Origin of the sequence: Streptomyces sp. NPDC050423, from assembly GCF_040655445.1 — a bacterium.
In the GTDB taxonomy this organism is placed as follows: Bacteria; Actinomycetota; Actinomycetes; order Streptomycetales; family Streptomycetaceae; genus Streptomyces.
In genome coordinates this window covers 57672-114107 of sequence record NZ_JBFAJY010000011.1, presented here as the reverse complement: position 1 = coordinate 114107, position 56436 = coordinate 57672, and the positions used below count along the sequence as shown (strand labels likewise).

The window sequence follows — 56436 nt, the reverse complement described above, 5'->3', positions numbered from 1 at the left end:
TACCGAAGAAGTCGAAGCTTCCCTGCGGCACCAGATGGCGGCGGGACGCCGCGTACGGGACGACCGCGCCGGCGGCCGGCACGGCGCGCTGGGCGGGCTGGGCGGGCAGTGCCCGGGGCGGCCGGGGCGGCGCGGGCAGGGCGGCCGCCGGACGGCGGTGCTGCTCGTCGTCCGGCGTGGCCCCGGCGCGCGCGGCCGCCGCGTGCTTCCCCTGCCGCTCCTCCGCCTGCCGGGCCCGCTCCGCGAGATCGCGCGCCCTGGCCTGCTCGGCGGTGCGCCGCGCCTGCTGGAGCGCCCCGTTGCGCGTGAGGTCCTCCAGCGCCTGGGCGGCGCGCAGATATCCGGCCGGTGTCGGGGTGCTGCGCGCGGCGGGCAGTTCGCGGGGCGGCGCGGCCGCCTCCAGGGCGAGCTGCCGGCGGCTCTCCAGCACACTGGCGCGCTCGGTCTCGGCGTTGGCGTACCGCCGCAGCAGCGCGGCGTGCTCGCCGCGGAGCCCGGCCAGTTCGACGCGCTTGCGGCGCAGCTTCGTCTCCAGACGGGCGCGCAGCTCGCGCGACTCGTCCAGATCGGCCTCGACCTCCGCTATGCGTTCCTCGGCCCGCCACTCGTCGCCGGCGCGGGCGCGCGTCAGCTCCGCGACGCGACGGCCCGCCTCCCGGTCCCAGCTGCGCATCAGATACGCGCCGGTGAGGGCGGCGGCCGCCGTGGCGGCGACCAGCTCGCGCAGGACCAGGGGATCGGCGGGCAGCCAGGCTGCCGCGGCACAGAGAACCGAGGCTCCGGCCACGACCGAAGGCGGAAGGATTCTGTGCAGAGGTGGCGAATGGCGATGGCGTCCACGTGGCATGGCCTGAAATTTACCGTGCGCACGGCCGGCTTGGGGGGCCGCCCGGCAATCTGTTCCCCGCCGGTTACCTGACGGCCCCGGAAACACGCACTTCCGCTCCCGCGCGCGGGCCTTCGCTACTTCTTGGTCAACCCTTTCGACTGAAGGTATTCCCTGGCCGCGTCCTCGGGCTTGGCGCGCTCGGCGTCGACCTTGCGGTTCAGTTCCGCCAGGTCCTGGGTGGTGAGTGCGCCGGTGAGCCTGCCGAGTGCGTCGGCGATGTCCTGGGCGCCCGCGTCCTTGGCATTGAGGACCGGCAGAACGTTGTCCGCGTTCTGGAGCTTCTTGTCGTCCTCCAGGAAAACCAGGTCGTAGCTGTCAAGCACCGCGTCCGTGGTGGTGGTGAGGACCAGTTGGTCCTTGCCGTCCTTGACCGCCTGCTTGGACTGCGGGGTGCCGACTCCCTTGGGGTCGATGCCGGTCACGTCGATGCCGTACGTCTTCTTCAGTCCGGGCGCGCAGAACGCCCGCACCTCGCACTCGTCACCCGCCGCGATCTTCACCTTGATCTTGGATGCGCCGAGATCAGAAAGGGTCGTCAGCTTGTTCTTCCCGGCGAATTCCCTGGTGACCGCGAAGGCGTTCTGGTCGATCGCCTTGCCGGCCGGCAGGACCTTCAGTCCGCGCGGAGTGGCGAGCTTCTCCAGGGCCGCGACGGTGGCCGCGGTGTCGCCCGACGCGAGCGGTTTCTCCTCGGCCGCCTTCGCCCCGTTCACCTTGGCGTTGAGGAATTCGGTGATCGTCGCCGCGTATTCGGGTACGACGTCGATCTCGCCCTTCTCCAGGGAGGGTTCGTACAGTTCGCGGTTCTTCACCGTGGTGACCGAGGTGCTGTATCCGGCGTCGGCCAGGATCTGCGCGTACAGCTCCGCGAGCACCTTGGACTCGGTGAAGGCGGCGGCGCCCACGACGAGCGAGCCCTTCTTGGCGGAGCCGTCGCCGCCGGCCGGGGCGCCCTTGTCCTTCTCCAGGCTGTCACCGCCGCAGGCGGCGAGCGAGCCCGCCAGCGCGACGATGCCGATGACCGCGCCGGCTATGCGCGAGGTCTTGCTCATGTAGTTCTCCGTCCACGGCAACAGGGCCATATGCGATATGCAATGTCGGTTACGAAAGCGGGCCGGGCTCACGCCGTCCGGCGGCGGCGAAGCGGTGACAGCACCCGGTCGAGGGCGACCAGCACCGTCTCCACCAGCAGGGCGAGCACGGCGACCAGGAGGGCACCCGCGACCACCTGCGGGGTGTTGTACGTGTTGAAGCCGGCGGTGATGATCCGGCCGAGACCGCCCTGGCCGACCATCGCGGCGATCGTCGCCGTGGCGACCACTTGGACCGCGGCCGAGCGCAGACCGGTCATGATCATCGGGTAGGCCAGCGGCAGTTCGACGCGGACGAAGAGCTGGGGGCCCGACATGCCCATCCCGCGTGCGGCCTCCGTCACCGAACGGTCCACCTCGGTCATCCCGACGTAGGCGTTGGTCAGCAGCGGCGGCACGGCGAACAGCACCAGGGCGATGATCGTCGGCACGTAGCCGCTGTTGCGCAGCGGCGAGACCATGAAGAGCGCCAGCACCGCGAAGACCGGGACCGCCCGCCCCACGTTGGAGATGTTGACGGCCAGCGCGCCCCCCTTCCCGATGTGTCCCAGGAAGAGCGCGACGGGCAGTGCTATGGCGCAGGCCAGGGCGAGCGCCACCCCGCTCACGTACAGGTGCTCACCGAGCCGGTGGGACACCCCGCTCTCCCCGGACCAGTTGGCGCCGGTGGTGAGCCAGGTCCAGGCCTCGCCGAGAACTCCCATGGGGTCAGACCGCCTTCGCCGTGCCGGCCGCGTCCACGGCGTCGTGGGTCCTTGATATGCGGGTCCACGGGGTCAGCAGCCGCTGCACACAGAGCAGCAGCAGGTCCGCGACGACCGCGAGCAGTACGCAGAGCACCGAGGCGGCCAGCACCTGGGCCTTGAAGAAGCTCGGCAGGGCGTCGTCGATGAGGTTGCCCAGGCCGCCCCGGCCGACGATCGAACCGATCGTCGTCAGCGCGACCGTGGAGACCGTGGCAATCCGTATCCCGGCCATCAGCGCGGGCATCGCGAGCGGCAGCTCCACCTCCCACAGCAGCCTGGCGGGCCCGTAACCCATGCCCCGCGCGGCCTCCTTCGCCTCCTCGGGCACCGCTTCCAGACCCGCCAGGATGTTCCGCACGAGAATGGTCAGCGAATACAGCACCAGCCCGGTGACGACCAGCGCCGCGGAGAGCCCGAAGAGCGGCAGCAGCAGCGAGAACATCGCGAGCGACGGCACCGTGTAGAGCACCGTGGTCAGCCCGAGCACCGGTCCGGCGAAGCGGCGGCTGCGACGGGCGAGCAGTGCCAGCGGGAATGCCACGGCGACCCCGATCGCCACCGAGACCGCGGTGATCCAGATGTGCTGGACCGTGGCGTCGGTCAACTCCTGGCTGCGGGAACGCAGATACTCCCCGCAGATCCAGTCGTTCGTCACCAGGCAGTTCTGTGCGGCCATCTCGTCCCCCACCTCCCGATCGCCCACTCGTACTGATGTCCGGCGAGCCTATCCTCGACCACTGACAATCACGGAAGCCGTTGTATTCCAGCAACATGTCCTTCACATAACACGCGCCACAATGGGGAACCATGATCCGTTTCGAGCACGTCACCAAGCGGTATGCGGACGGCACCACCGCCGTCGACGATCTTTCCTTCGAGGTCGCCGAGGGCGAACTCGTCACGCTCGTCGGGCCATCGGGGTGCGGCAAGACGACCACCATGAAGATGGTGAACCGGCTGATCGAACCGACCGAGGGCCGGATATTCCTCGACGGGGACGACATATCGGCCATCGACCCCGTCCAGCTGCGCCGGCGTATCGGCTACGTGATCCAGCAGGTCGGTCTGTTTCCGCACAGAACGGTCCTGGAAAACACCGCGACCGTTCCCCATCTCCTGGGCTGGAAACGCGGAAAGGGCCGCGCACGCGCGGCGGAACTCCTCGACCTGGTCGGACTCGATCCTTCCGTTTATGGCGACCGATATCCGGAACAGCTGTCCGGAGGTCAGCGCCAACGCGTGGGCGTGGCAAGGGCGCTGGCCGCAGACCCGCCCGTGCTGCTGATGGACGAGCCTTTCGGTGCGGTCGACCCGGTCGTCCGGGAACGGCTGCAGAACGAATTCCTCAAGCTTCAGGCCCAGGTCCGCAAAACAGTGCTGTTCGTCACGCACGACATCGAGGAGGCCGTCCGCCTCGGCGACCGCATCGCCGTCTACGGACAGGGCTCGATCGAGCAGTTCGACTCACCTGCCACCGTGCTCGGCGCCCCCGCCACCGGCTATGTCGCGGACTTCGTCGGCGCGGACCGCGGCCTCAAGCGGCTCTCGGTCACCCCGATCGAGGAGAGCGACCTCGATCAGCCGCCGGTCGTCCACCTCGACGACCCGCTGGCCGCGGCGACCGGACGGCTGCGCGCCGAGGGCGCGCGCTGGGCCGTCGTACTGGACGGCGACGACCATCTGCACGGCTGGATCCCGGCCGGTGACGCGCTCACCGCCACCAAGGGAACGGTCCGGGAGCACGCCCGCCGAATGGAGGCCTGGCTGCCCGTCGGCGCCCCGCTCAAGCAGGCGTTCGCCACCATGCTCCAGCACGACGCCGGCTGGATCGCGGTCATCGACAAGGAGAGCGCGGGCCGGTTCCTGGGCGTGCTCACCCCGGCCCGCCTCCATGAGGCGCTGCGCAGGTCGATCGACGCGGACGACCGGGCCGTGCCGCGTGCCGAGGTGGCCGTGGAGAGCGTGGCCAAGACCGCGGGGCTGTGAGCGCGGACTTCGAGCGCGAGGCCTCGGGGGGCCAGGACGCGGCCCGGCCCGGCGCCGCCCGACTCAGTTCTCGCTGAGCCGGCTGCTCATCCACTCCAGGGCGGCGGGAATCTCCCGGCGCCAGGTGTTGAAGTTGTGCCCGCCGCTGGCGAGCACGATCGACGAGGCCTGCGCGGGCGCCTTCACCTTGGCCAGGAACTTCTTCGTGTCCTTGTAGTTCGACTCGCCGTGGCGGGAGGTCGTCACCAGGAAGGACGAGTCGGGCATCGGCCGGTGGTCCAGGTTCCACAGCAGGTCGGCGTGGTCACGCGCCCGCTGGTCGCCGTGGAAGAGGTCACCGGTCGTCGGGTCCTCGGCGGCCTTGTAGTACGCGGAGAGCCCCGCGCTCGCCGCGAACCGGTTCGGGTGGTGCAGCCCGAGCTTCAGGGCGCAGTAGCCACCGGTCGAGTTGCCGATGACGCCCCAGTTGCGGGCCCGCTTGCCGACCCGGTAGCCGGCCGAGATCGCCCGCGGCAGGTCCTGGGCGAAGAACGTCTCGGTCTGCGGACCATCCTTTATGTCCACGCACTCGGTGTCCCTCGGCGGCGCCAGCGTCGGCCGGAGCATCACCAGGATCATCGGCTGCGACCGCCCCGCCTTCACCTGATCGAGTGCCGTACGCGGGTACCGCAGCCCCTTGAGGAGGTTCTCCGAAGTGCCCGGGTAGCCCGTGAGCACCACGACCGCGGGGAATTTCCGCCGGGCGTACGCCTCCTGGAAGTACTCCGGCGGCAGATACACGTACGCGGAGCTCTCGATCCCGGAGTGCCGCCCCGCGATCACGACCTTGTCGATACGGCCGCCCCTGGTGGCCAGCGATCCGCCCGGCACATCCGGCCGCTGCGTCCCCACCCGGACGATGTTCTTCGCGGCCAGGGTCCCGGCGGCATGGTCGGTGACCACGCCCAGATCCTGCTTCTGGCCGAACAGGTCCGCCCAGGAGCCGTAGAAGAGGAACGTATTGTTGGCCATCAGGCCGACCGAGGCGAAGACCGCCACCTGGGTCGCCAGGAGCAGGCCGACCCTGCCGAACACCATGCGGACACTGCGCCGGGCGAACCGCGGCCAGAGCCAGATCGTGACGGCGAACAGCACGACGGCCAGCGCGATCGCCAGGATCAGCACTGCCTTGCCGGTAAGGCCCATGACGGTTGAACTTTCTTGTCAGGAAATTTCCGGGACACGGGTGAACCCGCAGCCCGGAAGGCTCGTCCTAGAGGTCGCACATCGTCCGCAGGGCTCCGGCCGACGGACTCCGAAAATCTCTCGCGGAACCACGGGAAGCGATGTCTGTCACGCTAGATGGGGATAAATCGGGATCGGTTCCGAATGGCGCACGCAAGTTCGTGCGCGGACCGCGACCCGAGTCCGTACCGGTGCTCGTCGGCACCGCCTGCGCCGTAGTCGGCCTGATCGACGTCGCCTCCGGCGTCTTCCCGCGCTTCCGCCACAGCCGGATGCACACCCTCGCCGAGGTCCTTCCAGGCGCCCTCGGCCCCTTCGCCGCCGCGCTCTCGCTGAGCGTCGGCGTCCTGCTGCTGCTCCTGGCGCACGGCCTCAAGCGGCACAAGCGACGGGCCTGGCGGGCGGCCGTCGTGCTGCTCCCGGCCGGTGCGCTGTCCCAGTTCGTCTACCGGCACTCGGTGCTGGGCGTGCTCGTCTCCCTGACGCTGTGTTACCTGCTGGTGCGTCACCGGAGTGAATTCGCCGCGCTCCCCGACCCGCGCAGCCGCTGGAGGGCGCTGGCCAACTTCGTCCTCCTCGGCGCGGCTTCGCTCGGCCTCGGCCTGATCATCGTCAGCGTCCACCCCGGCCGGCTGGTCGGGAACCCCAGCATCGCGGACCGGCTCCAGCACGTGCTGTACGGCCTGTTCGGCTTCGAGGGCCCGGTCGAGTACGCCGGTGTCACCTCCTGGACCGTGGCCTACTCGCTCGGCGCGCTCGGCCTGCTGACCGCCGTCACCACGATCTACCTCGCGTTCCGCCCCGAACATCCTGCCGCTCGCCTCACCGAGGACGACGAGGCCCGGCTGCGCGCGCTCCTGGAGCGGCACGGCCGCCGTGACTCGCTCGGCCACTTCGCGCTCCGCCGCGACAAGGGCGTGGTGTTCTCCCCCAGCGGCAAGGCCGCCGTCTGCTACCGCGTGGTGTCCGGCGTGATGCTGGCCAGCGGCGACCCGATCGGTGACGTGGAGGCCTGGCCCGGCGCCATCGAACGGTTCATGGACGAGGCCAGGGCCCATTCCTGGACGCCCGCCGTGATGGGCTGCAGCGAGACCGGCGGCGAGGTCTGGACCCGCGAGACCGGACTCGACGCCCTGGAACTCGGTGACGAGGCGGTGGTGGATGTCGCGGATTTCTCCCTCGCCGGACGTGCGATGCGCAACGTACGCCAGATGGTGAAGCGCATTGAGCGCGGCGGGTACACGACCCGGGTGCGGCGCGTGGCCGACATCGGCGAGGCCGAACTGGCCCGCATCCGGCGGGCCGCGGCCGACTGGCGCGGCACCGACAACGAGCGCGGCTTCTCCATGGCGCTCGGCCGGATCGGTGACGGCGCCGACGGGGACTGCTTCATCGCCACCGCCCACAAGGCCGACGAGCAGAGCGCCGAGTCCCCGTACGGCGATCTGAAGGCCGTGCTCCACTTCGTCCCCTGGGGCACCGACGGCATGTCCCTGGACCTCATGCGCCGTGACCGCGCCGCCGACCCCGGGATGAACGAACTGCTGATCGTCGCCTCCCTCCAGGCCGCGCCGCGGCTCGGCATCACCCGCGTCTCGCTGAACTTCGCGATGTTCCGCTCCGCGCTGGCCCGCGGCGAGAAGCTGGGCGCGGGACCGGTCCTGCGGGTCTGGCGCGGCCTGCTGATCTTCCTGTCGCGCTGGTTCCAGATCGAGTCGCTGTACAAGTTCAACGCCAAGTTCCGGCCCCGCTGGGAGCCCCGTTTCGTCGTCTACCGCGCCGCCCGCGATCTGCCCCGGATCTCCCTGGCGGCCATGCAGGCCGAGGGGTTCGTCAGCTTCGCGCTCCCCCGCCCGCTGGCCCGCAGGCTGCCGGGCGGCGGACGGCGTCCGTGCGCGCACAAGCCGGCCACCACCGGGGAGCACGGCGCCCACGCGGCGTGAGGGGCCCCCGGGCGGGCCTACGCTGGTCGTATGAGTACGTTGCGTGGACGAGGCACGGTCCAGGGCCTGCCGGAGTGGGACCGCTGCGCGGTCATGGGTGTCGTCAATGTGACCCCCGACTCCTTCTCCGACGGGGGACGCTGGTTCGACACCACGGTGGCCGTCAAGCACGGTCTCGACCTGGTCGGGGAGGGCGCCGACCTGGTCGATGTCGGCGGTGAGTCGACCCGCCCCGGCGCCAGCCGGGTGGACGAGTCCGAGGAGCTGCGCCGGGTGATCCCGGTGGTCCGCGGGCTGGTCTCGGAAGGGGTCACGGTCTCCGTGGACACCATGCGGGCCCGGGTCGCCGAGCAGGCCGTCGACGCGGGAGCGGTCCTCGTCAACGACGTGAGCGGCGGGCTCGCCGACCCGGACATGGTCCCGGTCGTCGCCGCCGCCGCGGTGCCCTTCGTCGTCATGCACTGGCGCGGCTTCAGCGAGAACATGAACGGCCGGGCGGTGTACGGGGACGTCGTCGCCGAGGTGGTCGAGGAGCTGCGGATCCGAATGGACGCCGTGGTCACGGGCGGTGTCGCGGCCGAACGGCTCGTGATCGACCCCGGCCTCGGCTTCGCCAAGGACGCCGGCCACGACCTCTCGCTCATCGCCCGCCTGGACGCGCTGCACGCCCTGGGCCGCCCGCTGCTGGTCGCCGCCTCCCGGAAGCGGTTCCTGGGCCACGTACTGGCCGGAACGGGCGCCGCCCCGCCACCCGCCCGCGAACGCGACGCGGCCACCGCCGCGATCTCCGCGCTCTCCGCCCGTGCCGGTGCCTGGGCCGTCCGGGTCCACGAGGTACGGGCCACCGCGGACGCCGTACGCGTCGCCCGCGCCGTCGAGGGGGCCGCGTGAACGGGTCACAGGACGAGCACGCGGAAGCGGCCGCCGACATCGAGGCGGTCGAGCAGGCCAACACCGCCTTCTACGAGGCGATGGAGCGCGGGGACCTCGACGAGCTCACCGCGCTCTGGCTGCCCGGCGAGGACCTCACCGTCTCCTGCGTCCACCCCGGCTGGCCGGTGCTCACCGGCCGCGGCGAGGTGCTGCGCAGTTACGCCCTGATCATGGCGAACACCGAGTACATCCAGTTCTTCCTGACCGACGTCGGGGTCTCCATGACGGGCGACACCGCCCTGGTCACGTGCACCGAGAACATCCTCAGCGGCGGTCCGGCCGAGGAGGGCAGCTCGCTGGGGCCGCTCGTGGGGCAGCTGGTGGTCGCCACCAATGTGTTCCGGCGCACTCCGGACGGCTGGAAGCTCTGGTCCCACCACGGCTCGCCCGTACTGGCCGAAACCGGCGAGGAAGAGGACGAAGAGTCCCCCTCCTGAATGGGTAAGAGCCCCGTGGAGGCTCGAAATGCGGCTCTCAGGGATTGGAATCGGGCACATCGGGGTATCAGCGGCTACCAGCCCCCGTGCGGTCCGCCGTGGCCCCCACGGGCGGGTGCTGTCGGTGCCCGCAGGTAGATTCCCCTGAGGGCAGGACGCCGCCCGCACGCGGCCCGTGCCCCTACGACCAACAACAGCAGGAGTGATTCGCGTGGATCGTGTCGCGCTGCGCGGCCTCAAGGCCCGTGGGCACCATGGCGTCTTTCCCCGGGAACGGGAAGAGGGACAGACGTTCATCGTGGACCTGGTGCTCGGCCTCGACACCCGTCCCGCGGCAGCCGCCGACGACCTGACGAAGACCGTGCACTACGGCGTGGTCGCGGAGGAGGTCGTCGACGTCGTCAACGGCGAACCGGTCGACCTGATCGAGACGCTCGCGGAGCGCATCGCCCAGCAGTGCCTCAAGCACGAAGGAGTCGAGGAGGTGGAGGTCGTGGTGCACAAGCCGGATGCGCCCATCACAGTCCCCTTCGATGACGTCACCATCACCATCACCCGGAGCCGAGCATGACTGCATTTTCTACCGAGGGGCAGAGCGACCCGACCGTCCAGCCGGTTCCCGCCTTCGTGGTGGAGCAGGTGGACGCCGCGGACATCACCCTCTCCAACCCGAAACGCGCCGTGCTCTCCCTGGGCTCCAATCTCGGCAACCGCCTGGAGACCCTCCAGGGCGCCATCGACGCCCTGGAGGACACCCCCGGCCTCCGGGTCAAGGCGGTCTCCCCGGTGTACGAGACGGAGCCGTGGGGCGTCGAGGCCGGTTCCCAGCCGTCGTACTTCAACGCGGTGGTCGTCGTGAAGACGACGCTGCCCCCGTCCTCCCTGCTGGAGCGCGGCCAGGCCATCGAAGAGGCCTTCGAACGGGTACGCGCGGAGCGCTGGGGTCCGCGCACCATCGACGTCGACATCGTGGCGTACGCCGACCTGGTCTCCGACGACCCGGTGCTCACCCTTCCGCACCCGCGGGCCCGCGAGCGCGCCTTCGTCCTCGCCCCGTGGCACGACGTCGATCCCGCGGCCCAGCTGCCCGGCGTCGGCCCGGTCGCCGATCTGCTGGCCGGTGTCGGCCGCGGCAGCGTACTGCCCAGGGCCGACCTGGAACTCCGGCTGCCCGAGTAGTCGTTAGGCTCACAGGAACAGCAGGACTGATCACAGGCGGCGAAGGGCGGCTCACCCGGTGAAGCAACTACGGCTCGGAGTACTGGCCGGCCTCTTCGCCGCTGCCGGGGTGCTGTCCTGGGGCGGCGCCCGCCTCTGGGATTCCCTCGGCACCCTGCCGAGCGTGCCGCTGGCCGCGCCCATCGTGCTCGCGGTGATCGCCGTCGTCCTGCTGGCGACGGCGCTCTCCATCCGCTCCCGGCTGCGCGCCCAGCGTGAGCGCCGGCCGGGAGCGAAGGGCGTCGAACCGCTGATGGCGGCCCGCGCCGTGGTCTTCGGCCAGGCCAGCGCCCTCGTCGTCGCCCTGGTCTCCGGGCTGTACGGCGGCGCGGGCGTCTTCCTGCTCGGCTCCCTCGACATGCCGGCCCGCCGCGACCAGGCGATCTACGCCGGCTTCGCGGTCCTGGCCGGCATCGCGGTCATCGCGGCGGCCCTGTTCCTGGAGCACGTCTGCAAGCTCCCGGACGACGAGGACGACAACAAGAACGCGGCGGGGGCGTAACCGGCCGCCGGGCCGCTTCCGGACAGCAAACCGGAACGGCCGATTACGGAATCTCGAATTCCGGATCACAGGATCCCTGAGCCACCACTCGCATACTCTCCCTATACCGCCCCCCGGGTCCAGAATGCTTCCGACTCATGGTGGCCCGTGAACAGCGTGGCCCACGCCACGTACAAGTACCCCGCAAAGCCTTTCGGCGGGCGTGAGGCGGGCCCGAGGGCCGGTGGATCCCATCGATCCGCCGGCCCTCAGCCGTACGTGCGGGGAGTCGGGCGGGCCGGTACCGGACCGGTCAGCGCGCCATGATCAGGCTCATGGCCTCGGCACGCGTCGCCGGGTCGCGGAGCTGCCCGCGTACCGCCGAGGTCAGTGTCTTCGCACCGGGCTTGCGGATACCGCGCATCGACATGCACATGTGCTCGCACTCCACCACGACGATGACGCCGCGCGGCTCCAGGATCTTCATCAGCGACTCGGCTACCTGGGTGGTGAGCCGCTCCTGTACCTGCGGCCGCCGGGCGTAGACGTCCACCAGCCGGGCCAGCTTCGACAGGCCGGTGATCTTGCCGCTGGTCGCCGGGATGTACCCGACGTGCGCCACCCCGTGGAACGGCACCAGGTGGTGTTCACAGGTGCTGAACACCTCGATGTCCTTGACCAGCACCATCTCGTCGTGGCCGAGGTCGAACGTGGTCGTCAGGACGTCCTCGGGCGCCTGGTACAGGCCCGCGAATATCTCCTTGTACGCCCGCGCCACCCGCCCCGGGGTCTCCCGCAGCCCTTCCCGGTCCGGGTCCTCGCCCACGGCGATGAGCAGCTCACGTACGGCCGCCGCGGCTCGCTTCTCGTCGAACTCGCCGATCGAATCCTGGCCGTCCAGCGTCACCGGGTCGGTCATCTCTGTGCCTCGTTCCTCTGAGCCGTCAGCTGCGTGGACATATCCGCGCAGATATACGAAAGCCGCGCCCCCACAGGCTAAACCTGGAGGGCGCGGCTTCCATTCCGGGCCGGGCCGAACCCCCTGTGACGGGGGGTCGCACGGGTCCGGTGCTAGCTCTCGGGACGCTCCTCGGGGATCGACTCCGTGCCGGGGACCGTGTCCGCGACCGAGGTGCCGTTCGCCGTGGTGGCGCTGTTGGTGAGGGCGAGCTCCTTCGGGGAGAGCACCGGCGGCCGGGTGGACGGCGTGCGCCGGGCGGAGCCGGTCCACGCCGGACGTGCCGGACGCCTGACGATCGGAGCGAAGATCTCGGCGATCTCCGCCTTGCCGAGGGTCTCCTTCTCAAGGAGCTGGAGAACCAGTGCGTCCAGAACGTCTCGGTTCTCGACCAGGATCTCCCACGCGTCGTTGTGCGCGCTCTCGATGAGCTTCTTGACCTCTTCGTCGACCAGCGCGGCGACCTCTTCCGAGTAGTCGCGCTGATGGCCCATCTCGCGGCCCACGAACGGTTCGGTGTTGTCGCCGCCGAACTTGATCGCGCCGAGCCGCTCCGTCATGCCGTACTGCGTGACCATCGCGCGGGCCGTTGCGGTGGCCTTCTCGATGTCGTTCGCAGCGCCGGTCGTCGGATCGTGGAAGACCAGCTCCTCGGCCGCGCGCCCGCCCAGCATGTAAGCCAGCTGGTCGAGCATCTCGTTGCGCGTCGTGGAGTACTTGTCCTCCTCCGGGAGCACCATCGTGTAGCCGAGGGCGCGGCCGCGGGAGAGGATCGTGATCTTGTGGACCGGGTCCGACTGAGGTGAGGCCGCCGCGACCAGGGCGTGTCCGCCCTCGTGGTACGCGGTGATCTTCTTCTCCTTCTCGGACATGATCCGGGTCCGCTTCTGCGGACCCGCCACGACGCGGTCGATGGCCTCGTCGAGCATGTCGTTGTCGACGAGCTTCAGATTGCTGCGCGCCGTGAGGAGCGCCGCCTCGTTCAGCACGTTCGCCAGGTCGGCACCGGTGAAGCCGGGCGTACGACGGGCAACGGCGCCGAGGTCGACGTCCGGTGCGACCGGCTTGCCCTTCTGGTGGACCTTCAGGATCTCCAGCCGGCCCAGCATGTCCGGCCGGTCGACCGCGATCTGCCGGTCGAAGCGGCCCGGACGCAGCAGCGCCGGGTCGAGGATGTCCGGCCGGTTCGTGGCGGCGATCAGGATGACGCCGCCCTTCACGTCGAAGCCGTCCATCTCGACGAGCAGCTGGTTCAGCGTCTGCTCGCGCTCGTCGTGACCGCCGCCCATGCCCGCACCGCGGTGCCGGCCCACGGCGTCGATCTCGTCGACGAAGACGATCGCCGGAGCGTTCGCCTTGGCCTGCTCGAAGAGGTCACGCACTCGGGAGGCACCGACACCGACGAACATCTCGACGAAGTCGGACCCGGAGATCGAGTAGAACGGGACGCCCGCCTCGCCGGCGACGGCGCGTGCGAGCAGCGTCTTGCCGGTACCGGGGGGCCCGTACAGCAGGACACCCTTGGGGATCTTGGCGCCGACGGCCTGGAACTTCGCCGGCTCCTGGAGGAACTCCTTGATCTCGTAGAGCTCCTCGACCGCCTCGTCCGACCCCGCCACGTCGGCGAAGGTCGTCTTCGGGGTGTCCTTGGTGATCAGCTTGGCCTTGGACTTGCCGAACTGCATGACCTTGGAGCCGCCACCCTGCATCTGGTTCATCAGAAACAGGAAGACAACCACGATGAGAACGAACGGCAGCAGCGAGAAGAGGATCGAGACGAACGGGGACTGCTTCGACGGCGAGACGGTGTAACCCTTCTCGATGTCACCGCTCTCGAACTTCTTCTGCAGCGTGTCGGCCAGCTCGACGCCCTGGTTGCCGATGTAGCTCGCCTGGAACTTGCTGCCGGACTCGCCGGAGAGTTTCTGGCCGTTCTTCAGCTCAATCTTGAGGATTTGATCGTCACCGGTGGTGAGCTTGGCCTGCTCCACCTGGTTCTTACTGATCGCCTGGATCACCTTGCCGGTGTCCACCGTCTTGTAGCCGCCGCCCGAGCCGACGACATTCATCAACACGACCACGGCGAGGACGGCCAGCACGATCCACATGACCGGCCCACGGAAGTATCGCTTCACGTCCATCCATACGGAGCGAAGTCGCCCCGTCCCTCCTGCCCGTAGGTAAATGCTGCGTGTGAGTAAAGACTGTTCCTCGGACGGTACCCCAGCATTGTCACCGAAGACCGCCGGGGACGTCTGTCAAACCCGCCCTCGAAGGCTCAACGGCGGGGTAACGGTGAGGGTTCCCCGGAGTCGGCGCGGCTTGCGCGGGTCTGCTCGCGTCCTGGTCAGCCGCCGTAGACGTGCGGGGCGAGAGTGCCGACGAAGGGGAGGTTGCGGTACTTCTCGGCGTAGTCGAGCCCATAGCCGACGACGAACTCGTTGGGGATGTCGAAGCCGACCCACTTGCAGTCGAGCGCTACCTTCGCCGCGTCCGGCTTGCGCAGCAGGGCGCAGATCTCCAGCGAGGCGGGCTCGCGCGAACCCAGGTTCGACATCAGCCAGGACAGGGTCAGGCCCGAGTCGATGATGTCCTCGACGATCAGGACGTGCTTGCCCTTGATGTCGGTGTCCAGGTCCTTGAGGATCCGGACGACACCGGAGGACTGGGTGCCCGCGCCGTACGAGGAGACGGCCATCCAGTCCATGGTGACGGGGGTGGACAGGGCGCGCGCCAGGTCCGCCATGACCATCACCGCGCCCTTGAGGACACCGACGAGGAGCAGGTCCCTGCCCGCGTACTCCACGTCGATCTTCGCGGCCAGCTCGACGAGCTTCGCGTCGATCTCTTCCTTGGTGAGGAGCACCGACTGAAGGTCGGTGCCCATGTCCTTCTCGTTCACCCGCGTCTCTTTCTTTGCCTGCCGGGTCCGGGTGGTGTCCCGGACCTGCGCGGCCGCTCGCCTGCATGTCAGCCGCTTGTGCGTCAGCTCTGCCGAATCACCAGTCTGCCACCCTGGCGCAGGGCTTCGACGCGGCCGGGCAGGTTGATGGCCTGCTGGCCGCGCCAGCCGGTGATGAGACGGTCGACTTCCTCGATGTGCCGGGCGAACAGGGAACCGGCAGGGGAGCCCGCCTCTATGGCCGCGCGGCGCAGTACCCGGCGGCGTACGGCGGGCGGCAGGACGCAGAGCTTGGCGCACTCCAGCCGGCCCGCTTCGTCGCGTACGTCACGGCCGGCCTCGGCGGCCCAGGTGTCCAGGGCGTCGGCGTCGTCGCGGGAGAGCTGCGCCGTACGGGCCAGGGCCCCGACGACTCCTTTGCCCAGCGCCTTCTCCAGGGCGGGCAGTCCCTCGTGGCGCAGCCGGGAGCGGGTGTAGGCGGGGTCGATGTTGTGCGGGTCGTCCCAGACCGTCAGGGACTGGACCAGACAGGCCTTGCGGGCGGTCTGCCGGTCGAGCTGGAGGAAGGGGCGGCGGTAGCGGCCGGCCGGGCCGGACGCGGCGGCCATGCCGGAGAGGGAGCGGATACCGGAGCCGCGGGCGAGGCCCAGCAGCACCGTCTCCGCCTGGTCGTCGCGGGTGTGGCCGAGCAGGACGGCGGCGGCGCCGTGGCGTTCGGCCGCCGCGTCCAGTGCGGCGTAGCGGGCGTCGCGGGCGGCGGCCTCGGGCCCGCCGCCCTGGCCGACCCGCACCGCGACGGCCTCGACCGGGTCGAGGTCCATGGCGGTGAGGCGGCCGGCGACCTCGGTGGCCCGGGTGTCGGAGCCGTCCTGGAGGCCGTGGTCGACGGTGATGCCGCCGGCCCGGACGGCGAGTTTGCGGGCCTCGAAGGCGAGGGCGGAGGCGAGCGCCATGGAATCGGCGCCACCGGAGCATGCCACCAGCACCAGGGGGGTACCGGGGCGTTCGGGGAGTGCGGCGCGCCGCCGGCCGGCGCCGGCTTCGGCGAGCTCGGGGTGCGGGGCGCGTCCGGCGTGCGGAGCGCGTTCGGTCTGTTCGGCGAAGTCGGTGAGTACGTCGTGGAGTACGCGGCGGACCGCCAGGCGTATCGCCGCGACCGCAGGATGGGGACCCATGTCCGGTGCCCTTCGTGAAGTTTCGGAGAGGTGCCTCGGAGTGCCGGGACAGGAAAGAGTGCCGTCACTCAGAGTGCGTCGATGGTGACAGAGCAATGCCGTTCATCGAGCATTGCACGGCTTCCCATGCCCCTACGGTCCCTCGGATGGGTGATTACCGGCGCGTTTACCTGTGGCCACGAGCCCCTGTTCGCGCCGTGATCATGACTCTGCCTTACGGTGCACCCTCGCGATCCAGTCCGCCGGCCCCGCGATCTCCGCCTTCGTCGGAAGGGTGTTGGGCGACGTCCAGACCCGGTTGAAGCCGTCCATGCCGACCTCGTCGACCACGGCGCGCACGAACCGCTCTCCGTCCCGGTACTGGCGCAGCTTGGCGTCGAGGCCCAGGAGCTTGCGCAGCGCCTGGTCGAGCCGGCTCGCCCCGCGCGCCCTGCGCTGCTGGAACTTCTCCCGGATCTCGCCGACGGAGGACACCACCTCGGGGCCGACACCGTCCATCACGTAGTCCGCGTGCCCCTCCAGCAGGGACATCACCGCGGTGAGCCGGCCGAGGATCTCGCGTTGGGCGGGGGTCTGCACGACCTCGACGAGGCTGCGCCCGCCGTCCTCGCCCTCCTCGCCCTCGGGCCGGCCGCCGGCCAGCGACTGCGCGGCCTCGCGGAGCCGTTCCAGCACCGTCATCGGGTCGACGTCGGTCTCGTCGAGGAATGACTGGATCTCGCCCTGGAGATGGTCACGGAGCCAGGGCACCGCGGTGAACTGGGTGCGGTGGGTCTCCTCGTGCAGGGCGACCCAGAGGCGGAAGTCGTGCGGGTCGACCTCCAGCTCCCGTTCGACGTGGACGATGTTCGGCGCGACCAGCAGCAGCCTGCCGCCGCCGTCGGCCGACGCGGGGAGGTCACGGGTGGCGGGGGCGAACGTCTCGTACTGGCCGAGGACCCGGGAGGCCAGGAACGACAGCAGCATCCCCACCTCCACCCCGGTCACCTTGGAGCCGACCGCGCCGAGCACGGCGCCGCCCGCGCCGCCGCCGCGCCGCTCCTCCATCTTGTCCAGGAGGGGGCGCAGCAGCTCGCGGAAGCCCGCCACGTTCGCCTTGATCCAGCCGGCCCGGTCGACGACCAGGACCGGGGTGTCCTCCGGCTCGGAGCCCTCCGGGATCATCCGGGTGAAGGCGCGGACGTGTTCCTCCGCGGCCTTGGCGTGCCTGCGCAGCTCCGCGACGACCTCGCGGGCCTCCTCGCGGCTGATCTCGGGTCCCGGCCGCACAAGCCGGGTCGCGGTCGCAACCGCGAGATTCCAGTCGACCATCCCCGCACCACCGATGCTCGTCATGCGTCAACCGTACGTGCTCGGCCCTTGATGCGGTGAGGTGTTGACCGGCTGCCTCTCAGCGCTTGCCGGCGGCCAGCGCGGTGGCGAGCGAGTCCAGGGCGGCCTGGGCGCCGGACGGATCGGTGGTGCCCGACGCCAGGAAGGCGAACGCGAGCAGCCGGCCGTGTCCGTCGACGACCGTGCCCGCAAGGGTGTTGACGCCGGTGAGGGTCCCGGTCTTGGCGCGGATCAGACCGGTGCCCCCGGCCTCCGTCGTGTAGCGGCCGCTCAGCGTGCCGCTGAAGCCGGCCACCGGGAGCCCGGTGAGGACGGGCCTAAGTTCGGGGTGGTCCGGATCGGCCGTACGGGCCAGCAGACCGGCGAGCAGCGCGGCGGTGACCTTGTCCTGGCGGTTCAGTCCGCTGCCGTCGGCGAAGTTCACGCCCCTGAGCGGCAGTTTCAGCTTCTTCAGCTGGGCGGTGACGGCCCGTCGGCCGCCGGCGAAGTCCGCCGGTTCGCCCGCGGCCAGCGCGGTCTGCCGGGCGAGCGCCTCGGCGATGTCGTTGTCGCTGTTGGTCAGCGCCCGCTCGACGAGGCCGGACAGCGGGACGGAGAGGTGCCTGGCGACCGCCCTGGACTTCGCGGAGGCCCGCCCCGAGCCGGGTCCGGACCCGGTGTCGATCCCGGCCTCGCCCAGCAGCTCGCCGAAGGCGTCGGCGGCGTCCCGGGCGGGGTCGGTGCTGCGCGGGGCGGGTCCGCTCGCGGTGTCGTCGAGGCGCCCCTCGTCGACCATCAGGGCGCTCAGCGGGGCGATGTTCTCGTTGGGGCCGATCGGGTGGAGCGCGGGCCCGGAGTAGCCGGAGACGTCGTACCTGAGCCGGACCTCGCGGACCCCGGAGTCCTTCAGGGCGCGTGCGGTGTCGGCGGCCAGGGCGCGCAGGGCCGCCCGGTCCAGGGTGGGGTCGCCGCCGCCGACCAGGGTCACGGTGCGGGAGTCCGCGGAGGCCCGGACGGTGGTGGGGATGCGGTGGTCGGGGCCGAGCGCGGTCAGGGCCGCGACCATGGTGGCGATCTTGACCGTGGAGGCCGGCGTCATGGGGGCGTCGGCCCCCTTGCCGTACAGCCGCCTGCCGGTGGCGGTGTCGATGACGACGGCGCTGCGCCGGGTGCCGAGCGCGGGGTCCTTCAGCAGCGGGCCCAGTACGGCGCGGAGTTCGGCCGCCGCACCGCCGGGGGCGTCCGGCGCGGACCGGTTGGCGGCGGTGCCCAGCGCCGCGAGCACGGCCGGGGCGCTGGGCGCGGGGGCCGGTCCGCCGGGCGCGTCGGGGTCGTGATGTGCGCCACCTGTACGGGCCCGAGCGGCCGCCCAGTCCTGCTCGGCCTTACGCTGACCCGAGTCCCAGGGACCGGCGGCCAGGACGGCGCCGGCGGCGAGCGCCAGGCCGAGAACGGCGGAGACGGCCGTGAACTGCCAGTTGTTCAGCCCGTTCCGCAGGTCGAGGTGGTCCGTCAGGGCCGTGCCGCTCAGCCTGCCGAACGGATTGATCGACGGTCTTTTCACCGGCTCGGCCACCGTTGACCAGCCCCTTTCGCGAGCACACATCCCCGTGGGGGACACTTAACCATCAGTCGTATGTGTTGATCATGGAGGAGCCACCCGTGGAGTTCGACGTCGTTATCGAGATCCCGAAGGGTTCGCGGAACAAGTACGAGGTGGACCACGAGACCGGTCGGATCCGTCTGGACCGTCGACTCTTCACCTCGACCAGCTACCCGGCGGACTACGGTTTCGTCGAGAACACCCTCGGCGAGGACGGCGACCCGCTGGACGCGCTGGTCATCCTGGAGGAGCCGACCTTCCCCGGCTGCCTCATCAAGTGCCGCGCGATCGGCATGTTCCGGATGACGGACGAGGCCGGCGGCGACGACAAGCTGCTGTGCGTACCGGCCTCCGACCCCCGGGTGGAGCACCTGCGCGACATCCACCACGTGTCGGAGTTCGACCGCCTGGAGATCCAGCACTTCTTCGAGGTCTACAAGGACCTGGAGCCCGGCAAGTCCGTCGAGGGCGCCGACTGGGTCGGCCGCGCCGAGGCCGAGGCCGAGATCGAGAACTCGTACAAGCGCCTTGAGGCGCAGGGCGGCGCGCACTGACGTTCCACCCGGCTTCCTCGACGGTACTGATCACGGTTCCGTTTTACCGTTCTGGGCAGGCGACGGGCGGTACACCTTCACCGGTGTGCCGCCCGTTTCGCGTGGGCGGCAGGCTCCGCGGCCATACTGGGCAGGAGCGTTGCCGAAGACGCGCAGCCGATGATGAGTGAGGTCAGTGGTGGCGGAGCCGGGCGGTCCTGAGGACCAGAAGCCCCAGGCAGACGAGGCACGCAGCGCGTTCTCCCAGCCTGCCGGGGTGGGGAAGTCGGCGCCGCCGTCCGAGGAGGACCACCCGACCTCGGAGTTCGCCCTTCCGTCCGGCCTGACGCCTGAGCCGCCGGGTTCGGGATCCGGCTCGGGAGCGGGTTCCGCTTCCGGTTCCGGAACGGCCTCGGGACCGGACACGACCGGCTCGGCCTTCGCCCCGCCACGCACCTACAGCGCCCGGGACTCGCCCGCCTTCACGCCCGCGCACGGCATCCCGATGATCCGGCTGACCAAGGAAGCCCCCTGGCAGGACCGGATGCGCACGATGCTGCGGATGCCGGTGGCCGAGCGCCCGGCGCCGGAGCCGGCCCAGAAGCCCGACGACGCGGGTCCCGCGGTGCCGCGCGTGCTCGACCTGACGCTGCGTATCGGGGAGCTGCTGCTGGCCGGCGGTGAGGGCGCCGAGGACGTCGAGGCGGCGATGTTCGCCGTGACCCGAAGCTACGGTCTGGACCGCTGCGAACCGACCGTCACCTTCACGCTGCTGTCGATCTCGCACCAGCCCTCGCTGGTCGACGACCCGGTGACGGCGAGCCGTACGGTACGCCGCCGCGGCACCGACTACACCCGGCTGGCCGCGGTGTTCCGGCTCATCGACGACATCAACACCGAAGAGGCCGAGGTCTCGCTCGAAGAGGCCTACCGGCGCCTCGCGGAGATCCGCCGCAACCGGCACCCCTACCCCGGCTGGGTACTCACACTGGCCGCCGGCGGGCTGGCCGGCGCGGCATCGGTGCTGGTCGGCGGCGGGTTCCTGGTGTTCCTGATCGCGGCGCTCGGCGCGATGCTCGGGGACCGGCTGGCCTGGCTGTGCGCCGGGCGCGGGCTCCCGGAGTTCTACCAGTTCGTCGCCGCCGCGATGCCGCCCGCCGCGATGGGGGTGGCGCTCACGCTCACCCACTGGTCCGACGTACGGCCGTCGGCGGTCATCACCGGTGGGCTGTTCGCGCTGCTTCCGGGACGGGCCCTGGTGGCGGGGGTGCAGGACGGCCTGACCGGCTACTACATCACGGCGGCCGCGCGGCTCCTCGAAGTCATGTACTTCTTCATCGGCATCGTCGCCGGTGTGCTGCTGGTGCTGTACGGAGGCCTCCAGCTGGGCGCCCAGCTGAACCCGGAGGCGCGGCTCATCTCGCACGACCGGCCGGTGATCCAGATCCTGGCGTCGATGGTGCTGAGCCTGGCCTTCGCGATCCTGCTCCAGCAGGAACGTTCCACCGTGCTGGCGGTGACCCTCAACGGCGGTGTGGCCTGGGTGATCTTCGGGGCGCTGACCCGGACCAGCGGTGTCTCGCCGGTGGCGGCCACGGCGGTGGCCGCCGGTCTCGTGGGTCTGTTCGGGCAGTTGTTCTCGCGGTACCGCTACACCTCGTCGCTGCCGTTCATCACGGCCGCGATCGGTCCGCTGCTGCCCGGCTCCGCGACGTACTTCGGTCTGCTGGGCATCGCGCAGGACCAGCTCGACCGGGGTCTCGCCTCACTGTCGACCGCGGTGGCGACGGCCGGGGCCATCGCCATCGGGGTGAACCTGGGAAGCGAGATCTCCCGGCTGTTCATGCGGGTGCCGGGTGCGGTCGGTGGCGCGAACCGCCGCGCGGCCAAGCGGACGCGCGGCTTCTGATGCCCTGCGGAGGGCTCGCGAGGACCCGGCACGGACTGGCCCGGGACGGGCGTCAGCGCTTGGCGTGACGGCCGCGGCGCCCGGCGCTGCCGCCTCCGGCGGTCGGGTCCTGGCTCTCGTCGTCCGCTGCGACCGCGGCCGCTCGCTTCTTCGACTTGCCGCGGGCGCGCAGGAACTCGATGCCGATCGGCACGACCGAGATCAGCACGATCAGGATGAGCATCGCCTCGATGTTCTCGTGCACGAACCGGATCTTGCCCAGGACCGCGCCCAGGAGCGTCACCCCGACGCCCCACAGGACCCCGCCGATGATGTTGAACGTGATGAACGAGCGGTAGTTCATCCGGCTCACACCGGCGATGATCGGCGTGAACGTGCGCACGACGGGCACGAAGCGGGCCAGGATCAGCGACTTCGGGCCGTACTTCTCGAAGAACTCGTGGGCCTTCTCGACGTTCTCCTGCTTGAAGAGCCGGGAGTCCGGACGGTTGAAGAGCGACGGGCCGACCTTGCGGCCGAAGAGATAGCCCACCTGGTCGCCGATGATCGCCGCCAGTGCGACCAGGAGGCAGACCAGCCACAGCGGGGTGTGCAGCTTGCCCGTCGTCACCAGCAGACCCGTGGTGAACAGCAGGGAGTCCCCGGGCAGGAAGAACCCGATCAGCAGCCCGGACTCGGCGAAGATGATGACCAGGACACCGATCAGCCCGAACTGCCCGATGAGATAGTCCGGGTCCAGCCAGCTCGGTCCGAGCGCAAGCGTATTCAAGGGTCCGGGCTCCAGGATGTGGTCGATGGTGGCTGCGTGGCCGCCCAAAGCTATCAACGCAACGGAGCCCCTCCGGGTTCCGCTGGCCCCCGTGGAGATGCGCGCGGGGCGAACCGGGGCAAAACTCGGTCCCAGGAGGTGCCACAACCATGGGCATTGAGGACTACGGCGGTGGTCAGACGGCACAGGCCGATGTGCTGGTCGTCACCACCAATGACGTACCCGGCCACCAGGTCACCCAGGTCATCGGTGAGGTGTTCGGCCTGACCGTTCGGTCCCGGCATCTGGGCAGCCAGATCGGCGCCGGTCTGAAGTCCATGATCGGCGGCGAGCTGAAGGGGCTGACCAAGACGCTCGTCGAGACCCGCAACCAGGCCATGGAACGGCTGGTCGAGCAGGCGAAGGCCCGGGGCGCCAACGCCGTGCTGATGATGCGCTTCGACGTGTCCGAGGCGGCCGACGTGGGCACGGAGGTCTGCGCGTACGGAACGGCCGCGGTGATCAGCAAGTTCTGAGCGTTTACGGGGGTGGGGCGCCCCACCCCCGTCAGCACGCGTCCGCCTGCCCCCGGCGCCTACTCCTGACGCTCCGCGTTGGCGTTGACGGCGTCCCGCAGATGCTCGGCGAGCCCTGTCCGTATCGACTCGTAGAACGCCTTGAACTGCGGATCGGCCACATACATCTCGCCGAGCCCCCGGTGGATCTCCGGCGTGCACTCGTAGAACCAGGTCGTGATGTGGAGCCGGTGCTCCTCCGCGAGATCCATCGCGCGCTCACCGGTGGCCGGTTCACCGGCCTCCATCAGCGCGTCGTAGCGCTCGCCCCAGGAGGCGGCCTCCGCCTGCATCCGCCGCCAGTCCTCCTTGGTGTAGCGGGCGGCCCGGCGCTGCGACTCGGCGTAGGTGTCGGTGTGGCCCCATCGCCGCTCCGCCTCCTCGGCATGGCGCTCCGGGTCCTTGTCCCCGAAGACCTCGAACTTCTCCTCGGGCGTGAGATTGATGCCCATCCTCCGTGCCTCCATGGCTGTCTCGACCGCTGCGGCCATCCGCTGCAGTCCGGCGATCCGGTCCGACAGCAGCGCGTGCTGCCGGCGCAGGTGCTCCTGCGGGTCCGCGGCCGGGTCGTCGAGCAGGGCCGCGATCCCGTCGAGCGGGAAGCCGAGCTCCCGGTAGAACAGGATCTGCTGGAGCCGGTCGAGGTCTGCGCCGTTGTAACGCCGGTGGCCCGCGTGGCTGCGCCCGCTGGGCGAGAGCAGCCCGATGCCGTCGTAGTGGTGCAGGGTGCGCACCGTGACCCCGGCGAATCCGGCGACCTGTCCCACGGAGTGCTCCATCGCTCCGCGCTCCTTTCCGTGTGCTGGGTACGTGTCCGAGCCTGCGCCCTGACGTGGCGTGAGGTGCAACCTCGAAAGGCCGCCACGCTCCGGCCTTTTGGGGGGTTACGGGGCTTTTGCCTCGCTATGGTGAGCCGATGTCCACCGACTCCGCCGTGTCCGCCGAACCGGTCTCCGCGCGCCGGCTGCTGTCGCTCCTCGTGCCCGCCCTGGCCGTTGGAGTGGTCTCGGCCCTGGTACTGCTCGGCGTCAGCCTGCTCTCGGACAAGCTTCAGGACGTGCTCTGGCAGACGCTGCCGGACGCCCTGTCCATCGGCCGGTACTCCTCGCTGTGGATGATCGTGATGCTCACCGCGACGGGCCTGGTGACGGGGCTGGTCATCCGGGCGGTGCCCGGCCGGGCCGGGCCCGACCCGGCGACCACCGGCCTGGTCGATCCGCCGCTGCCGCCGGGCACGGTGCCGGGCCTGCTGGCCGTGACGGTCCTGGCCCTGGCGGGCGGGGTCAGCCTGGGCCCGGAGAACCCGATCACCGCCGCCAACATCGCGCTGGCCTGCTGGGCGGGCCGGCGGTTCGCGCCGGACTCCCCGGCCGCCGTATGGCTCGCGCTCGCCGCGGCGGGCACCATCGGCGCGCTCTTCGGCACACCCGTCGCCGCCGCGCTGATCCTCACCGAGACGCTCGCCTCCCGCTCCGGGCCCGGAGCCCTCTGGGACCGGCTCTTCGGTCCCCTCGCGGCCGGCGCGGCCGGGGCTCTCACCATGAACCTGGCCGCCCACCCCAGCTTCGACCTGTCGCTGCCCGCGTACACCCACACCCACTGGGGCGACCTGCTCTCCGCGATCGTGATCGCCTCGGCCGGGGCGGTGCTGGGGCTGGCGGCGGTGTACGCCTTCCCGTACGTGCACAAGGCCTTCCGCGCCCTGCCGCACCCGGTCCTGGCGCTGACGCTGGGCGGAGTCCTGCTCGGCCTGCTCGGAGCGCTCGGCGGCCACCTCACCCTGTTCAAGGGACTGGACGAGGTCAAGGAGCTCACCGCCGACCCGGACGGCCGGTCGGCCGCCGAGTTCGGGCTCATGGCGGTGGTGAAGACCGCGGCCCTGCTGATCTCCGCGACCTGCGGCTTCCGGGGCGGCCGGATCTTCCCGGCCGTCTTCTCCGGCGTCGCACTCGGCCTGTGCGCCCACGCACTCGTCGACGCGGTGCCGGTGTCCCTCGCGGTGACCTGCGGGGTGCTGGGGGTGCTGCTGGCCATCACCCGCACGGGCTGGCTCAGCCTGTTCACGGCCGCGGTCCTGGCCTCCGACATGAACCTGCTCCCGCTGCTCTGCGTCGCCTCGCTGCCGGCCTGGCTGCTGGTGACGGGACGTCCGCAGATGCAGCTGAGGAAGGACGGCACTCCGCTGCGGTGAACCCGGACGGCCCTGCCTGCGCGCCGCACGGCCGGACTGTCCGTATCGTCGGATTCGTACGGCCTCGCGGCCAGGAACCGAGAAGGGCAGGTCGGCGATGCCGCTCCACAAGGGCTCACCCCGCAGAGAACCGTCCGCAGAGCAGCGCAGGCTGGCCCTCAACCCGTTCTTCGGGGAGGCCGACCCGACGGCGGGGATGGAGTCGGCCCCACCCCGGCACAAGCTGCCGGACGGGGCGCTGCCGCCCGCCACCGCGTACCGCCTGGTCCACGACGAGCTGATGCTCGACGGCAATTCACGGCTCAACCTCGCCACCTTCGTCACCACCTGGATGGAACCCCAGGCCGGGGTGCTGATGAGCGAGTGCACCGACAAGAACATGATCGACAAGGACGAGTACCCGCGCACCGCCGAGCTGGAGCGGCGCTGTGTGGCGATGCTCGCCGACCTCTGGAACGCCCCCGATCCCTCGACGGCCGTGGGCTGTTCGACGACCGGGTCCAGCGAGGCCTGCATGCTGGCCGCGCTCGCGCTCAAGCGCCGCTGGTCCAAGCGGAACGCCGACCGCTACCCGGCGACCGCCCGGCCCAATCTGGTCATGGGCGTGAACGTGCAGGTCTGCTGGGACAAGTTCTGCACGTTCTGGGAGGTCGAGCCGCGCCTCGTCCCGATGGAGGGCGACCGCTTCCACATCGACCCGCAGGCCGCCGCCGACCTCTGCGACGAGAACACCATCGGCGTGGTCGGCATCCTCGGCTCCACCTTCGACGGCTCCTACGAGCCCATCGAGGAACTGTGCGCCGCCCTCGACGCCCTCCAGGAGCGCACCGGCCTCGACATCCCCGTCCATGTGGACGGGGCGTCCGGGGCGATGGTGGCGCCGTTCCTGGACGAGGACCTGGTCTGGGACTTCCGGCTCCCCCGGGTCTCATCGATCAACACCTCGGGGCACAAGTACGGGCTGGTCTACCCGGGTGTCGGCTGGGCGCTGTGGCGCTCGCCCGCCGAGCTGCCCGAGGAGCTCGTCTTCCGGGTCAACTACCTGGGCGGCAACATGCCGACCTTCGCACTGAACTTCTCCCGGCCCGGCGCCCAGGTGGTGGCGCAGTACTACACCTTCCTGCGGCTGGGCCGGGAGGGCTACCGGGCCGTGCAGCAGGCGTCCCGGGACGTGGCGCGCGGCCTGGCCGAACGGATCGAGGACCTGGGCGACTTCCGGCTCCTCACCCGGGGCGACCAGCTGCCCGTGTTCGCGCTGACGACCGCGCCGGAGGTGACGGCGTACGACGTCTTCGACGTGTCGCGGCGGCTGCGCGAGCGCGGCTGGCTGGTGCCGGCGTACACCTTCCCCGCGAACCGCGAGGACCTTTCGGTGCTGCGGATCGTGTGCCGCAACGGATTCTCCTCGGACCTCGCGGAACTGCTGCTGGAGGACCTGCGGCTGCTGCTGCCCGAACTGCGCGGCCAGGAACACCCGTTGAGCCGGGACCACGGTCCGGCCACGGCCTTCCACCACTGAGAGGCCGGCGGCGGCGGCTGAACCCTCAGCGGTTCAGCCGCGCGAACCGTCCTGCCGCCAGCGGGAGGAACACCGCGAGCAGCGCCAACGGCCAGAGCACCGCGAGGAGTCCGGCGTGGGTGGCGGCCCAGGAGTCCCCGCCGCCGCCCGGGTTGCCGAACAGTCGGCGCACCGCCGTGGCCGTCGCCGACATCGGGTTCCACTCGACGACCGCGCCCAGCCACCCCGGCATCGACTCCGGCACCGCGAACACGTTGGAGAGGAAGCCGACCGGCCAGACCAGGATCTGCACGGCCTGCACCATTTCCGGCCGCCCGGCCACCAGCGCCAGCAGGATGCCGAACCACAGCATCGCGAACCGCAGCAGCAGGAGCAGCCCCACCGCCCCCAGCGCCGCGGCCGGCCCGTCGTGCCAGCGCCAGCCCATCGCGTACCCCACCGCGGTCATCACGGCGAGGGCGGCCACCGACTGGAGCATGTCCGCGACGGACCGGCCGACCAGCACCGCGCCGGAGGCCATCGGCATCGAACGGAACCGGTCGACGACCCCCTTGTTCAGGTCCTGGGTCACCGCGAGCATGGTCGACTCCAGGCCGAAGGCCATGGTGAGCGCGAGCATGCCGGGCACCAGGTACTCGGCGGTGTCGCCCTGGACGCCCCGGCCGCCGCCGACCAGGTAGTTGAACATCAGCAGGAGCATCACGGGGAAGACCAGACCCACGACGACCTGCACCGGCTGCCGTGCCCAGTGCGCCAGTTCGCGCCGGGTCATGGTCCAGGAATCGGATACCGCCCAGCCCACCGTGCTCATGCCGCCACCTCCGCGCCGTGCGGCCCGTGCCCGGTCAGGGACAGGAACACCTCGTCCAGCGTCGGCCGGCGCACCGCGATGTCCTGCGCCTCGATGCCCGCCTCCGCCAGCACCCGTACGGTCCGGGCGAGCGTCGCCATCCGGTCCCCGGCCGGTGCGCCGGCCAGCCGCCGGTCCCGGTCCACCACCGCGCCGCCCGTCAGCAGCCCGGCCGCCCGGTCCAGTTGCGCCGCGTCGCGGACGACGACGTCGATCCGGTCGCCGCCCACCAGCGCCTTCAGCTCGTCGGCAGTGCCCTCGGCGGCCACCCGTCCGCCGTCGACCAGCGAGATCCGGTCCGCGAGCTGATCGGCCTCCTCCAGGTACTGGGTGGTCAGCAGTACGGTCGTGCCACCGCCCACCAGGGAGCGCACGGCCGCCCACACCTCGGCCCGGCCGCGCGGGTCGAGTCCGGTGGTCGGCTCGTCCAGGAAGAGCACCTCCGGGTCCGTGATCAGCGAGGCGGCCAGATCGAGCCGCCGCCGCATACCGCCGCTGTACCGCGCGACCGCCTTGCGGCCGGTGTCCGCGAGCCCGAACCGGTCCAGCAGCTCGTCCGCCCGGACGCCCGCCCGGCGTGCGCCCAGGTGGTACAGCCGTCCGAACATCTCCAGGTTCTGCCGGCCGCCGAGCTGCTCGTCGACCGCCGCGTGCTGCCCGAGCAGCCCGATCCGGCGCCGGACCTCGCCCGCCTCCCGCCGTACGTCGTGCCCCGCCACCTCCACCCGGCCCTCGTCGTGCCGCAGCAGCGTCGACAGGATGCGGACCGCGGTGGTCTTTCCCGCGCCGTTGGGGCCGAGCACCGCGTGCACGGTGGAGCGGGCGACCGCGAGGTCCAGGCCGTCCAGGGCCCGCTTCGCGCCGTATCGCTTGTGCACTCCCTCGACGACGATCGCGTCGGTCAAAATCGTCACACCCTCCCGTAGTCAAACTTGACTAGCGAGGGAAAGGTAACCGGCCGCACCGCATTCGTCAAACTTGATTAGTGATCATCCCCGGGATCGGCGACACCAGTGGCGTAGGGGTTCTCCTCGCCCTCGGCGAGCACGCCGAGGAACGGCTCGCCCTCACCCGCGAAGGTGTACGCCCCGCCCTCGATCCGGGCGATCAGCCCACGCGTCCAGTCGGCGCCGGCGTCCGCCGAGTGCACCCACATGTTCATGATCTCGCCGATGTGGCCGATCGACTCGGGGCCCGCCTCCGGCGTGTAGTACTCGGTGACCGACGCCCGCCACGTGGCCAGTCCCGCCACCCGCTCCTTGAGCAGGGACACCGCCTCGGACCGCTCCAGGTCGACGATGCCGCCCAGGCCCGCCGACAGCACGTCCAGCTTCTGGTCGTACGAGGTCAGCGCCGCGCGCAGCAGCGTGAAGTACTCCTCGTCGCCCTGCTCGGTGATCTCGTACTCGGTACGCGGCGGGCCGCCGGCCGTGCTCGGGGCGACCTCGTGGGCGAGCAGGACGCCCTGCTTCGCCATCTGCTTCAGTGCGTGGTAGATCGATCCCGGCTTGGCACTGGACCACTCGTGGGCGCCCCAGTACTCCAGGTCGTTGCGGATCTGATAGCCGTGCGCCCGGCCGTGCTGCCGCACGGCACAGAGGACCAGTAGCCGGATCGCGGACATACCCACACACCTCTCTACTCAACTTTGACGAGAGTAGCCGTGCGCGATTCAGAGCGGGAAGACGCTCCGGCCGTGCTGGATCGATATCCACTTCTGGGTGGTGAAGGCGTCCACCGTCGCCTCACCGTTCAGCCGGCCCGTCCCGGACTGCTTCTCGCCGCCGAAGGCGACCAGCGGGTCGTCCTGGACGGTGGCGTCGTTGACGTGGAACATCCCGCTGCGGATCCGCCGGGCGAACCGGACCCCGCGTTCGGCGTCCGCGGTGTGCACGGCGCCACTGAGCCCGTACGGGCTGTCGTTGGTCATCCGTACGGCCTCCTCCTCGCCGTCGAACGTGACCAGCAGGGCCACCGGGCCGAAGATCTCCTGGGAGAGCAGCGGGGAGTCGTCCGCGAGTCCGGCGAGCACGGTGGGCTCCACGAGGTTGCCGCGGGTGCGGCCCCGGACCAGCGCCGTGGCCCCGTCCGCGATCGCCTGGTCGACCAGCGCGGTCAGGGCGTCCGCCTGGAAGGTGTTGATGACGGGGCCGATCTGGGTGTCCGGGTCACGCGGGTCCCCGGTCCGCAGCGCCGCCACGCGTGCGGTGAACTTCTCGGTGAACTCGGGCGCGACGGCCCGGTCCACCAGTATGCGGTTGGCGGCCATGCAGACCTGGCCCTGGTAGACGAAGCGGCTGAAGACCGCGGCGTCGACCGCGTAGTCGATGTCCGCGTCGTCGAGCACCACCAGGGCGCTGTTGCCACTGAGTTCGAGGATGGTGCGCTTGAAGAGCGCCCCCGCCGTCGCGCCGACATGGCGGCCGACCCGGTCCGATCCGGCGAAGGAGATCACCTTGGGGACGGGGTGCTCTATGAACGCGTCGCCTATCTCGGCCACGTCGGTGACCAGGATGTTGAGCAGTCCGGCCGGCAGGCCCGCGTCGTGGAAGATCTTGGCGACCAGCCCGCCGCCGACCACCGGGGCGTTCTGGTTGGGCTTGACGACGACCGCGTTGCCGAGCGCCAGGGCCGGTGCGGCCGACTTCATCGTCACCAGGAAGGGGAAGTTGAAGGCGCTGATGACGCCGACGACCCCGACGGGCCGCCGGTAGAGCCGGTTCTCCTTGCCGTCCACCGGGGACGCCAGGATCCGGCCGCCGGGGTGCAGCGCCTGATGGGCGGCCTCGCGCAGGAACTCCTGGGCGGCGCGGAGTTCGTACCACGCCTTGGACCGGGTGCCGCCCAGCTCGTCGATGACCGCCTCGACGATCTCGTCGGCCAGCTCCTCGGTGATGCGCAGGGCCCGCTCCATGACCCGGGCGCGCTCGTACGGACTCGTGGTGGCCCAGGTCCGCTGCGCGCGCTCGGCGGCGCGGTAGGCGCGGTCGACCTCTTCGACGGTGGCGATGGTGATCGCGGCGAGCTTTTCCCCGTTGTAGGGATTGAAATCAATGATGTCCCACGAGCCGGTGCCGGTGCACCATTCACCGTCGATGTACTGGTCGGCCAGCTCGCGGAAGAAGGACATGCGATCCCTTACTGCAGGTGCAGACTCCTGTGGGGGTGTCATGGTACTGAAACTTCAGGAGAGTTGGAGTAGACCACGGAGCAGATCCCGGCTCTCCTCGGGACCCGGGCTGTCCGCGTGGAGCCGCACCATCGCCTTTTCGTACTGGGCGACTTCTTCGGCCTTGTCCAGATAGAGCGCACTTGTCAGCTGCTCCAAATAGACAATGTCCGACAGATCGGATTCCGGGAATCGCAGCATCGTAAAAGAACCGCTCTCCCCCGCATGTCCGCCAAAACTGAAGGGCATCACTTGGAGGGTGACGTTCGGCTGTTCCGACATTTCGATCAGATGCCGCAATTGTTCGCGCATCACCTCGCGTCCGCCGTACGGCCGGCGCAACGCCGCCTCGTCCAGCACGGCGTGGAAGCGGGGGGCCCGCTCCGCGACGAGCGCCTTCTGCCGCTCCAGCCGCAGCGCGACCCGGCGGTCGATCTCGGCAGCGGGGGCGCCGCGCATGCCCCGCGAGACGACCGCGTGGGCGTACCCCTCGGTCTGCAACAGCCCGTGCACGAACTGGACTTCGTAGATCCGGATGAGCGAGGCCGCCCCTTCCAGACCGATGTATGTCTGGAACCAGCCGGGCAGCACATCACCGAAACTGTGCCACCAGCCTGCCACGTTGGCCTCACGGGCCAGGCCGAGCAGGGAGTCGCGCTCCACCTCGTCCGTGACGCCGTAGAGCGTGAGCAGGTCCTCGACGTCCCTGGCCTTGAAGCTCACCCGTCCCAACTCCATGCGGCTGATCTTCGATTCGGAAGCCCGGATGGAGTAGCCGGCCGCCTCACGGGTGATACCGCGCGAGTCACGCAGCCGTCTGAGCTGTGAGCCCAGCAGGATGCGCCGCACCACGGATCCACTCGACTCGCCTGCCGCCACTGGTCCAACCCTCCCCATCGCTTCCCGGGCATCGGGGCTCCCCCTGAACCCCAAGAGCCGGATTCTGCCATCAAAACGCTTCAGCCCGTACTCATTCGATTACGGAAATGGGAAGACTTGCCCAAGACTCCAAAACTCTACACAGGAAGAAATGAGCAAGAACCGGCACGGGATCGGACAGGTCAGGCGCGTGCACGTGCATCTGCCCTTGCATCTGCCCTGCGCATTCGGAACCATGGGCGTCGCGCACCTGCGTGCTCGTTCGTGTTGTGCCGCTGTACCCGAGTACCCGTAGTACCGAGACAGCCGCGAATCCCGGGAGTGCCTCGCATGGGGACGAATGGATCGACGATGCTCGAGCCGTTACGGCAGGGGCTTCCCCCCATCGATCCCTCTGCCGTCGCCGGATCAGCCACCTGTACGCTGCCCGCCCGTTACGAGGCCGTCGGCGGGGCCAGGCAGTTCACCCGGTCGACCCTGACCGGCTGGGATCTGAGCGAGCGGTTCGACGATGTCGCGCTCGTCGTCTCCGAACTGGTCACCAACGCCCTGCGGCACGCGCTGCCCGCCGACATCCCGCGCGAACCCCAGGACCCGCCGGTGCGGCTGCACTTGATGCGCTGGACCTCACGGCTGGTGTGCGCGGTACGCGACCCGAGCCGGGCGAGCCCGGTGGCGTCGGAGGCCGCCGACTCCGCGGAGTCCGGCCGCGGCCTCTTCCTGGTGGAGTCCTTCAGCGACTGCTGGGGCTGGCACCACTCACCCGTACTGAGTACGGAGGGCGCCCCCGGCGCCGCGCTGCGCGGGAAGGTCGTCTGGGCGCTCTTCCGGCTGTCCGACCCGGTGTGACACACCGCCGGGAGGGCCGTGCGACGCCGCGCACGACGGCGGGGCGCGGTGTCGCACGGCGGGACGGAGGTCAGCCCTCCGCTATGAGGTGGTCGAACTCCCCGTCCTTGACGCCGAGCAGCAGCGCCTCTATCTCGGCCGTCGTATAGACCAGCGCCGGACCGTCGGGGTGGCGCGAATTCCGCATCGCCACATCCCCGTCGGGCAGTTTCGCGAACTCCACGCAGGATCCCTGGGAGTTGCTGTGTCTGCTCTTCTGCCAGGCGACTCCGCGAAGCTCTGTCGCCGCCATGCCGTTGTACACGTGGTGCACAGGACGCTCCCCGAGTTGCAAGGTGCAAGTGTCAACTGTCTCGGATCATAGCTGTGTTCAATTTCCCCTGCATGAGCGGATGCATGGGCAGATGCACGTGCACGGGCGGTGTTCCTTTGATTACAGCTTCTCGCAGGAGAGACGAATGGCGGGCCGGTTCCGCTCCTGATTCCCCGAGTTGACCCCCTCAAGCCCCTTGCGACCCACTGGTAGCTTGGCTGGTCTTTCGTCATCCAGGGGGAATTCCGCATGCGCAAACTCGTACGTACCGGTGCAGTCGTCGCCACCGGCCTGCTGACCGCGCTCGCCCTCACCGGCTGTGGCGGCGACGGCGACAAGGGGGGCACGGACAAGGGTTCCGGCTCCGCCACGCCCCCGGCGCCCGTCGGCTCCGGCTCCGCGACGGGCGGCGGGGAGAGCGCTTCCACCGGCGGGCTCAAGGCCCTGGAGGGCGCCTGGGCCGGGCTGAGCGACGACAAGGCCGTGGTGCTGTCCGTCGCATCCGGGAAGGCCGTCGTCATCGCCGACTCCCATGTCTGCTCGGGCAGTGCCAAGGGCTCCGACAAGGTGACGCTGGAACTCAAGTGCACCGACGGCGACACCGGCCGGACCGCGGGGGCCGTCGAGTCCAACGACGGCAAGACCCTCGTCGTCTCGTGGGACGGCGGGACCAAGGACACCCTCGGCAAGACCGACGCCGACTCGCTCGAAGGACTGCCCGGCCTGCCGACCCCGTAACACCCGCGGCCGGTAACGCCCTTGACGGCCGGCCGACGTCACCGCGGTCTCAGTCGTCGTCGGACGCGCCGGGCCGCGAGCCGTCGTCCAGGCCGCGGGAGAACTCCTCCAGGGCTTCGAGCAGGAGGTCGGCCCCGCTCCGTACGACCGGGTCCGACCTCTGTTCGTGCAGCCGCTCCTCCTCGTCCCACTTCTTCAGCGCCTCCCGTACCGGCCCCCAGTCCGGCACCCGCCGCTCCCGCACCGCCTTCGCGCCCTGCTCGGTGGCCCGGCGCAACGCCTCGGCCAGCGGGGCGGCCTCCGGTACGGGGGTGGCGCCGCCCTCCGGTAGGTGCGCCTCCATCAGCATCGCGACCCGGCCGAGCTGGGAGAGGGCGTGCTGGGTGTCGTCCGCGGCGGCGCGCGAGAGACCGCGGTGGCGCACCGGTTCGTGCTGGGCGGTGGCCACCGCCTCCTGCCAGGCGACCCGGGCCGCACGGGTGCGCAGCAGCGCCCGGCGGACGTCGTCGTGACCGCGGTCGGCCGGATCGGCGTACTGGTCGACGACCGAGGCGGCGTACCGGCCGTCCTCCTTCAGCCAGTCACCGAGCCGGTTGCGCAGCCGCGGGGTCTCCCACGCCGGGTAGACGGCGTACGAGATCATCGCGAGGATCCCACCGACGAGGGTGAGGACGACCCGTTCCAGCACGGTCTGCGACCAGTCGCCACCCGCCATGCCCAGCAGGAAGACGACGTACGCGGCGACGCACGCCTGCCCGACCGCGTAGCCAGTGCGCATCAGCAGGTACATCAGCACGGCGCAGACCACGGCGAACACGGCGGACAGCTCCACACCGGGGTGGGCGGTCTGCACGATCGCGGTGGCGAGGAAGACCCCGACGACGGTTCCGCCGAAGCGGGCCACGGAGCGTTCGTACGTCTGGGAGAACTCCGGCCGCATCACCATGACGGCCGTCATCGGCGCCCAGTAGCCGTGGCCGTACGGCAGCAGGGTGCCCAGGAGGTAGCCGATGGCGGCGACGACGGAGACCCGGATGGCGTGCCGCAGGATCGGGGAGCCGTGGTGCAGTTCGCCGCGCATCGACTTGAGCACGACCGGGACCAGCCGCAGCAGGGTGGGGCGCTTCTGGTGCTCCGTCTGCCGCCGGCCCCGGCGCCGGCCCGCCTTGATGGCCTCGGCGGTCTCTTCGGCCTCGGCCCGTTCCTCCCTGGTGCCGTCGCCCTCGGCCGCCTCGATGACGTCGGAGAGCAGGGCGGCCAGCCGGTCGGCGGCGCGGAGCGGCGGGCCGGTGAGCAGCGCCCCGGTGTCGGGGGTCTTCAGGGCGGCGACGGCGGGCGCGGGGAGCCGCACCGGGTCGCCGTGCCGGATCGCCCTCGCCGCCGCGTCGAGCAGCGATGCGGCGGCGGCGAGCAGCTCACGGACCCGGTCGCGCTCCGGACCCTCGGCCGGTACGCCCATGGCCGGGTCCGCGAGCGAGGCGAGCACCGGTCTGATCCGCTCGGCGACCCCGCGTGAGCCGTGCAGTTCGGCCGGGCGGCTGCGGGCCTGGCGCGGGGTGACGGCGGCCGCGCTGCGGGCCTGCATCAGCGGCACCGGGTCGAAGTGGGCGACCGGGTCGTGGCGCAGCCTGCGGGCGTAGTCCGCCTCGGCGGCCAGCGCGTCGGCCAGGGCATCACGCTGGGCGCCCCATCTTCGGATCGGGACCAGCACGATCAGCGCCGCCTGGACCACTCCGCCGAACGCGATCACCGCCCCGTGCAGGGCCGCCTGCGCGACGGAGGTGGGCAGGGTGATCGTCACCAGCATGATCGCGACGTTGGACGCGGCGATGATGCCGCCCGTGGGGCCCGCCGCCCAGGCCAGTCCCGCGAGGAAGGTCCAGAGCACCAGCAGGAGCATGAAGAGCGCCAGCCGGGAACCGGTGACATAGCCGAGGAACGTGGATACCGCGAGGCTCGCGCCGGAGACGAGTGCGAGCACCGGACGCGGCCGCCAGCTGCGCTGAAAGGTGGCGATGGCCGCCTGGAACGCACCGAACGCGGAGCTGGCCGCGACCACGGGCCCGAAGAAGGCCAGGCTCACGCCCAGCACCAGGGCCAGACCGGCCGCGCCGCGGATGGCGATCAGCGGTTCGAGGCGCCGCCGCTCGATCGTCAGCCCCGAGCGGGCGGTCTCCTTCAGCGCCCGGAGCCAGCTCATGCGCAGAGCCTAACCGGATTTACCGTTATGCCCGACTTGTCGCGATCAATGGCCGGGCCCCGTCACCGAACCGGCCCCGCGGCCTCCGTCGCCCCGCCGTCCTCGCACCGGTTCACGCGATGCCGTCACCCGGAGATCTCCGGGGCGTCCGCGCCCATCCTGGCCCGGTCGGCGGCGGCCGTCCCGTGGGTCCAGCCGTCCGGGTCGATGGCGCCCCGCACCCGGGTGGTCGTGGTCTGCGGGAACATCCGCTCGGCGGTGTCCGTGACCGCCATGTCGCGGGCGGCCAGCACGGGCAGCAGCCCGGGGTCCGCCGCGGCGGACGGGCCGGCCACGCCGGCCTCGGCGTCGGCCGCCGCGGTGGCGCGGGCGGTGCCGTCGGCCAGCCGGCGGCCCAGCCGCTGGGCGTACGCCATCAGGAAGGACTGCCGGAAGGTCTTGGTCCGTTTGCGCCCGCCGGCCCGCTGCCCCGCCTCGGCCCTGGTCATCGCCACGTTGCCCTGTACCAGCAGCGAGGTGTGGAGCAGTTCCACCGCCTCCAGGTCCGCATCGAAGCCGACGACCGTCGTGAAGCCGAGATCGCTGTTCCACACGGCCCGGCAGCGGTTCGCGGAGGCGACGGCGTCGAGCAGGATCGCCTTGGCCGTCTCGTAGGGGGCGTCCACCCCGATCCGGCACGCGCCCGGCGCGCGGCTGCTGTGCGTACGGGCGGCGAGCAGCGCCTCGTCGATGCTGTGCCGGGCCATCAGTTCCTGCGCCTTGGTGGTGAGCGCCTCCGCCTCCTCGGGGAACCCGGTCGCCTCCGCCTTGGCCAGCAGTGCCCGGATACGGGTCAGCATGCGGGGTTCGCCGTGCGCGGGCGGAAGGCTCAGCCCGTCACGCGGCGCACCGGGCGGGGGCCCGACCGGCTCGATGGCGGGCAGCCGCAGGAGCAGCCGGTAGAGCCCGAGCAGCCCGGAGGCGTACGAGAACCGGTCGGGCCGGTTGGCCGGCGGCGCCGGCGGCAGCTCGTCCAGCTGGGGCTGCCAGCGGGGCGGCAGCCGCTCGTACCGCCGGACCTCCGAGGTGATCAGCCCGGCGGCCAGACCGGCCCCGTGCTCGTCGAGTTCGCGCCGGACGAGCCGCACGAGATCGGCGGGCAGCCAGCCGCGCTCCCAGGCGCGCCGGACGAACTCCTCGCCGCGCCGCAGCAGCTCGGCGTCGGCCGCCGGGTCGGCGGCGAGGAGGGAGGCACCGGTGTCGAGACCGGCGTCGCCGTCCGAGTACAGAGCAGCCGCGAATGCCTGGTCGATCACCGGTTCCATGAGGTCAGGGTAGGCGGGGCGGGTCCGGCGGAATTCATCCACAGGCTGTGGATGAATTCCGCCGACCGGCATCCCCACCCTCGAAAGGTCGGCCCCGGCGCCCGGCCGGGACGCGTCACGGCAGGAGGACGACCTTCCCCCGTACGTGCCCCGCCTCGCTCAGCCGCTGCGCGTCGGCCGCGTCGACGAGCGGCAGGGCCCGCTCGACCGGCACCCGCAGCTCGCCGTCGGCGGCGAGCCGGGCGTGCTCGGCCAGCTGCGCCCCGGACCGGGAGCCGCCCCCGGAGAAGGCGACCCCGTACTCGGCCGCGTTCTGGTCGGCGATGGTGACGATCCGGTCGGTGGTGCCGCCGCGCAGCTCGATGGAGTCCGGCAGCGCGCCGCGCCCCGCCACGTCGAAGACCGCGTCCACACCCTGGGGAGCGGCCTCGCGCACCCGGCCGACCAGCCCCTCCCCGTACTCCACCGGGGTCGCGCCGAGCACCCGCAGATAGTCGTGGTTGGCCGCGGACGCCGTACCGATCACGGTCGCGCCCCGGGCCGCCGCCAGTTGCACCGCGGCCGAGCCGACGGCTCCGGCCGCCCCGTGCAGCAGCAGTGTGTCGCCCTCGCCCAAGGCGAGCTCGTCCAGGACACGCTGGGCGGTGTTCGACGCGATGGTCAGCGCCGCCGCGTCCTGCCAGCTCAGCTCGGCCGGCTTGGGGGCGACGAGCGCGGCGTCGGCCAGCGCGTACTCGGCGTAGGAGCCGGTGGCGCTCCAGCCCAGCACCTCGTCACCCACCTCGACGGCGGTGACCCCTTCCCCGGTCCGGTCGACCACCCCGGCGAACTCGACGCCCGGGATCGCCGGGAGCGAGGTCGGGAAGGCCTCCTGCATCCAGCCGTGCCGGATCTTGTAGTCCATCGGATTCACCCCGGCGGCCATGACCTTCACCCGTACCTGCCCCGGACCGGGGTGCGGGTCCTCGACCCGGGCCGGATGCAGGACCTCGGGTCCGCCGAACTCCTCGAAAACGATCGCTTCCATCGCGCCTGTCCCCTCGGTGGCTGCTGCGGGCCCCGAAGCAGGCCCCTGCCGATCCTCCCGCCTGCGACGCGCACGCGCACGCCGCCTCGCTGTCAGTGCCGGGTGCCAGACTCGGCCATATGACCGAACGCTGGGCCCTGGCCACCACGGAGAGCGGTGGCGCACGCCTCGTCCCGCTCGACCGCACCGGCCTGCCCACCGCCCCGGCCGTGACCGAGCCCGACCTGGTCGAGGCCGTCCGCTCGCGTCCCGGCGTCACCCGCTGGGTGTGGCGCTCGACCGCCGAGATCTACCCCCGGCTGCTCGCCGCCGGGGTGCGCGTCGCGCGCTGCTACGACGTCGAGGCCGCCGAGTCCCTCCTGCTGGGACACGAGGGCCGGCTCGGCGAACCCCGCTCCGCGGCCGCCGCCCACGCCCGTCTGCTGGGCGCCCCGGTGCCGCCCGATCCGCCGCCGCGCCCGGCGGTGCCCGGCTCCCAGTCCTCCCTGTTCGAACCCAGGTCCGGCACGGACCTGCCCTTCGACGCCCTGCTCCAGGTCTACGCGGAGCAGCTCGCCCGGCACGACGCCACGGACCGTCCGGGCCGGATGCTCCTGCTGACGGCCGCCGAGTCGGCCGGCATGCTGGTCGCCGCCGAGCTGAACCGCGCGGGGCTGCCCTGGCGGGCCGACGTCCACCGGGACGTCCTCCAGGAGCTGCTCGGCGAGCGGTACGCGGGCGGTGGCGAGCCCCGCAAGCTGGCCGAGCTGGCGGACGAGGTGTCCGCCGCCTTCGGCCGCAGGGTCCGCCCGGACCTCCCCGCCGACGTGGTGCGGGCGTTCGCACAGGCCGGCATCAAGGTGAAATCGACCCGCCGCTGGGAGCTGGAGGAGCTGGACCACCCGGCGGTACGGCCGCTCGTCCAGTACAAGAAGCTCTACCGGATCTGGACGGCCCACGGCTGGAGCTGGCTCCAGGACTGGGTCCGCGACGGCCGCTTCCGCGCCGAGTACCAGCCGGGCGGCACGGTCAGCGGCCGCTGGACGACCAACGGCGGCGGCGCCCTCCAGATCCCCAAAGTGATCCGGCAGGCGGTCGTCGCCGACGACGGCTGGCGGCTGGTCGTCGCGGACGCCGACCAGATGGAGCCGAGAGTGCTGGCCGCGATCTCCCGCGACCGGGGCCTCATGGAGGTGGCCGGTCACGACGGCGACCTCTACACCGCGCTGTCCGACCGCGCCTTCCACGGCGACCGCGACCACGCCAAGATCGCCCTGCTGGGCGCCGTCTACGGCCAGACCTCGGGGGACGGCCTGAAGAATCTGGCCGCCCTGCGCCGAAGGTTCCCGCACGCCGTCGCCTATGTGGACGATGCCGCGAAGGCCGGGGAGGAAGGCCGTCTCGTACGCACCTGGCTCGGCCGCACCAGCCCGCCCGCGGCCGGCAGCGGGGACGACGGGGAGGCCGGAATCCCGCAGGAGGGCGTCGACCCGTCGGCGGACGGCTCCGCGCACCCGTCGGACGGCGGGTTCACGCCCGGCTACGCCTCGTCCGACGCCCGCGCGCGCGGCCGCTTCACCCGCAACTTCGTGGTGCAGGGCAGCGCCGCCGACTGGGCGCTGCTGCTCCTGGCCGCCCTGCGTCAGTCGCTCGCGGACGCCGGGCTCCGGGCCGAACTGGTCTTCTTCCAGCACGACGAGGTGGTCGTGCACTGTCCCCAGGAGGAGGCCGGGACGGTGGTGGAGGCGATCCGGGCCGCCGGCGCACTGGCCGGACGGACCGCCTTCGGTGAGACACCGGTGGTCTTCCCGTTCACCACGGCGGTGGTGCGGCGGTACTCGGACGCGAAATGAAGGGTCAGCCGCTGTGCGGCGGATGCGGCCCCGGAGGCGGTGTGCCGCCGCGGCGGCGGCGGCCCGAGGCCGGGGTGCGGAACACGGTGAGTCCGTGGTCCCGGGGAACGGCGGCGGCTGCGAGGTGCCGGTGGCGGTTGCGTCCGTTGAGCAGATGGATCGCGAGCGCCACCACGGCGATCATGCCGATGACTACCACAACGGTGATCAGGGTCTCCATGCGTCCTGGCCTCCTCGGGCCGTCCCCCGCCGTCCCCCTGTCGTCCCTCCAGGCTACTGCGCGCACAGATACGGCGGCGGCCCGAGGAGCGGGCCCGGCCGGGACACGACGGGTGCCCCGGGGAGGAGCCCGGGGCACCCGCGGCGGCGGTGGTGCCCGCCGGTCCGCTCGTCTACCCGCGTTCCCACAACGCCGGGACGTTCGGCGGCTCCCAGCCGGTCAGGGCGGTGTGCGCCTGCAGACAGCGGTACGCGACCCCGCCGTACGTGACGCGGTCTCCCGCGTTGTAGAGCGTGCCCGTCGCCCAGCTGCCGCCCGGATCGGTCGGGTCCGTCGGATCGGTCGGGTCCGTCGGGTCCTGCGCGATGTCGAGGACGAAGTCGAAGGTCCCCTCCTTCGCGGAGCCGACCGCCCGGACGTTCATCAGGAGCGCCGGGTCGAAGATGCTGTCGGTGTTGTTGCGCGGCTCGTCCGGGAAGTAGAGCTGGGTGGTGAGGATCCCCGAGCCGGGCGCCTGGGCCTTCACATGGATGTGCCGGGTGCGGCCTGGGTACAGCCCCGGCACGATGGTGGAGAGGGTGAACGCGCCGGAGGCGTCGGTGAACTGGTGCCCGCGGAAGCCGAATCCGCTCATGTCGTACGCACCGTTGGTGTCGGCCTGCCAGAAGTCGAGCAGCACCCCGGCGACGGGCTCGCAGGCCCGCCCGAAGACATAGCCGCTGACGGTCAGCCGGACGCCGGGCGTACCGGAGGTCACCAGGCTCGTGCGGAGCGGGGAGTTGGGCTTGAAGTACGGGCCCTCGATCTGGTCGTGGGTCGGGTCGTCGCCGTCGTCGCAGTCCGGTGTCGGGGCGAGCGGCAGGCCGGTGGAGCCGGTGTCGCGCGCCAGCGCCACCCCGGTCCCGGCGAACAGCGGGACCGCGGTGGCCACCAGGGCTGCCTTGAGCAGCGTCTTGCGGCTGATCCGCCGGTCTTCGGAGAAGCGGTCGATGGGGTCGGGGGTCATGGCGGACTCCTCGGGATGGTGGGGAAGGGCACGTGCGGGGTGCATGGGGGCCCGGGGCAGTGCCCGGGCCCCGCTCCTCGATCGCCGGAGGGGCTCGAAACGCGGTACGGGTACAGATACGCGGTACGGGTGTCAGCAGGGAGACGGCAGTCCGCCGGCCGGCAGGCCCTACAGCGCCTGCCACAGCGCGGGGACGTTCACGGGCGTCCAGCCGGCCTGGGCCTGGTGCCCCTGGAGGCAGCGGTAGCTGACCGAGCCGTACGTCACCACGTCGCCCGCGGCGTACACCGTGCCGGCCGTCCAGCTCCCGCCGGGCTCGGTCGGGGGGTCGGTCGGATCGGTCGGGGTGCCGCTGGTGACCAGGGTGAGTCCGTACGCCTGGAGTGCCGGGTTCACCGGCTGGAAGTACGTCGTGCCGCCCTGCGAGCAGTTGCCGGTGCCGCCGGAGGTGACGCCCTGGGCCTGGCTGCCGGAGATGAACGAGCCGCCGGAGTCTCCGGGTTCGGCGCACACGTTGGTGCGGGTCACTCCGGAGACGGTGCCCTCCTGGTAGGTGACGCTGCTGTTGCGCTGCTGGACGGTGCCGCAGTGCCAGCCGGTCGTCGAGCCCGAGCGGCAGACCGACGAGCCCTCCAGCGCCTCGGTGGAACCGGTGACCGTCACATCACCGTTGCCGTAGCCGTTCACCAGGGGCCGCGGGGTCCAGCTGGTGTTCGCGGCGACCCAGGAGTAGTCGCGGCCGGGGAAGGTGGAGCCCTGGAAGGAGCCCTGGGCCTGCTGGTTGTAGCCGCTGGTGCTGACGCCCGGGGTTCCGCAGTGCCCGGCGCTGACGAAGCCGCCCTGGGTGCCGCGCTTGACGGGGAAGCCGATGGAGCAGCGCCCCGTACCGTTCATGTAGTACGCGTCACCGCCACGCAAATCCGTGAACGTACGCGGCACACCGGTCGCCTGACTGACCGTCACCAGATCGTGCGACACTCCGGCCGCGGCGAGGAAGGTGTCGGCGGCGGCGCCCCGGCCGGCCTCGACGACGACGCGGTTGGTGCGCACATCGACGTACCAGACGGGTATGTCCTTCGGTGCCCGGTGCAGCGCCACCCGGTCGAGGGCGGCCTTGGCCGAGGTGAGTTCGGCCAGGCTGTGGCCGACGACGACGGCCCGCGCACCGGCCTCGGTGATCCTGGCGGTGTCCGCCGCGTCGATGGTGGCGACGGTCAGCTCCGCGTCGTCACCGCTCACCCGCGCCCCGGCGAATCCGGCCCCGAGGGAGTGCCGCAGACCTGCGGCCACGGCCGCCGCGCGGGTCTCCGCGCCGACCCGGGCGCGTGCCCGGTCGGCGGTGAGTCCAAGATCACGCCGCATCGCCTTGAGCAGGCCGGGAGAGAGGTGTTCCGCCCCGGCGACGGGTGCGGGGGACACGGGGGCGGGGTCGGCGGACGCGGTGCCGGTCAGTCCGGCCAGGGCGAGCGCGCCGACGGCCACGGTGGCGGTGCACGCGGCCAGTGCACGTCTTCGGAGCATGGATCTCTCCACTGAACTCTCCTTGGTTGCATGGGAATTGCCGACAACGTAGCCGCGCGCACCAGGATCCAGGAGATCCCGTCCGCCCCATCGCATCGCGTTATGGGCAGCCGTGACCGGCGGCGATACGGTGAAGCCCCCGATCCCGGCCTCCCCGTGCGCGACCCGCACGAGTAGGTTCCCCTCATGCGAATAGGCCAACTGCTGGGCACCGGACGCTCCGCCGACGTATACGAACTGGACGAGCAGTGGGTCCTGCGGCGCTACCGCGTGGGGCTGGACGCCACGCGCGAGATGCCCGTCATGTCCTACCTCTCGGCCTCCGGCTACCCGGTCCCCCGACTCGGTCCGCTGCCCGTGTCGGCAGGTCCCGGCGACCTGATCCTGCAGCGCCTGACCGGTCCGACGATGCTGGAGTCCCTGATCTCCGGCGAGCTCGGCGGGGACGAGGGCTCCGCCATGCTGGCCGCCCTGCTCGCCGATCTGCACACCGTCCCGGCCCGGCTCTCGGCGGATCCCGAGGACCGGATCCTCCACCTCGACCTGCATCCGGGCAATGTGATGCTGACGGCCGACGGGCCCGTGGTGATCGACTGGAGCAACACCGAGGAGGGCCCGCCCGCCCTGGACCGGGCCATGACCGCACTGATCCTGGCCCAGGTCGCGGTCGATCCCCGGGTCCCGGAAGCGGCGGGCGCCCGCGCGCTGCTGGACCCCCTGATGCCACTCCTGGCCGCCAACGACGGCATCCCAGCCCGCCACCTGGCCGCCGCGGCGGCCCGCCGCGCCGCCAATCCGACGATGAGCCCCGCCGAAGTGGCCCTCATCGGTGAGGCGTCGGACCTGGTCGCAGCGCTGTCGGGATGAGATCCGGCCGCGTCTGCGGATCGGGTCCGGCGCGGTGGCGCCGAGCAGGGCGCGCGCACCGCTGCGCTCGAGGCCGACTTCGTCGATCCCGATGCCCCGGCCAGGATCTTCGACGAGGCCGAACGCACCATCGGACCGGTCACCGCACTCGTGCTGAGCCATGCGGAGTCGGTCGGCTCCGGTCTCCTCGACACCACCGTCGAGAGCTTCGACGGCCACTTCGCCGTCAACTCCCGCGCCGGCTGGCTGAACGAGGAGGTCGCGGACGCCTGCCTCCGGGGCACCCCGCTCGGCCGCCCGGGAACCCCTCGGGACGCCGCGCACCTGATCGACTTCCTCTGCTCACCGCAGGGCCAGTGGGTCAACGGCCGGCTGCTGAACAGCAACGGCGGCTCGGCGTAGCCGCTCCCGACCGGCGCGCAGGAGGGCGGGTGGCTGACGCCTGCCCGTCGGCGAAGAGAACTAACGACCTGGTGCGCGATGGGGAGCGGATCAGCGAGCGGCGTCATGCGGCTTCGGATCCAAGGCGGAGGAGGGAATCGACGCGGAGCGTCGTTGACCGACGACAACGCCGGAGGCGGAGTCGCAGGGCGTCGGGAGCCCGCTCACTATCGTGCACCAGGTCGTAAGAGCTGTCCGCCGACTCCGACTCCGGGAACGCGTACACCGAGGCGAGTTCGGCCGCGAGTTCCGCGAGCCGGGCCCTCGTGCGCGGTGGGCCGAGGACCTCCACCTGTGCTCCCAGTCCCGCCAGTTGGGAGGCCAGCACCTCCGGTGACGGGCCGTCCACCTCGATCTCCAGTCGCCCGTCCCCGGCCCCCGCACCGATCCGCAGCCGGCCGCCGAACAGCCGCTGCAGGACCGCCTCGGCCCCGGGATCGGCCAGGGCCCGCGCCGTCACCGCGTGCATGCGGTCCTCCACCGCGGAGGCAAGGGAACGCCAGGCCGTGGCGAGATCGAAATCGTCCGGCCGCACGACGGGTTCGCCGGTCACCTCGACGGACGTGACACGGCTGAGCCGGAAGGTCCGCAGACCGCGCTCGGTGCCGCCGACGAGATAGGCGACACCGGCCTTGGACGCGAGGCCGAGCGGATGCACCGTCCGCTCACCGGCGGGCCTGCCGGGACCCGCGTAACCGAGCCGGACCTGCACCCCGTCGATCACCGCCCGCTGGAGCACGTCGAGCCGGGGCGCGTCGGCCGTGACCGCGGTCCGCGACCAGTCGGTGACTCCGGCGCGTACCGCCGCCTCGGCGTCCGGACGCAGAGTCGCCGGCAGGGCACGTACCAACTTGCGCAGGACCGTGCGTAGTTCGGGGTCGGCCGAGGACGGCCCGGCAAGCAGGAACAGCGCCCGGCTCTCGTCGGCGGTCAGCCCGGTGAGGTCGGTACGGGCTCCGCCGACGAGCGACCAGCCGCCGCCCCGCCCGCGCTGCGAGTAGACGGGAATGCCGGCGGTCGCCAGCGCCTCCAGATCACGCCGGGCCGTACGTTCGGCCACGCCGAGTTCAACCGCGACCTCGGCGACGGTCACCCGTCCACGCGACTGGAGGAACAGCAGCAGCGCCACCAGGCGATCAGCTCTCATGCCGGTCGTTCTCTTCCGTGAACTGGCCAGAAGGTGGCCACTTTCGCTTCCAGGATGAGGCCATGACCGACAACGCCACGCACCACACCGCCCGCAGCCTCCCCGGCACCGCCCCTGCCGCCCCTGCCGCTGCGGCCCCGGTCGCCACGGCCGATGGCAAGGGCCCCTCGGATCCCCGCACCGCGCTGTGGAAGGCCGTAGCCCTGGCCGGAGCGACCGTTGCCACCCTTGCCGCCCTCCCTCCGGAGCGGCTGGACGGCCCGACGCCCTGCCCCGACTACACCGTGTGGCGGCTCTCCGGCCACCTTCTCGCCGGAGTGCGCAGGATCGCCCTGATCGGGCGCGGCGGTGACCCGCTGGACCTCCCGGTGGTCGCGGACGACGTCAGCGACGGAGACCGGCAATCCGCGTGGGAGACCGCCGCCCGCGAGGCCGAGGCCGCATGGTCGGACCCCGCGATCCTGAGCCGCCCGCTGCACCTGCCGCTCGGCGTGCTGCCCGGGGCGGCGGCCGCCGCCGTGTTCACCACCGAGTTCACCCTGCACACCTGGGGCACTTCCTTCGCCGCGCAACCGCGCCCTGGATTACTCTTTGAGCAGGACGGTGTCCACCGGGGGAAGGCAGGCACATGGTGGCCGGAGAGAATCGTGCGGCGGTTGAGATTAGGGCCGGGACCACGGAGGACCTCGACGCCGTCTACAACGAACTACGGGGCGTGGCCGGAGTTCGTGTGCAGGCCGTATCCGCGCCGGGGGTGCCCGGTGAGCAGGGCTCGACGCTGGAGTTCGTCACGGCCGCCTGCTCCGGCGGAGCGATCACCATCCTGCTGCAGATCGTCAAGACGCTCGTCGAATCGCGCGGTTCGCAGATCACTCTGAAATTCCGCCGCGGCGGAACCCGGCTGGAAATCACCGCCAAGAACGTCGACGAAATCCTGCCGTTGCTTGAGAACCTGTTCGACGATGAGTCCTGACCACTCCCGCTCGCGGGCGATCCTGGTCGGTACCTCCTACTACCGTGACCCGGCCCTCAGGCCACTTCCCGCCGACACCTGCGTCAGCTCCATGGAAACGCTGCTGACCGGCGGCCTGTGCGGCTGGCCGGCCGGACGCGTCACGCCGATCGAGGATATGGACAGCCCTCGGGACGCGGTCCTGGAGCTGGTCCCGCTGGTACGGGACGTCACTGATGTCCTGCTCGTCTACTACGTGGGCCACGGGATGCGCACCCGCGACGGGCAGTTAGCACTCGCCCTGACCGGCACCGTGTCGGACCCGGAGGTGCTGCCGGACTCGGCGTTGCTGTATCCGCGGCTGATGGAGGTCCTGGGCGGATCGCCCGCCGCGACCAAGCTGGTCATCCTGGACTGCTGCCACGCCGAACTGGGCATGGACGCCGACTTCCACTTCCAGTCCGGGTCCGCCGCCGCCCTTGCCGACGTCCACCCGGTGGACGGGCTGTACTTCATCGGCGCCAGCTCCCGCTACCAGAAGGCGAAATCCCCTCTTGGCGGTCGGCTCACGCACTTCACCCACACGTTCATCGACGTGGTGGAGACGGGCATCCCCCACAAGCCGGCGGAGTTGAACCTCCGCCAGATCTTCGTCGAAATGCGGGCCCGCCTGCTGGGGGCCGACCTTCCCCAGCCCGTCGACGGCGGTGTGCGCGACGCGTACCAGTTCCCCTTCGCCCGCAACGCCGCGTACCGCCCGCTCCCCGGCGCCGAACTCGAACCGGCGCCCGGCTTCCCGACCCCGGCCGCCGCACCGTCCGGCTTGCGGCGTCCGACGCGCCGCGCTCTCCTGCTCGCCGGGGCCGGGGTCACCGCCACCGCGGCGGCTGTTCCGCTGGGCCTGTCCCTCCTTTCGCCGGCGGGCGGCGAAGCTGCGGGCAAGGGGGCGGGCAGCGCGGGCGCGCTGCCCGCCCCGACCCCGTACGCCACGCTCCAGGACCCGGGCGTGATGGACGCCGTGTTCAGCCCGGACAGCAAGGTGCTGGCCACGGGAAACGGCGACGGCACGATCTCGCTGTGGAACGTCGCCACCAGAAAGCGCACCACCCTCACCGACTTCACCGGCCCGGCGTTCAACGGTGTCGTCTCCGTGGCGTTCAGCCCGAACGGCGCGTTCCTGGCTGGTGTGGACAGCAAGGAAGTCAGCAAGGAAACCGTGCCCGCCGGCACGATCTCACTGTGGGAGATCACCACCCACAAACGCCTGGCCACCCTCACCGACGTGGACGCCGTCGTCGTCAACGCCGTCGCCTTCAGCCCCGCGGGTGCGATCCTGGCCAGCGCAAACGGCATCGGGACGGTCTCGATCTGGAGCGTGGGCGCCCATACGAAGATCGCTACTCTCACCAGCGCCGTGGCCAAGGCGCACACGACCACCAAGCAGGTGAACTCCATCACGTTCAGCCCGGACGGTTCGATCCTCGCCGGATCCACCGTCGCAGGGCTGGTCGAGCTGTGGGACGGAGCCACCTACGCGAAGATCGCCACCATCTCCGGCTCGGAGACGGGCGTGGGCTCCCTGGCGTTCAGCCCGGACGGCACGCTTCTCGCCGGCGCCGTCGCCGGCAATGCGGTCCGCCTGTGGGATGTCGCGACCCACAGGGAGATCGCCACCTGCACCTACACCGACTCGGATGACGAAGACGCCGTTGCGGGCATCGTCGTCTCCTTGACGTTCAGCCCGGACGGAAGATTCCTCGTCGGCGGGACCGGAGCCGGACTGCTCCTGTTCTGGGACGTCGCCACCCGTAAGCTCGCGAGAAAGCTCGGCAGGTTCGCTTCTGACGGCAACTCGGACAGTGTGGGCGTCGCCCTCAGCCCGGATGGCACGACCCTGGCCGCCGCCCTGACCGGGCGGGTGGCCCTGTGGAAGCTCTCCCCAGGGGGATCATGAGGCCGCTGAGGTCGTCCGACCCGGAGCTGATCGGTCCCTACCGGTTGTTTGCCGAGCTGGGAAGGGGCGCTCTGGGCCGGCTGCTACTGGCCGGCGCGCCGGACGGGCGGCTGGTCGCGATCAAGCGGATGCGCGCCGAATTCGCCGAGGAGGACGGCTTCCGCGCCCGTTTCCGCCGCGAGGTGGACGCCTGCCGGGCGGTGACCGGCGCGCACACCGCGGGAGTGCTCGATGCCGATGCCGAAGCGCCGGTCCCGTGGCTCGCGTCGGAGTTCGTACCCGGGGTGTCGCTCCGCGAGGCGGTGAACGTCGTCGGGCCGCTGCCCGAGGACATGGTGCTACGTCTGGCCGCCGGGCTGTCCACCGCCCTGACCGGGATCCACAGGGTCGGCCTGGTGCACCGGAACCTCAAGCCCTCCAACGTCATCCTCAGCGCGGACGGCCCCAAAGTCACCGACTTCGGTGTCGCGCGGGCGACCGAGAGCGAAGGCGGCGGCGATCTCACCCACGTCGACTGGCTGGTCGGCGCCAGCGGGTTCATGTCGCCGGAGCAGGCCGAGGGCCGACGTCCCACGGCGAGGAGCGATGTGTTCTCCCTCGGCGTGGTGCTCGTCACGGCGTCCACCGGCAAGGGGCCGTTCACCGGCCCGTCGGCCCCGCAGACGCTGTACAACGTCATGCACACCGAACCGGATCTGGGCGCGCTCTCCGAGCGGCTGCGCGAGATCCTCGAACCCTGCCTAGCCAAGAACCCGCTACGGCGTCCCACGCCGTCCCAGCTCCTGGAGTCCCTGGGCCGGATCGCCCGCTCGACCCAGCCCTGGCCACCCGCCGTGCACACGTTGATCGCCAAACGGCAGGCCGAGGTGAACCGGCTCGTCGAGGGCCCGCGGGAATCGGTCAGCGGCCGGACCGCGCATCCGATCGAGCCCGCCGCGGCCGACGCGCGAGGGCGCGGCACGGCGCGGCGCGCGGTACGCCTCGGCGCGCTCATTGGCCTGCCCGCGCTGCTCGCCGGCATCCTGATCCGATCCCTGCTGCCCGCAACCGACGGCTCGGGCAGCGACGGCCGTTCCACGTCGGCGTCCACATCCGCGTCGCCGTCAAATTCCGCGCCGGCACCCGCCGCAAAACTGACCGTCACCTTCTTCGGGCACACGGGATACGTCACGGACGTGGCGTTCAGCCCGAACGGCCGCACGCTCGCCTCCGGCAGCAGTGACGGCACCGCCCGACTGTGGAGCACGACCGACCAGCGGCAGATCGGCCGCCCCATGACCGCCGGCTCCCTCAGCATCGACAGCGTGGCCTTCAGCCCCGACGGCCGGACCCTCGCCACCGGCAGCAGCGACGGCACCGCCCGACTGTGGAGCACGACCGACCAGCGGCAGATCGGCCGGCCGATGACGGTCGGCTCCGACCCCGTCAACGGCGTGGACTTCAGCCCCGACGGCCGGACCCTCGCCACCGGCGGCGACGACGGCACTGCCCGCCTGTGGAGCGTGGCCGACCAGCGCCAGATCGGCCGGCCGATCCAGCACATCTCCAACATCAACGTGCTGAGTCTGGCATTCAGCCCGGACGGCCGCACGCTGGCCGCCGGAGACGGCGACGGCCGTACCCGGCTGTGGGACGTGGCGAGCCGCCGGCAGATCGGCCGGCCGTTCGGGCGTTCCCTCAGCGTCGACAGCCTGGCGTTCAGCCCGGACGGCGCGATCCTGGCCACGGGCAACTGGGACCAGACCACGGTGGTGTGGGATGTCGCCAGCCACCGGCAGCTCGCGAAGCTCGCCGGTACGAACACCGTGATGCGGATCGCGTTCAGCCCGGACGGCCGCGTCCTCGCCACCGCGGACATCGTCCACCTGAGGCTGTGGGACGTCGCCGGACACCGCCGACTCGGCGAGATCCAAAGCGGCGCGGTCGATGGCCCCGGCAGCGTGGCCTTCAGCCCGGACGGCCATTCCGTCGCCATCGGAGGCGGAGACGACAACGGCGTCGTGCAGGTGTGGGACGTCCGGCCGGTCACCGGGCGGCTGGGCGCCGTCAAGACCGGTAATGCCCAATTCCTTCATGGCGGCCTGAGGCTTGATGACTGAGCCTCAGCAGGAGGCGGAGACGGCTCCACTACCTGCGGTGATCCGCGGCACCACATTGCCTACCAGCGGCTGGTGAACGTGGCGTCGGTGCATTTCCGCCCGAAGCACGAGAGGGCCCTGGTCTACCTCAGAACTGATCCGGGCACCGTTGCGCTGGGGAATGACTGCTTCACCCGGGACCTGCGTGGTGTCCGACATCTGGAGGCTGGGGACCTGGAGATACGCCTCGCCTCAGCGGCCGACCTGGAAGAGGCGGCACCGCTGATCCCGCCGGCGTTCATCGGACCGGTGTGCAGCGTGACGCGGAGGCCGGGACTGGGCGGTGTGAGGTCCGTTCCGTCCCACGGAACCTTTCCAACTTCAGACTGACGCCGTGAAGTAAGCGCGAGAACTGCTTTGACCACGTCGGATATGCGCGCGGTGCTGTAGCGGAGCTTGCGCAGGACGCGCCAGTTCTTGAAGGAAGCCATGGCCTGCTCTCCGACGGCGCGAATCTCGACGTCGGAGACGTTGACGGAGACGGCCTCCTGGTTGGAGAAGTCGCGTCCCGTCGAACCGGGGTGGTTGAAGGGCTGGTAATGGTCTCGATCTGCTTGGATGATCGGCAGAGGTGGGGTCCGCGCGCAGGCGAAATGGGATGTGGGCGCTCAGGAGACAGCGGGAGGGACCCATGGAATGGGTCGTTGGAAGTGGCATGCTCGGGGGCTTGCTACTGATCGCCCTGGGCACGGCGTCGATACGCACCGGCTGGACGTTACCCGGGGTGGGCCGCCGCGTCACCCGACCCTCGATCTACGGTCTCGGAGTGCTGTTGGTGGGCGTGCCCTGCGTGATACAGGGTCTGTTTTACTTCCGAATCGTGCCGAGCCCGCCTTGGGAGGTCCACTTCTTCGGCGCGAACGCCTTTGTGATCTCGGGGCTGCTCCTTATGGGAGTTGGTCAGATGCTGCCGTCGCGCCATAGGAGCTGAATGCGTGCTTGTCACCCCGGCCATCGTTGTTCATCGATGCCCGGCAGCCTTTTGGGCTGTCGGTGTGCGGGTCAGGCCGCGGGGCATCAAGGGCGATGAGAGCGCAGGTCAGATGGGCCTCACTGTGTAATCGACATGGCGGCCATCTACGTAGGTCCGCCCGTGGCGGCTCTTCTTGACGCCCCAGTCCCAGTCCTTGGCCGTGCGCTCGTTCACCCCGACCTGCCGGGCTGCCACCCGACGCGCAACACCCCCGGCCCGTAGCCGCTCGTACTCGTCCCGCCTCGGATGCCGCCGCGGCAAGCGCACCGACCCACGTTCCACCCCAGCCTGGAACGCGTCCTGGGCCCCCGCCTCGACCACCAGGCCGTCACCTGGCTCCTTGAACGCCACGGCTCCCCGGCCGCACTGCGAAAGGCCGGCCGCCGCCGCCTCGTCGAACTCATCCGGCCCAAGGCGCCACGCATGGCCGCCCGGCTCATCGACGACGTCTTCGACGCCCTCGACGAGCAGACCGTGATCGTTCCAGGGACCGGCACCCTCGACATCGTCGTGCCCTCCCTGGCCCGATCGCTCGCCGCCGTCCACGAACAACGCCGGCCCTGGAAGCCCAGATCAACACCCTGCTGCAGGCTCACCCTCTTTCCCAGGTCCTGACCTCGATGCCCGGCGTCGGCGTCAGGACCGCCGCCGTGCTGCTGACCACCGTCGGCGACGGCACCAGCTTCCCCACCGCCGCCCACCTCGCCTCCTACGCAGGGCTCGCCCCGACCACAAAGTCGTCGGGAACCTCGATCCACGGCGAACACGCACCCCGAGGCGGAAACCGTCAGCTCAAACGGGCCATGTTCCTCTCCGCCTTCGCCCGCATGAACGCCGATCCCGCCTCCCGCGCCTACTACGACCGCCAAAGAGCCCGCGGAAAGACCCACACCCAGGCCCTTCTCCGCCCCGCCCGCCAACGCATCAGCGTCCTGTTCGCCATGCTCCGCGACGGAACCTTCTACGAGTCCCGAACCCCCGCCGTCACACTCGCCGCATGAACGGGACCGACACCCCTAAATCCGACAGCGCGGGATTGACGAACGACATAGAGGCACCCCCCAGCTCACGCGCCACCACGATCACGTTCCCCACGACATCCAGCCGCGCAAGGAAACGCCCCCTCACCCCCGCAAGGTCACCACGCTCAACGCCCACGGTCCTCGCGACTCCCACAGATCACGGGTAGTGCGAGGACCGGTTGAATCCGCCCTGGGCTCCGTGGTCGGTGTGCATGACCGATCCGGCGAGGCTGCCGCGGGTTCGGACCGCCGCGGCCAGGGCGTCGGTGACGAGGTCGGTGCGCATGTGGTCGGCGATCGCCCAGCCGGCCAGACGGCGTGATGCGAGGTCGATGACGGTCGTCAGGTAGCAGAACTTCCCGCCGTCGATGGGCAGGTAGGTGATGTCGCCGACGTACTTGGTGTTGGGCCTGGGGGCGGTGAAGTCGCGGCCGATCAGGTCCGGGGCCTTGGCGGCTGCAGGGTCGGGGACGGTGGTGCGGTGCCGGCGGCGCAACCGGACCCCTTCGATCCCGGACGCCCGCATGATCCTCGCGACGCGCTTGTGGTTGACCGCCTCACCGCACCTCTCGCGGATCTCGGCGGTGATTCGCGGGGCTCCGTGGGTGCCCTCCGATTCCTGGTGCACCGCCCGTATCCGGGCGGCCAGCTTCGCGTCGGCCACCTGCCGGGCGGCCCGGTCAGCGGCTGTCCGGCGCCAGTAGTAGCAGCTCGAACGGCTGACGCCGAGGATGGTGCACAGCCGCTTCACGCCGTAGCGGCGCTGGAGGTCGGCGACACACTGGAAGCGGTTCACCAGCGCGTCTCCCCGGCGAAATACTTGGCCGCCTTCCGCAAGATCTCGCGTTCCTCCTCGAGCTCGCGGACCTTCTTCCGCAAAGCCGCATTCTCCGCCTCCAGCAGGGCCGGCGGCTGGGCCGGCTCCTGCGTCCGGCGCCCCCGCGGACGGCTTACTCCGACAGCCCTGACCCAGTTCCGCAGGGTCTCCGGGTTGATCCCCAGATCGGCGGCGACCGACCTGATCGTCGCCTCCGGCCGCGACTCGTACAGTGCTACCGCGTCCGCCTTGAACTGCGGCGGGTAGTTCTTCATGACCACGAGATGTCCGTTCTCAGATCCTCAGGATCCAGTGTCTCGTGTGTCCAGCATCAGGGGTCAAGGCCCTCCTGGGTCTGGCCCCCGGGGACGCCACAGTGAGTGAACCTGAGCGGTCGTGCGCCCCGCGGGCAGGACCACCAGACGCGGCGAACCGCAGCCTGGCCGCAGCGGCTTGCTCGTGCCCGGCGCGGTGAGGCACTCGTCAAGGCGCCGTCAGGCCAGCCCGGCCGGCCTGACGGCGGGTCGTGCTGACCTGTGCAGCACACCGGTCCGGTGGGGCGGCAATGTTAGGGCAGAGCGCCGACCGGAACGGTCACAGCGGTGGCCTCGGCCTCGGTTTCGGGGGTCACCGGGATCTGCGGTGTGCGGAACCAGCCGAGGAAGCCGAGGGCCACTCCCGGGATGAGCAGGTAGAGCAGCAGGACGATGAGTGCCTGAGTGGTGCCGTGGCCGTCGAAGTAGATCCAGTTGCGGAGCAGGATGTAGGCGTTGCGGGGCGGTAGGTAGGGTCCGATGTCGCGCCAGAAGGCGGGCAGGTAGGGGACTCCATTGGCTCCACCGGAGGAGGGGTTGCCGAAGAGCATGACCACGATGACGGTCACGAGTGTTCCGGCGGCGCCGAGGAGCTTTTGCAGCACGGCGGCGACGACGGCGACCGCGGCGATGACCAGGGAGAGGATCGGCCAGACGATCCAGAACTTCTCGGTGGGATATCCCTGGAGCCACGGGCCGACGATGAGGTTGACCACCAGGCCGGCCACGATGGCGAAGGCGGTGAGAATCGCGCCCCTCCACCTTCCCGTGGATGTCCCGGTCACCGTTCTGAGCATCGTCGAGCTCACATAGCCACCGATGAGCAGTGGAGTCAGCATCAGCGACGGGACGAGGCCGAAGGGGTCCTTCTTGGCCAGCGGATGTGGGGCGTACTGCTGGACGGTGAGCGGTCGTCCGAGGCTCCTGGCGGCGGATTCGAAGGTGGCCGCGAGGTCAAGGGGTGCGACGTCACTGATCGTGGGGACGACGATCAGGGTGTTCGACGTCCGTCCGGGAACGAGTGCTCCGTAGATCTTGGCTTCGTCGATCGCGTCTTTCGCGGCGGTTTCGGTCGGGTACTGGGTGACCTTGAGCGAGTAGCCCTTCTGGACCGCGTTCAGGATCGGGGACGGGCCGGTGACGCCGAAGGGGAGATCGGTCGCGACGGGTGCGTGCCCGGAGGAGATGTAGTTGACAGCGAACAGGCACTGCATCAGCCCGGCGATCGCCAGCGCGACAAGGATCTGGACAGCGGGCCTCGGGCCAGAAGGCTGCGCGGTCGTGGCACTCTTCCCCTCCGCCGCGTCGGCCGTCGTCCTGGCCTGCCGCCACCGTCCCAGGTAGCCGACCACGACGCCCCCGCCCAGTGCGTACAGGCCGAGGATGATGAGCGGGGTGGTGATGTTGTTCCCGTCGAAGTACAGCACGTTGCGCAGCAGGGTGACGGCACTCTGGGGCGGGAAGACGGCGCCGAGGTGCTGCCAGTAGGAGGGCAGCAGGGAGAGCCCGCTGCCGCCGGATCCTGCGCCGCCCAGGAAGATGAAGAGGATCACCACCAGGAGGGTGCCAAGTGGTCCGACGAGGCGTTGCAAGGCGGCGGCTGCCAGAGCGACCGCGGCGGAGATGAGTATGAAGCATGGCAGCAGCGGCCAGAAGTGGCTGTTGGGGTAGGCGCCGATCCCCGGCCCGGCGATCAGGTCGGTCACCAGTGCGCCGACCGTCGAGTAGCCGACCAGCATCGCCACGTGCCACGGTGCGGCCGCCGTCTTGGTCGCCTTGAGAAGCAGGACGGCGGCCAGGTATCCGCCGATGAGCAGCGGGACCAGGAGCAGGCCGGCGACGCCGCCGAGGCGGTCGCTCTGCGGTAGCGGCTTGACGGTCTGCACTGTCAGTGGCCTGCCGAGCTTCTTGGCCGTGTCGGCGAACGCGGCTTCCAGTTCCACACGGCCGAAGAAGCTCTTGGCGGGGACGACGATCAGGGTGTCGCTCGTCGCGCCGGGGAGGTAGGCCCCGTAGATCTTGCTCTGGTTGATCGCGCCGAGCACTGCGGACTCGTCCGCGTAGCCGAGCGTCTGTAGCGACACCTTCGACGTCACGGCATTCACCACCGGGGAGGCACCTGTGACCCCGAACGGCATGTTCCGTGGAACCAGCAGCTGCAGCGCACTGACCAGGCACAGCGCGAACAGGCTTTGAAGGAACACCACGATCCCGAGGGCGACCAAGACCTTCTTCACCATGTGAACACCCGGCCCGAGTCGGCCTCGCCGCACAGTCCGCGCGGAGCATCGCGGCGTCTGTTTCGAATGTTCGGCCGGGGGCGCTGATCAAGGGCTCGCACCTCACCCGGCCAATTACGCATCGCAACCATTCCTGCACAATAGGTTACGCCCCACCTTGGTGGGACGCCCTGGGCAGCGCAGCCGCGTGAACATGGGTCGGCTTTGGTGGCCGGTAAGCCAGGGGTTGGCCTGGTGAGCTCGCGTTGTCGAAGTCGCGAATACTCGCCTCCCATCACAGTGCGGTGACTCTTCGCGCAAAAGTGAGGGAAGGTGACCCGGCCCAGGGATCAACGCGAGGGGTCTCCGGCGGCGTACCGGCCCCCGCGGAGTCCGCCGCGCTCCAGAACGCCGCCGCCCCCGGCCCAACTCGGACACCGCGACCCCCAGCACATGACCACGATCAACATCTGCGCCACTTCCTGAACCACCTACTCGCCGCCCAGCCGAGCGTCCGCCAGCCAGCGAAGCGACGACGAACGACCGCAGCGCCTGAGCAGTCCAGCACACCGGCCCCGGTCAGCATCCCGCCGGCCCGGGCCCGTCGCGTCCCACAGGGCCAGCCCGCATGGGCTATAGCCGTCAATTCCTTCTACGCCGGCTCACCAGTTGGCAGCTGAGCTCATCGATGGACGCCACAAACCGGATGAAATGCGTCTTATCCGAACGGATTGCCGCCCTGGGCTTGGACGCCAGCGTTAACCGCTGCCAGGTAGGCGACGTAAGTCTCCCGCTGGTTCCACGTGAAGAGGACGGTGCGAGAGTTGTTCGCGATGGCCTTCTGCGCCTCGGCGGTCGCGATCCGAAGCTGACCCCGATCCTGCTCGGTGGCGAGCTGTACGTACCCGTTCACGAGGCGGGTCGGCTCCTTGAACTGGGCCTTGATGACATCACCGAGGGCGACCACGGAGTCTTTGGCGCCGGTCACCTTCCCCATGAACTTGCGCCTGATCTGAGCGCGGTCCGCATAGAGCGTCACGGTAGCGACGTAAGCCTTGAAGACCTGCGCTTCGGGCCCGGGTGCAGGCGCACCCTTCGAGAGGTCGTATGCCATCGGATCAGTGTGCCGCGTTGCCTGCCGAGCCGTGAGAGGTATGCCCGGAGATCACTTCTTCTTGTCGGCGTGCTGGGCCACCGTTGCGAGGCAGGTGGGGTGCAATCGCCGCGGCACGTTCCGCCCAGTTGGCGAAAGACGAGCAAGAATCCGAGCTGGGTTCGGACATGGCCCTATCCAGCAAGGTCGCCTCCTCGG

Annotated in this window: 48 protein-coding genes and 5 pseudogenes (1 of these 53 cut by a window edge); 23 read left to right on the top strand and 30 right to left on the bottom strand. The window is 70.8% G+C overall.

Features of this window, described 5'->3' with window-relative positions:
* The 4 genes from AB0I52_RS11265 to AB0I52_RS11250 form a co-directional block, all read right to left on the bottom strand.
* On the bottom strand, positions 1–847 hold the 5' portion of the coding sequence (locus tag AB0I52_RS11265) for a hypothetical protein (RefSeq protein WP_363071174.1). The gene continues 191 nt to the left of window position 1, outside the view; only the first 847 of its 1038 coding nucleotides appear in the window; its start codon is at positions 845–847; its stop codon lies off the left edge, out of view.
* 116 nt (positions 848–963) lie between these two features.
* The gene (locus AB0I52_RS11260; RefSeq protein ID WP_363071172.1) at positions 964–1941 is read right to left on the bottom strand and encodes an ABC transporter substrate-binding protein; all 978 of its coding nucleotides are present in this window, start codon (positions 1939–1941) and stop codon (positions 964–966) included.
* Between the two features lie 68 nt (positions 1942–2009).
* Positions 2010–2684, bottom strand: coding sequence for an ABC transporter permease (locus AB0I52_RS11255; protein ID WP_363071170.1), 675 nt, complete (start codon positions 2682–2684; stop codon positions 2010–2012).
* A gap of 4 nt (positions 2685–2688) precedes the next feature.
* On the bottom strand, positions 2689–3402 hold the full coding sequence (locus AB0I52_RS11250) for an ABC transporter permease (RefSeq protein ID WP_363029539.1): 714 nt from the start codon (positions 3400–3402) through the stop codon (positions 2689–2691).
* A gap of 131 nt (positions 3403–3533) precedes the next feature.
* Here AB0I52_RS11250 and AB0I52_RS11245 point away from each other — a divergent pair, with 131 nt between their 5' ends.
* Positions 3534–4712 carry a betaine/proline/choline family ABC transporter ATP-binding protein gene (locus AB0I52_RS11245; protein ID WP_363071168.1) on the top strand — a complete coding sequence of 393 codons (1179 nt, stop codon included), beginning with the start codon at positions 3534–3536 and terminating at the stop codon, positions 4710–4712.
* A 63-nt stretch (positions 4713–4775) separates the two neighbouring features.
* Here AB0I52_RS11245 and AB0I52_RS11240 read toward each other — a convergent pair whose 3' ends face one another.
* On the bottom strand, positions 4776–5897 hold the full coding sequence (locus AB0I52_RS11240; protein ID WP_363071166.1) for an alpha/beta hydrolase-fold protein: 1122 nt from the start codon (positions 5895–5897) through the stop codon (positions 4776–4778).
* Between the two features lie 140 nt (positions 5898–6037).
* On the opposite strand from AB0I52_RS11240, the gene AB0I52_RS11235 reads away from it, so the two are divergent.
* The 6 genes from AB0I52_RS11235 to AB0I52_RS11210 all read left to right on the top strand — a co-directional run bounded on the left by AB0I52_RS11235 (position 6038) and on the right by AB0I52_RS11210 (position 10969).
* Positions 6038–7879, top strand: coding sequence for a phosphatidylglycerol lysyltransferase domain-containing protein (locus AB0I52_RS11235; protein ID WP_363071164.1), 1842 nt, complete (start codon positions 6038–6040; stop codon positions 7877–7879).
* Positions 7880–7972: 93 nt separating this feature from the next.
* Positions 7973–8770 (top strand): dihydropteroate synthase, encoded by a 798-nt coding sequence (gene folP, locus AB0I52_RS11230; RefSeq protein ID WP_363071259.1) that lies wholly within the window; start codon positions 7973–7975, stop codon positions 8768–8770.
* Entirely contained in the window at positions 8767–9249 is a 483-nt protein-coding gene (locus AB0I52_RS11225) for a nuclear transport factor 2 family protein (protein WP_363071162.1), read from the top strand. Before folP ends, AB0I52_RS11225 begins: the two co-directional genes overlap by 4 nt.
* A 211-nt stretch (positions 9250–9460) precedes the next feature.
* A complete protein-coding gene (gene folB, locus AB0I52_RS11220; protein WP_363071160.1) occupies positions 9461–9820 on the top strand; it encodes a dihydroneopterin aldolase in 360 nt (119 codons plus the stop codon).
* Entirely contained in the window at positions 9817–10428 is a 612-nt protein-coding gene (folK, locus tag AB0I52_RS11215) for a 2-amino-4-hydroxy-6-hydroxymethyldihydropteridine diphosphokinase (protein ID WP_363071158.1), read from the top strand. Before folB ends, folK begins: the two co-directional genes overlap by 4 nt.
* Positions 10429–10486: 58 nt before the next feature.
* Positions 10487–10969 carry a DUF3180 domain-containing protein gene (locus AB0I52_RS11210; RefSeq protein WP_363071156.1) on the top strand — a complete coding sequence of 161 codons (483 nt, stop codon included), beginning with the start codon at positions 10487–10489 and terminating at the stop codon, positions 10967–10969.
* A 292-nt stretch (positions 10970–11261) separates the two neighbouring features.
* On the opposite strand, the gene folE is transcribed toward AB0I52_RS11210, so the two are convergent.
* From folE to dacB, 6 genes are all read right to left on the bottom strand, one after another.
* Positions 11262–11867, bottom strand: coding sequence for a GTP cyclohydrolase I FolE (folE, locus tag AB0I52_RS11205; protein ID WP_363071154.1), 606 nt, complete (start codon positions 11865–11867; stop codon positions 11262–11264).
* A gap of 152 nt (positions 11868–12019) precedes the next feature.
* The gene (ftsH, locus tag AB0I52_RS11200) at positions 12020–14047 is read right to left on the bottom strand and encodes an ATP-dependent zinc metalloprotease FtsH (RefSeq protein WP_363071152.1); all 2028 of its coding nucleotides are present in this window, start codon (positions 14045–14047) and stop codon (positions 12020–12022) included.
* 206 nt (positions 14048–14253) lie between these two features.
* Complete coding sequence (gene hpt, locus AB0I52_RS11195) at positions 14254–14793, bottom strand: hypoxanthine phosphoribosyltransferase (protein WP_363071257.1); 540 nt, start codon at positions 14791–14793, stop codon at positions 14254–14256.
* A gap of 98 nt (positions 14794–14891) precedes the next feature.
* A complete protein-coding gene (gene tilS / locus AB0I52_RS11190) occupies positions 14892–15983 on the bottom strand; it encodes a tRNA lysidine(34) synthetase TilS (protein WP_363071150.1) in 1092 nt (363 codons plus the stop codon).
* Positions 15984–16184: 201 nt separating this feature from the next.
* Positions 16185–17318 carry a zinc-dependent metalloprotease gene (locus tag AB0I52_RS11185; RefSeq protein ID WP_363071148.1) on the bottom strand — a complete coding sequence of 378 codons (1134 nt, stop codon included), beginning with the start codon at positions 17316–17318 and terminating at the stop codon, positions 16185–16187.
* A 55-nt stretch (positions 17319–17373) separates the two neighbouring features.
* The gene (gene dacB / locus AB0I52_RS11180) at positions 17374–18870 is read right to left on the bottom strand and encodes a D-alanyl-D-alanine carboxypeptidase/D-alanyl-D-alanine-endopeptidase (RefSeq protein ID WP_363071146.1); all 1497 of its coding nucleotides are present in this window, start codon (positions 18868–18870) and stop codon (positions 17374–17376) included.
* Positions 18871–18956: 86 nt separating this feature from the next.
* On the opposite strand from dacB, the gene AB0I52_RS11175 reads away from it, so the two are divergent.
* Both AB0I52_RS11175 and AB0I52_RS11170 read left to right on the top strand, forming a co-directional pair.
* On the top strand, positions 18957–19451 hold the full coding sequence (locus AB0I52_RS11175) for an inorganic diphosphatase (protein ID WP_123460069.1): 495 nt from the start codon (positions 18957–18959) through the stop codon (positions 19449–19451).
* 175 nt (positions 19452–19626) lie between these two features.
* Positions 19627–21339, top strand: coding sequence for a threonine/serine exporter family protein (locus tag AB0I52_RS11170; protein WP_363071144.1), 1713 nt, complete (start codon positions 19627–19629; stop codon positions 21337–21339).
* A 52-nt stretch (positions 21340–21391) separates the two neighbouring features.
* Here the strand turns inward: AB0I52_RS11170 and AB0I52_RS11165 are convergent, their stop codons facing one another.
* Positions 21392–22108 carry a VTT domain-containing protein gene (locus AB0I52_RS11165; RefSeq protein ID WP_363071142.1) on the bottom strand — a complete coding sequence of 239 codons (717 nt, stop codon included), beginning with the start codon at positions 22106–22108 and terminating at the stop codon, positions 21392–21394.
* 149 nt (positions 22109–22257) lie between these two features.
* Here AB0I52_RS11165 and AB0I52_RS11160 point away from each other — a divergent pair, with 149 nt between their 5' ends.
* On the top strand, positions 22258–22623 hold the full coding sequence (locus AB0I52_RS11160) for a YbjQ family protein (RefSeq protein WP_363071140.1): 366 nt from the start codon (positions 22258–22260) through the stop codon (positions 22621–22623).
* Between the two features lie 59 nt (positions 22624–22682).
* On the opposite strand, the gene AB0I52_RS11155 is transcribed toward AB0I52_RS11160, so the two are convergent.
* Positions 22683–23441, bottom strand: a complete 759-nt coding sequence (locus tag AB0I52_RS11155) for a MerR family transcriptional regulator (protein ID WP_363071138.1) — start codon at positions 23439–23441, stop codon at positions 22683–22685.
* A 137-nt stretch (positions 23442–23578) separates the two neighbouring features.
* Here AB0I52_RS11155 and AB0I52_RS11150 point away from each other — a divergent pair, with 137 nt between their 5' ends.
* Positions 23579–24853, top strand: coding sequence for an ion channel protein (locus AB0I52_RS11150; RefSeq protein ID WP_363071136.1), 1275 nt, complete (start codon positions 23579–23581; stop codon positions 24851–24853).
* 97 nt (positions 24854–24950) lie between these two features.
* Positions 24951–26372 carry a glutamate decarboxylase gene (locus AB0I52_RS11145; protein WP_363071134.1) on the top strand — a complete coding sequence of 474 codons (1422 nt, stop codon included), beginning with the start codon at positions 24951–24953 and terminating at the stop codon, positions 26370–26372.
* A gap of 25 nt (positions 26373–26397) precedes the next feature.
* On the opposite strand, the gene AB0I52_RS11140 is transcribed toward AB0I52_RS11145, so the two are convergent.
* From AB0I52_RS11140 to AB0I52_RS11120, 5 genes are all read right to left on the bottom strand, one after another.
* Positions 26398–27183: an ABC transporter permease gene (locus AB0I52_RS11140; protein ID WP_363071132.1), complete on the bottom strand. Its 786-nt coding sequence runs from the start codon at positions 27181–27183 to the stop codon at positions 26398–26400.
* Complete coding sequence (locus tag AB0I52_RS11135) at positions 27180–28127, bottom strand: ATP-binding cassette domain-containing protein (RefSeq protein ID WP_363071255.1); 948 nt, start codon at positions 28125–28127, stop codon at positions 27180–27182. Before AB0I52_RS11135 ends, AB0I52_RS11140 begins: the two co-directional genes overlap by 4 nt.
* Positions 28128–28204: 77 nt before the next feature.
* Positions 28205–28846 (bottom strand): PadR family transcriptional regulator, encoded by a 642-nt coding sequence (locus tag AB0I52_RS11130; RefSeq protein ID WP_363071130.1) that lies wholly within the window; start codon positions 28844–28846, stop codon positions 28205–28207.
* Between the two features lie 48 nt (positions 28847–28894).
* Positions 28895–30352 (bottom strand): aldehyde dehydrogenase family protein, encoded by a 1458-nt coding sequence (locus tag AB0I52_RS11125; protein WP_363071128.1) that lies wholly within the window; start codon positions 30350–30352, stop codon positions 28895–28897.
* Between the two features lie 54 nt (positions 30353–30406).
* Positions 30407–31288, bottom strand: a complete 882-nt coding sequence (locus AB0I52_RS11120; RefSeq protein ID WP_123460079.1) for a helix-turn-helix transcriptional regulator — start codon at positions 31286–31288, stop codon at positions 30407–30409.
* Between the two features lie 333 nt (positions 31289–31621).
* Here AB0I52_RS11120 and AB0I52_RS11115 point away from each other — a divergent pair, with 333 nt between their 5' ends.
* The gene (locus tag AB0I52_RS11115; RefSeq protein WP_363071126.1) at positions 31622–32119 is read left to right on the top strand and encodes an ATP-binding protein; all 498 of its coding nucleotides are present in this window, start codon (positions 31622–31624) and stop codon (positions 32117–32119) included.
* A 70-nt stretch (positions 32120–32189) separates the two neighbouring features.
* On the opposite strand, the gene AB0I52_RS11110 is transcribed toward AB0I52_RS11115, so the two are convergent.
* Complete coding sequence (locus AB0I52_RS11110; RefSeq protein WP_363071124.1) at positions 32190–32432, bottom strand: DUF397 domain-containing protein; 243 nt, start codon at positions 32430–32432, stop codon at positions 32190–32192.
* A 249-nt stretch (positions 32433–32681) separates the two neighbouring features.
* On the opposite strand from AB0I52_RS11110, the gene AB0I52_RS11105 reads away from it, so the two are divergent.
* Positions 32682–33170 (top strand): hypothetical protein, encoded by a 489-nt coding sequence (locus AB0I52_RS11105; protein ID WP_363071122.1) that lies wholly within the window; start codon positions 32682–32684, stop codon positions 33168–33170.
* A gap of 49 nt (positions 33171–33219) precedes the next feature.
* Here AB0I52_RS11105 and AB0I52_RS11100 read toward each other — a convergent pair whose 3' ends face one another.
* From AB0I52_RS11100 to AB0I52_RS11090, 3 genes are all read right to left on the bottom strand, one after another.
* Entirely contained in the window at positions 33220–35370 is a 2151-nt protein-coding gene (locus tag AB0I52_RS11100; protein WP_363071120.1) for an FUSC family protein, read from the bottom strand.
* 125 nt (positions 35371–35495) lie between these two features.
* Entirely contained in the window at positions 35496–36674 is a 1179-nt protein-coding gene (locus AB0I52_RS11095; RefSeq protein WP_363071118.1) for a DUF2786 domain-containing protein, read from the bottom strand.
* A gap of 115 nt (positions 36675–36789) precedes the next feature.
* Positions 36790–37701 carry an NADP-dependent oxidoreductase gene (locus tag AB0I52_RS11090; protein ID WP_363071116.1) on the bottom strand — a complete coding sequence of 304 codons (912 nt, stop codon included), beginning with the start codon at positions 37699–37701 and terminating at the stop codon, positions 36790–36792.
* A 119-nt stretch (positions 37702–37820) separates the two neighbouring features.
* On the opposite strand from AB0I52_RS11090, the gene AB0I52_RS11085 reads away from it, so the two are divergent.
* On the top strand, positions 37821–39533 hold the full coding sequence (locus AB0I52_RS11085; protein ID WP_363071114.1) for a bifunctional 3'-5' exonuclease/DNA polymerase: 1713 nt from the start codon (positions 37821–37823) through the stop codon (positions 39531–39533).
* Between the two features lie 4 nt (positions 39534–39537).
* On the opposite strand, the gene AB0I52_RS11080 is transcribed toward AB0I52_RS11085, so the two are convergent.
* From AB0I52_RS11080 to AB0I52_RS11070, 3 genes are all read right to left on the bottom strand, one after another.
* Positions 39538–39753, bottom strand: coding sequence for a hypothetical protein (locus tag AB0I52_RS11080; protein WP_363071112.1), 216 nt, complete (start codon positions 39751–39753; stop codon positions 39538–39540).
* Between the two features lie 172 nt (positions 39754–39925).
* Entirely contained in the window at positions 39926–40759 is an 834-nt protein-coding gene (locus AB0I52_RS11075) for a carbohydrate-binding protein (RefSeq protein ID WP_363071110.1), read from the bottom strand.
* A gap of 168 nt (positions 40760–40927) precedes the next feature.
* Entirely contained in the window at positions 40928–42280 is a 1353-nt protein-coding gene (locus AB0I52_RS11070; protein ID WP_363071108.1) for an alpha-lytic protease prodomain-containing protein, read from the bottom strand.
* A gap of 186 nt (positions 42281–42466) precedes the next feature.
* Here AB0I52_RS11070 and AB0I52_RS11065 point away from each other — a divergent pair, with 186 nt between their 5' ends.
* Positions 42467–43147: a phosphotransferase gene (locus AB0I52_RS11065; RefSeq protein ID WP_363071106.1), complete on the top strand. Its 681-nt coding sequence runs from the start codon at positions 42467–42469 to the stop codon at positions 43145–43147.
* A gap of 48 nt (positions 43148–43195) precedes the next feature.
* A pseudogene (locus tag AB0I52_RS11060) lies at positions 43196–43549 on the top strand (hypothetical protein); the annotation flags it as partial.
* Positions 43550–43652: 103 nt separating this feature from the next.
* On the opposite strand, the gene AB0I52_RS11055 reads toward AB0I52_RS11060, so the two are convergent.
* Positions 43653–44735 carry a WYL domain-containing protein gene (locus AB0I52_RS11055; RefSeq protein WP_363071104.1) on the bottom strand — a complete coding sequence of 361 codons (1083 nt, stop codon included), beginning with the start codon at positions 44733–44735 and terminating at the stop codon, positions 43653–43655.
* 62 nt (positions 44736–44797) lie between these two features.
* Between AB0I52_RS11055 and AB0I52_RS11050 the strand changes: the two are divergent.
* From AB0I52_RS11050 to AB0I52_RS11035, 4 genes and pseudogenes are all read left to right on the top strand, one after another.
* Positions 44798–45283 (top strand): annotated as a pseudogene (locus tag AB0I52_RS11050) (TIGR03086 family metal-binding protein); the annotation flags it as partial.
* A gap of 80 nt (positions 45284–45363) precedes the next feature.
* On the top strand, positions 45364–45708 hold the full coding sequence (locus AB0I52_RS11045; RefSeq protein WP_363071102.1) for a hypothetical protein: 345 nt from the start codon (positions 45364–45366) through the stop codon (positions 45706–45708).
* Positions 45698–47641: a caspase family protein gene (locus AB0I52_RS11040; RefSeq protein ID WP_363071100.1), complete on the top strand. Its 1944-nt coding sequence runs from the start codon at positions 45698–45700 to the stop codon at positions 47639–47641. The genes AB0I52_RS11045 and AB0I52_RS11040 overlap by 11 nt, the downstream gene beginning before the upstream one ends.
* Positions 47638–49740, top strand: a complete 2103-nt coding sequence (locus tag AB0I52_RS11035; RefSeq protein ID WP_363071098.1) for a serine/threonine-protein kinase — start codon at positions 47638–47640, stop codon at positions 49738–49740. Before AB0I52_RS11040 ends, AB0I52_RS11035 begins: the two co-directional genes overlap by 4 nt.
* 380 nt (positions 49741–50120) lie before the next feature.
* Here AB0I52_RS11035 and AB0I52_RS11030 read toward each other — a convergent pair.
* A pseudogene (locus AB0I52_RS11030) lies at positions 50121–50258 on the bottom strand (IS5/IS1182 family transposase); the annotation flags it as partial.
* Between the two features lie 152 nt (positions 50259–50410).
* Here AB0I52_RS11030 and AB0I52_RS11025 point away from each other — a divergent pair.
* Entirely contained in the window at positions 50411–50710 is a 300-nt protein-coding gene (locus AB0I52_RS11025) for a hypothetical protein (protein ID WP_363071096.1), read from the top strand.
* Positions 50711–51028: 318 nt separating this feature from the next.
* Positions 51029–51753, top strand: a pseudogene (locus tag AB0I52_RS11020) (transposase); the annotation flags it as partial.
* 211 nt (positions 51754–51964) lie between these two features.
* Here the strand turns inward: AB0I52_RS11020 and AB0I52_RS11015 are convergent.
* From AB0I52_RS11015 to AB0I52_RS11005, 3 genes and pseudogenes are all read right to left on the bottom strand, one after another.
* Positions 51965–52872: pseudogene (locus tag AB0I52_RS11015) on the bottom strand (IS3 family transposase); the annotation flags it as partial.
* 287 nt (positions 52873–53159) lie between these two features.
* Positions 53160–55145 carry a hypothetical protein gene (locus tag AB0I52_RS11010; protein WP_363071094.1) on the bottom strand — a complete coding sequence of 662 codons (1986 nt, stop codon included), beginning with the start codon at positions 55143–55145 and terminating at the stop codon, positions 53160–53162.
* 697 nt (positions 55146–55842) lie between these two features.
* Complete coding sequence (locus tag AB0I52_RS11005) at positions 55843–56238, bottom strand: hypothetical protein (protein WP_363071092.1); 396 nt, start codon at positions 56236–56238, stop codon at positions 55843–55845.
* Positions 56239–56436 lie beyond the last annotated feature (198 nt).

Coding starts and splice junctions, on each gene's coding strand:
- AB0I52_RS11090 (WP_363071116.1), bottom strand. CDS start 37,701: ATGGAAGCGATCGTTTTCGAGGAGTTCGGCGGACCCGAGGTCCTGCAT.
- AB0I52_RS11005 (WP_363071092.1), bottom strand. CDS start 56,238: ATGGCATACGACCTCTCGAAGGGTGCGCCTGCACCCGGGCCCGAAGCG.
- ftsH (WP_363071152.1), bottom strand. CDS start 14,047: ATGGACGTGAAGCGATACTTCCGTGGGCCGGTCATGTGGATCGTGCTG.
- AB0I52_RS11245 (WP_363071168.1), top strand. CDS start 3,534: ATGATCCGTTTCGAGCACGTCACCAAGCGGTATGCGGACGGCACCACC.
- AB0I52_RS11240 (WP_363071166.1), bottom strand. CDS start 5,897: ATGGGCCTTACCGGCAAGGCAGTGCTGATCCTGGCGATCGCGCTGGCC.
- hpt (WP_363071257.1), bottom strand. CDS start 14,793: ATGGGCACCGACCTTCAGTCGGTGCTCCTCACCAAGGAAGAGATCGAC.
- AB0I52_RS11160 (WP_363071140.1), top strand. CDS start 22,258: ATGGGCATTGAGGACTACGGCGGTGGTCAGACGGCACAGGCCGATGTG.
- AB0I52_RS11055 (WP_363071104.1), bottom strand. CDS start 44,735: ATGAGAGCTGATCGCCTGGTGGCGCTGCTGCTGTTCCTCCAGTCGCGT.
- AB0I52_RS11040 (WP_363071100.1), top strand. CDS start 45,698: ATGAGTCCTGACCACTCCCGCTCGCGGGCGATCCTGGTCGGTACCTCC.
- AB0I52_RS11115 (WP_363071126.1), top strand. CDS start 31,622: ATGCTCGAGCCGTTACGGCAGGGGCTTCCCCCCATCGATCCCTCTGCC.
- AB0I52_RS11125 (WP_363071128.1), bottom strand. CDS start 30,352: ATGTCCTTCTTCCGCGAGCTGGCCGACCAGTACATCGACGGTGAATGG.
- folK (WP_363071158.1), top strand. CDS start 9,817: ATGACTGCATTTTCTACCGAGGGGCAGAGCGACCCGACCGTCCAGCCG.
- AB0I52_RS11075 (WP_363071110.1), bottom strand. CDS start 40,759: ATGACCCCCGACCCCATCGACCGCTTCTCCGAAGACCGGCGGATCAGC.
- AB0I52_RS11080 (WP_363071112.1), bottom strand. CDS start 39,753: ATGGAGACCCTGATCACCGTTGTGGTAGTCATCGGCATGATCGCCGTG.
- folP (WP_363071259.1), top strand. CDS start 7,973: ATGGGTGTCGTCAATGTGACCCCCGACTCCTTCTCCGACGGGGGACGC.
- AB0I52_RS11035 (WP_363071098.1), top strand. CDS start 47,638: ATGAGGCCGCTGAGGTCGTCCGACCCGGAGCTGATCGGTCCCTACCGG.
- AB0I52_RS11010 (WP_363071094.1), bottom strand. CDS start 55,145: ATGGTGAAGAAGGTCTTGGTCGCCCTCGGGATCGTGGTGTTCCTTCAA.
- AB0I52_RS11065 (WP_363071106.1), top strand. CDS start 42,467: ATGCGAATAGGCCAACTGCTGGGCACCGGACGCTCCGCCGACGTATAC.
- AB0I52_RS11140 (WP_363071132.1), bottom strand. CDS start 27,183: ATGAGCACGGTGGGCTGGGCGGTATCCGATTCCTGGACCATGACCCGG.
- tilS (WP_363071150.1), bottom strand. CDS start 15,983: ATGGGTCCCCATCCTGCGGTCGCGGCGATACGCCTGGCGGTCCGCCGC.
- AB0I52_RS11095 (WP_363071118.1), bottom strand. CDS start 36,674: ATGGAACCGGTGATCGACCAGGCATTCGCGGCTGCTCTGTACTCGGAC.
- AB0I52_RS11025 (WP_363071096.1), top strand. CDS start 50,411: ATGGAATGGGTCGTTGGAAGTGGCATGCTCGGGGGCTTGCTACTGATC.
- AB0I52_RS11150 (WP_363071136.1), top strand. CDS start 23,579: ATGTCCACCGACTCCGCCGTGTCCGCCGAACCGGTCTCCGCGCGCCGG.
- AB0I52_RS11260 (WP_363071172.1), bottom strand. CDS start 1,941: ATGAGCAAGACCTCGCGCATAGCCGGCGCGGTCATCGGCATCGTCGCG.
- AB0I52_RS11145 (WP_363071134.1), top strand. CDS start 24,951: ATGCCGCTCCACAAGGGCTCACCCCGCAGAGAACCGTCCGCAGAGCAG.
- AB0I52_RS11045 (WP_363071102.1), top strand. CDS start 45,364: ATGGTGGCCGGAGAGAATCGTGCGGCGGTTGAGATTAGGGCCGGGACC.
- AB0I52_RS11235 (WP_363071164.1), top strand. CDS start 6,038: ATGTCTGTCACGCTAGATGGGGATAAATCGGGATCGGTTCCGAATGGC.
- AB0I52_RS11120 (WP_123460079.1), bottom strand. CDS start 31,288: ATGGGGAGGGTTGGACCAGTGGCGGCAGGCGAGTCGAGTGGATCCGTG.
- AB0I52_RS11255 (WP_363071170.1), bottom strand. CDS start 2,684: ATGGGAGTTCTCGGCGAGGCCTGGACCTGGCTCACCACCGGCGCCAAC.
- AB0I52_RS11130 (WP_363071130.1), bottom strand. CDS start 28,846: ATGTCCGCGATCCGGCTACTGGTCCTCTGTGCCGTGCGGCAGCACGGC.
- folE (WP_363071154.1), bottom strand. CDS start 11,867: ATGACCGACCCGGTGACGCTGGACGGCCAGGATTCGATCGGCGAGTTC.
- AB0I52_RS11105 (WP_363071122.1), top strand. CDS start 32,682: ATGCGCAAACTCGTACGTACCGGTGCAGTCGTCGCCACCGGCCTGCTG.
- AB0I52_RS11085 (WP_363071114.1), top strand. CDS start 37,821: ATGACCGAACGCTGGGCCCTGGCCACCACGGAGAGCGGTGGCGCACGC.
- AB0I52_RS11155 (WP_363071138.1), bottom strand. CDS start 23,441: ATGGAGCACTCCGTGGGACAGGTCGCCGGATTCGCCGGGGTCACGGTG.
- AB0I52_RS11070 (WP_363071108.1), bottom strand. CDS start 42,280: ATGCTCCGAAGACGTGCACTGGCCGCGTGCACCGCCACCGTGGCCGTC.
- AB0I52_RS11250 (WP_363029539.1), bottom strand. CDS start 3,402: ATGGCCGCACAGAACTGCCTGGTGACGAACGACTGGATCTGCGGGGAG.
- AB0I52_RS11185 (WP_363071148.1), bottom strand. CDS start 17,318: ATGACGAGCATCGGTGGTGCGGGGATGGTCGACTGGAATCTCGCGGTT.
- AB0I52_RS11100 (WP_363071120.1), bottom strand. CDS start 35,370: ATGAGCTGGCTCCGGGCGCTGAAGGAGACCGCCCGCTCGGGGCTGACG.